This is a genomic window from Kitasatospora sp. NPDC001119 (genome assembly GCF_053598475.1).
Map to the genome: position 1 here is coordinate 112775 of NZ_JBSFKI010000007.1, position 55803 is coordinate 168577.

Here is a 55803-nt window from a genome sequence, read left to right on the forward strand (position 1 = left end):
AGGCGCAGTTGGAGGCGCGCGGTGGCGGCGATCCGCCGCTCCCGGGCCGGGTCCGTCTCCAGCGCCTCCAGGAAGGCGGCGGCCGTGGAGACCATGTGGTCGACGTACAGCTCGGCGAGCATCCGCAGGTCCTGCTCGCTCCACCCCCGCGACTGCGGCTGCAGCGCCAGGGCGGCTCCCACCTCGGCGGCGAAGCGGCCGAGTTCGGCGTCGATCGCCTCGCGCACCCGCCGCACCCCGCCGTGCCGCTCGCGCGCCAGGAAGCGGACGTGCGGCCGGTGTTCGCGGACGTGCCGCTCGATCACGTCCACCGCGCGGTCGATCAGCTCCTCGGCGTCGCCGGCCTCGGCGAGCACCGAACGGATCATGACGTGCAGGCTGGCCAGCGACTCCTCGACCAGCGCCACCCCGAGGGCGGCGAGGTCCGGGAAGTGCCGGTAGAAGGCGGCCGGGGAGAGCCCCGCCTCGCGGGTGACCTCGCGGACGCCCAGGCTCGCCAGGTTCTGATCGGCCAACAGGTGCAGCCCGGCGTCCAGCAAGGCCCGCCGACTCTGCTGCTTCTGGGCCTGTCTGGCCCCAACGGTGTGACTCACGCCATTCAGTAAACATTCGTTTGCCGAACTTGGCCAGCCGAGCATAGAGTGGGGCCGAAGTCAGTGAACACTTGTCAACCGAAATCGGCACAGCCCCAGCCGCAGCCGAAGGAGTCAGCCGTGATCCTGCTCTCCGCCCTGGTCGCCATGGGCATCCTGATCGGCACCGCCGCCCACACCTCGCTCCCGGTCTTCCTCGCCGCTTCCGCCGGCATCACCGCCTGGTTGCTCGCCTTCGGCGCCCGTGAGGGCATCGCCCGCCTCCGGCACCGCTGACCCGGCCGCTCCGCGGACCGCACCCGCGGCCACTCTCCAGAGAGGACCCGCACCACCATGAGCACCGTCACCGACCGTCTCACCACCGGCCGCATCGCCACCGGCCGCCAAAACATTGACCGCCCGGAGCGCCACGCCCAGCAGACTGCCCGTCAGACGACCGGCCGTCAGGGCACCGCCGAGGCCGACGGCCTCGCTGTCGCCTCCTTCCTCCTCGGCCTGCCCGGCCTGCTGCTGTTCAACATCGTCCTCGGGCCGATCGCCATCACCCTGGCCACCCTGGCCCTGGTCCGCGGCACCAACCGGCGCGGCCGCGCCGTCCTCGGCCTGACCCTCGGCATCGCCTCGCTGGCGATCCTCGCCGTCACCACCGCCACCTCCCACGGGGTGCTCATCGACATCAGCTCCTGAACCGGTCCGATCCCAACTCCCCTTCTGCTCCCGGCCCCTGATCCCGCCTCCTGTCCTCAGCCCGCCTTCCGCTCGGCTCCCGATCCACCGCCCCGGCCCTGACCCGCCGGTGAACCACCGGTGAATCACCGGGCTGACCTCGGCTCCTGAACCGACGGTTCGAACGACTGATCCCGTCAACCCGCCCCACTCCCCCCGCCCGCCACGTAGGGTGGGCCCCATTGGCCGGGCGACCTCAGGGGGCAGGAGTGACTACGGAGAACCGCAGCGAGGCACAGCCGGAACGGACCACCCCGACGGGTGGACGGCTGCTCGCCGTGAGCGATCTGCACATCTCCTACCAGGAGAACCGCGACCTGGTGGAGAAGCTCCAACCCTCCCACCCCGGGGACTGGCTGCTCGTCGCCGGTGACGTCGCCGAGATCACCACCAGCATCGAGTGGGCCCTCGGCCTGCTCGCCGAACGCTTCGCCCGCGTGGTGTGGGTGCCCGGCAACCACGAGCTGTGGACCCACCCCGAGGACCCGGTCCAGCTGCGCGGAGTGGCCCGCTACGAGCACCTGGTGGAACGCTGCCGCCGACTCGGCGTGGTGACCCCCGAGGACCCGTACCCGGTCTGGGAGGGCCCCGGCGGACCCGTCCGCATCGCCCCGCTCTTCCTCCTCTACGACTACACCTTCCGCGCGCCGGGCACGACCACCAAGGAGGCCTCCCTGGCGGCCGCCTACGAGAGCGGCATCGTCTGCGCGGACGAGCGGATGCTCTACCCGGACCCGTTCCCGGACCGCGACTCCTGGTGCCGCGAGCGCGTCCGGCTGACCGAGAAGCGACTGGCGGCCTGCGACCCGGACGTCCCGCTCGTCCTGGTCAACCACTACCCGCTGGTCCGTCAGCCCACCGAGATCCTCTGGTACCCCGAGTTCGCCCAGTGGTGCGGGACCGAGCTGACCGCCGACTGGCACACCCGGTTCAACACCGCGGCGATGATCTACGGCCACCTCCACATCCCGCGCCGGACCACCTACGACGGCGTCCCGTTCACGGAGGTCTCGCTCGGCTACCCGCGCGAGTGGCGCAAGCGCGGACTGCCGGACCCGCTGCTGCGGGAGGTCTTCCCGCAGCAGGCGGGCTGAGCCTCCGGCCCACCGTCACGCGGCCGGATTGCCGGCCCCCGGCGCCGCCGACACCGTGGACCTCCACGGCGTCGGCCACCCGGGCGGCGGACCGTACGACGCCCGGGGCGGTCACTTGGCGCCACCTCCTCCGGGGTCGCCCCGCGGCGGTTCGCTGAGCACGGCCCGCTTGGCGCGGTACTCCTCGGCGTCGATGTCGCCCTCGGCGTAGCGGCGGCCCAGGACGGCCAGCGGATGCTCCGCGACGGCCCCGGCTCCCGATCCGGGCCCGAACCCGGCCCTGGCGCCGTACCCGCAGCCGTGCCGCCGCCAGACCGTGCGGCGCAGGACCGCGATCACCAGAACCACCACGGCGATCCAGACCAGGGGGATCAGCAGGATCCACGGGCCCGGGCCGTGCCAGTCGGCCAGCTGGGTGTACATGATGGTTCAACTCCTCGGTGGTGGGCTTCCAGCACCTCGGGCGGTTCCCGAGACACCTGAAGCGTCCCGCCGAAGACCCTCATCGCGCGTCCTACCAGCAGCGGCAGTTGGGATACTCCCGGGAGAGTACGAACCACCCGCGACGCTCCGGCCCGGGGGCAGCCCTCAGCCCAGCCAGCCCGGCCGCACCAGCCCCGACTCGTAGGCCAGCACCACCAGTTGCGCCCGGTCCCGCACCCCGAGCTTCACCATCGCCCGGCTGACGTGCGTCTTCGCCGTCAGCGGGCTGACCACCAGCCGCCGGGCGATCTCCTCGTTGGACAGCCCCATCCCGACCAGCGCCAGCACCTCGCGCTCCCGCCCGGTCAGCATCGAGATGTCCGAGAGCCCCTGCGGCACGGTCTCGGGCCGCTTCGACCGGGCGGCGAACTCGCCGATCAGCCGCCGGGTGACCCCCGGCGAGAGCAGCGCGTCCCCCGCGACGGCGACCCGGACCGCCCGCAGCAGGTCGGCCGGCTCGGTGTCCTTGACCAGGAAGCCCGCCGCCCCGGAGCGCAGCGCCTCGAAGACGTACTCGTCCAGCTCGAAGGTGGTCAGCACGACCACCCGCACGGAGGACAGCGCCGGGTCCTCGGCGATCCTCCTGGTCGCCTCCAGCCCGTCCATCCGCGGCATCCGGATGTCCATCAGCACGACGTCCGGCACGAGTTCGCGGGCGAGCCGGACCGCGGCCTCGCCGTCGTCCGCCTCGCCGACCACCGTGAGGTCGTCCTGGAGGTCCAGCAGGGCCCGGAAGCCCGCCCTGACCAGCAGTTGGTCATCCGCCAGCAGTACCCGAATCAATCGCTCTCCGCCTTCGGTGTCGGCAGCTCCGCCCGGACCCGGAAGCCGCCGTCGGGCAGCGGCCCCGCCGTGATGGTGCCACCGAACGCCGCCGCGCGTTCCCGCATCCCGACCAACCCGCTGCCCGACCCGCCCGCGTCACCGGGCACCGCGGGCCCCGGGTCCTCCACCCGGACCACCAGCACGGCCCGGTCCGTCCAGTCCAGCACCACGACCGCCTGCCGGGCCGCCGAGTGCCGGACCACGTTGGTGAGCGCCTCCTGGACGATCCGGAAGGCGGTGAGGTCGACGGCGGCGGACAGCGCGCGCCGCTCGCCGCGCTCCTGCACCTCCGCCTCCAGGCCCACCCGGTCCGCCTGCTCGGTGAGTTCGTCCAGCCGGTCCAGCCCCGGGGCCGGCCCGCGCGGCGGCGCGCCGGGCCCGCGCAGCGTCGCGAGCACCTGGCGGACCTCGCCGAGCGCCTCCTTGCTGGTCGACTTGATGGTGACCAGCGCGCCGCGCGCCTCCTCCGGCCGCCGGTCGAGCAGCGCGAGCGCGACCCCGGCCTGGATGTTGATCAGCGACAGGCTGTGCGCCAGGATGTCGTGCAACTCCCGGGCCATCTTGAGCCGTTCCTCGTTGGCCCGGCGCTCCTCCAGCTGCTGCCGGTAGGCCCGGTGGGCGGCGATCCGCTCGCGCCGGAACCGGACCAGCTCGCCGCCCGCCATCACCAGCAGCAGCCAGGCCAGCAGCCCGAGCTCCTGCGGCCAGACGCTGCCGGACGGCGGGGCGGCGCGCTGCCAGCTCGCCGGCAGCACGAAGGCGCCCAGCAGGTGCACCAGGTAGACCCCGGCCGCGCCCGTCCAGGCCGCCCGGCGGTGCCCGGAGCCGATCGCCGCGCAGCAGGCGATCAGCCAGCTCACGAAGACCGGCCCGTACGGGTACCCGGCGGCCAGGTACCCGGCGGTGACCACCGAGGTGCCGGCCGCCACCGCGACCGGCCGGCGGCCGCGCAGCACCAGCAGGGCCGGCCCGAGCAGCAGCAGGAGGTAGCCGAGGGCGTCCAGCGGGACCCGCCCGTGCTGGCCGTGCGCGGCGACGGTCGAGCCGACCACCTGGATCGCCGCGACCGCCACCGCCGGCCCCAGCGCGTGGCCCACCGCGGCCGCGCGCGCCCACGGCGGGCGCGGCGGCTCGGACGGCTCCCCCGGCGGCTGCTCCGCCACGGGCGGCTCGGTCGGCGGGGAGGTGGGCGGCATCATGCCCACAAGCTAGACCCGCGCCGCGCCCGTACGCGTCCTCCAGCAGTGGCGTTCGGGCGTACTCCCCCTGGAGTACGCCCGAACCAGGCCCGCCGCGACCGGATCAGCCCTCGGCGGCAGCGGCGGCGGCCTTCGCCTCCGCCTCCTCGAAGGTCGCCGAGGCCTCCGGCCGCGCCAGCGTGACCACCAGCTCCCCGTCGCTCACCTCCGCGATCAGGGTGTCCCCCTCCCGCACCGAACCGTCCAGCAGCAGGTTGGAGATCCGGTTGTCCAGCTCCGACTGGATCGTCCGGCGCAGCGGCCGGGCCCCGAACTCCGGCTGGTAGCCCCGGTTGACCAGGTACTCCTTGGCCGCCTCGGTGACCTCCAGCCGGACGTCCTGGGCCCGCAGCCGCCGCCGGCTGCGCTCCAGCAGCAGGTCCACCACCGACAGCAGGTCCTTCCGGGTGAGCGCGTGGAAGACGATCACCTCGTCGATCCGGTTGAGGAACTCCGGCCGGAAGTGCTGCCGCAGATCCCGCATCAGGTCGTCCCTGATCTCGTCCACGTTGCCCGCGTGGTCGAGGATCCGCTGCGAGCCGATGTTGCTGGTCATGATCACCACGGTGTTGCGGAAGTCGACCGTACGCCCCTGGGAGTCGGTCAGCCGCCCGTCGTCCAGCACCTGGAGCAGCAGGTTGAAGACGTCCGGGTGGGCCTTCTCCACCTCGTCGAAGAGCAGCACGCTGTACGGCTTGCGGCGCACCGCCTCGGTCAGCTGCCCGGCCTCCTCGTAGCCGACGTACCCGGGCGGGGAGCCGACCAGCCGGGAGACGGTGTGCTTCTCCTGGAACTCGCTCATGTCGAAGCGGATCATCCGGTCCGGGTCGCCGAACAGCAGTGCCGCCAGCGCCTTCGCCAGCTCGGTCTTGCCGACGCCGGTCGGCCCGAGGAAGAGGAAGGAGCCGGTCGGGCGCTCCGGGTCGCCCATCCCGGCCCGGCCGCGGCGCACCGCCTGGGAGACGGCGGTGACCGCCTCGTCCTGGCCGATCACCTTCTGGTGCAGGTGGTCCTCCAGCTTGAGCAGCCGCTCCTTCTCCGTCGCGTTCAGCTCCGCGACCGGGATGCCGGTCCGGGAGGAGAGCACCTGCGCGATGTCGTCGGCCGTCACGTCGACGACCTCCTCGCGGGACTCGGCGACCGCCGCCAGCTCGTCCTCGGTCTGCCGCAGCTCGGTCTTCAGGTTGGCGGCCCGGACGAACTCCTCGTCCACGACGGCCTCGTCCAGCTCCCGCTTCAGCTTGGTGATCCGGTCCCGCACCCCGGTCGCCTCGGTGGAGCCGCTCAGGCTGCGCAGCCGGACCCGCGCACCGGCCTGGTCCAGCAGGTCGATCGCCTTGTCGGGCAGGAAGCGGTCGCTGACGTACCGGTCGGAGAGCGTCGCCGCGGCGTCCAGCGCCTCGTCGGTGAACCGCACCTGGTGGTGCGCCTCGTACGCGTCGCGCAGCCCCTGGAGGATCTCGATCGTCTCCTCGACGCTCGGCTCGGGCACCAGCACCGGCTGGAAGCGGCGCTCCAGCGCGGCGTCCTTCTCCACGTGCTTGCGGTACTCGTCCAGGGTGGTCGCGCCGACCACGCTCAACTCACCGCGCGCGAGCGCCGGTTTGAGGATGTTGCCGGCGTCCATCGACCCCTCGCCGCCACCGCCCGCGCCGACCACGGTGTGCAGCTCGTCCAGGAACAGGATCACGCTCTTCTCGGCCGCGGTGACCTCGTCGATCACGTTCTTCAGCCGCTCCTCGAACTCGCCCCGGTACTTGGAGCCGGCCACCAGCGCGGTCAGGTCGAGGGTGACCACCCGCTTCTCCCTGAGGCTCTGCGGCACGTCCCCGGAGACGATCCGCTGGGCCAGGCCCTCGACGATCGCGGTCTTGCCGACGCCCGGCTCACCGATCAGCACCGGGTTGTTCTTGGTCCGCCGGGAGAGGATCTCGACGGTCTGCTCGATCTCCTCGGCCCGGCCCACCACCGGGTCCAGCCGGCCCGAGCGCGCCTCCTCGGTGAGGTCGCGCCCGTACTCGTCCAGCGTCGGCGTCTCGCTCGGGTGGGCGCCCGTACTGCTGCGCTCGCCGCCGGTGCCGCGCCCCTCCAGCACCGACTTCAGCGCCTCCTGCGAGGGCGCCGCGTTGCGCAGCGCCACCCCGGCGCCCGAGCGCTCCTGGTCGAGCAGCGCGCCGAGGATGTGCTCCGGGCCGATGTACGAGGCCCCGGCCTCCTGCGAGCGGGCGTGCGCGGCGAGCAGCGCGCGCTTGGCCGAGGGGGTGAGCGCCGGCCGGCCGTCCACCGTCTCGGGGTTGCCGGACGGCAGGGCGTGCTCCAGGTCGCCGGAGAGCCGGTCCGGGTCGATGCCGGCCCGTTCCAGCATCCGGCGCGAGGGGTCCACCCGGGTGGCCGCCCAGGCCAGGTGCGCGGTGTCGAGGTCGCTGGAGCCGTCCTCGGCCGCCCGCTGCGCGGCCAGCGCGAGCAGCTCCTGCGAGGACTCGCTGAGCAGCCGCCCGATCGGCACCCGCTGCACGGCGGGCGGGGAGGCCAGCGGGCTCATCCCGAAGAACCGGCTGAGCAGGTCGGAGAACGGATCGTTCGATCCGAACGGGGGCATGGTCACGGCGACTCACCTCTCCCAAGCGGTTTGCAGCCACACAAACACAGGCCGGACCGGCCCGCCCGTCGAGCCGACCGGGGCCGTCACCCGGCGTGCCCGGGCCCCGCCACCACGGTCCGGTGGTCCGTCCGTCCGCCCGTCCGCTCGTACGGCCGTACGGCCGGGGGCGCGATCACCCGGTGACCTGGTCCAGCAGCACGCCACCGCTGTACGTCACCGCCATCGCCAGCAACCCGCCCACGACGTTGCGCAGGACCGCCCGGGCCGGACCGGCACCCCCCAGCCGGGCGCTCGCCCAGCCCGACAGGGTCAGCGCGGCCACCACCGCCACCACCGTCACCACCAGCCGCCACGACTCCGGCGGCAGCAGCACCGCCAGCAGCGGCACCAGCGCGCCCAGCGTGAACGCCGCCGCGCTGGCCAGTGCCGCCTCCCAGGGGTTGGTCAACACGTCGGGGTCGATGCCGAGTTCGGTCTGCGCGTGGGCGGCCAGCGCGTCCCGCTCGGTCAGCGCCGTCGCCACCTCCCGGGCCAGGCCGTCCGCCAGCCCGCTGCCCCGGTAGTAGTCGGTCAGCTCGTCGAGCTCCCCCTCCGGGTCCTCCGCGAGCTCCCGCCGCTCCCGCGCCAACGCGGCCCGCTCGGTGTCCCGTTGGGTGCTGACCGAGACGTACTCGCCGGCCGCCATCGACATCGCCCCGGCCAGCAGCCCGGCCACCCCGGCCGCGAGCAGCGCCGTCCGGGAGCCCGCCGCACCCGCCACGCCGGTCAGGATGCCCGCCGTCGACACCACGCCGTCGTTGGCCCCCAGCACGGCCGCGCGCAGCCAGTTCAGGCGCGAGGACAGCTCCGCCCGCGACCCCCCGGCCTGCGCCCCGACCTGCTCCCCGACCTGCTCAGCCATCCGCCCACCGCTCCCAGGGGTCCGACCGGTCCCCCCGATCCTCGCCCGGCGCCCCCGGCCCCGCCACCCGCCGCCGAGCACGACCCGCCGGCCCGAGCCCCCTCAGCCCAGCACCCCGTCAGCCCGACACCCCCCGCCCGTCCAGCACCGCCGCCAGCGCCCGCCGCAGGTCCTCCGGCCCCCGGTAGCGCACCCCGGTCATGCCCAGCGCCACCGCCGCGTCCACGTTTTCCTGGCGGTCGTCGACGAACAGGCACCGCTCGGGCGCCGCCCCGGCCCGCTCGGCGGCGATCTCGTAGATCCGCCGGTCCGGCTTGGCACTGCCCACCCGGGAGCTGTTCACCACCTCGTCCGCCAGGTCCGTCAGCCCCAGCAGCGCCAGGTCCTCGTCCAGCCACGCCGTCGCGTTGGTCACCAGCACCACCCGGCAGTGCTCCCGGGCCCGCCGCAGCAGCCCCACCACCGCCGCGTCCGCCCGGAACGGCGAGTCCGCGAACGCCTGTGCCAGGGCGCGCGCCTGTGCGTCCGTCACCCGGCCGGCCAGCCCCCGCGCGATCGAGTCCACCCACTGCGCCTTCCCGATCCGCCCGAGCAGCAGCGGGAGGTCGTTCTCCGGCGCGAACCCGACCTCCGCCGTGCTCCCCTCCGCCAGTCCCGCCGCCCGCTCCAGCGCGGCCACCCGGTTCCCGTCGAAGAACCGGATCACGCCGTCCACATCGCACAGCACCGCGTCGAACGCCACCTCAGCCACCTCAGCCATCCCACCTCCCTATCACCCGGGATCGCCGGCCCCCGTAGCGGGTGCGGCACGAGGACCGGGCGGCGGTCCTGGTCCGTTACCGGCCAGAAGGGGCGGAATCGGCCCGTCGGGCGGACCCGGGGGCCAAAACGGCACATTCCCGGCTGGCGTTCGAATAACAACCTCGGCGTTCGATTGCAATGTTCGAAATGTGACAAGCCGCCCTACCACCCTGGCCAGCAGCGATGCCGGATGTCACACACCGGAGTCGTCCGGCGACGGGCCGCAATCGAACGCCGATAAAAAACGAAGATTCACCCGTTGGAGTGACCCAGCTGGACATGCACCGTTCCGGAAAGGGAAAGTCTCGATGTCCTCAACAAGGGCCATTGGGGGGCTCCTATGGTGGAATCTCGCTCGAATCAGAAGACGATCGAGCAAAAAAGCGGAGTCGGATCGCTGCTCGGCGCTCAGAAGCCGAGTCGCTCCGCAACTCCCGGGGTCGGAAAACCGTGCGACGGCGGAATGCCGGCGGACACGTTCGACCCCGAGCTGTTCCGGGAGAATTCCGAGACGGTACTGAACCGGCTCGAAAGCCATCTGGCCGATTCCTCGATCAGAGGGCTCGAACTCATCGACCCCGAAACGCTGACGCTGGCCGCCAGGGCCCTGATGACCTCCGAGCGCGAGAAGATCGCGGCCTTCGACGAGAAGCGGCTGGACGCGATCACCGACCTGTACATCAGGACGGGGATCCAGGTCCACTCGCCGGGGTACATGGGCCGGCAGTTCTCGGGCGTGGTGCCGCTGGGCGGGGTCGTCGACTTCGTCAGCTCGGTGGTCAACCAGCCGTCCTCGTTCTACGAGGCCGGCCAGCTGCCCAGCGTGGCGGAGCGCATCATGGCCGAGGAGCTGAACCGTTTCATCGGGTGGGAACCGGACTCCTTCGCCATGGTGACCACCTCGGGCGGGTCGCTGGCCAATCTGACCGCGCTGCTGGCGGCCAGGAACAAGATGTTCCCCGGCTTCTGGTCGGACGGCAGTCCGTCGGGGGACGGCCTGCTCCGCCCGGCCATCGCGGTCGGCGCGGACGTGCACTACAGCGTCTCGCGGGCGGCCGGGATCCTGGGGATCGGCGAGTCGCAGATCGTCCGCCTGCCGATCAACGCGGAGCAGCAGATCTGCCTGGAGCAGGTGCGGCCCGCCCTGGCGGCGGCCGAGCAGCGGGGGCTGAAGGTGTTCGCCCTGGTCGCCTCGGCCGGCACCACCTCGGTCGGCGCCTTCGACCCGCTCGACGGACTCGCCGACATCGCCCGGGAAGCCGGCATCTGGCTGCACGTGGACGGCGCCCACGGCGCCAGCCTGCTGGTCTCCGACCGGCTCCGGCACAAGCTGCGGGGCATCGAGAAGGTCGACTCGGTGGCCTGGGACGCGCACAAGATGATGTTCGTCCCGGCGCCCTGCACGCTGCTGTTCTACCGGAACAAGGAGGACAGCCTCGGGGCCTTCCAGCAGCGCGCCAGCTACGTCTTCGACGAGGAGCCGGACCGCTACACCGAGCTCGACAGCGGAGCCCGGAACTTCGAGTGCACCAAGCGGCCCATGATCATGCCGCTGTGGACCCTCTGGTCCGTCTACGGCCCGGCCCTGTTCGCCGAGAAGATCGAGTACCTCTGCGACCTGACCGGGGAAATCCACCGGATTCTCCTGGACGAGCCGGATTTCGAGACGCTGCACCGCCCGGAGGCCAACATCCTGTGCTTCCGCTACCGACCGGCAGAACTTCCGGACGACGGCGTGCACCGCCTCCAGGTGGCGATCAGGAACCGGATCAAAATCCGGGGGAATTTCTTCATCTCCAAGGTGAACATCGACGGGGTAGCCGCCCTGCGCGTGGTGATGATGAACCACCAGATCACCGCCGAACACTTCCGGATGCTGCTCGGCGAGATCAGGCGGGTCGGTACCGACCTCCTGGCCGACGCCCGCTGAGGGCCGCCGAAGAACCGTGCCCGAACAATCGCTGCCGAACGAACGACGGCACCTGAACACGTGAACAACAGAAGGACGGGGAATTGACGATGAGTGCAGTGAGTGTCGCGCCCGACCGGCCGGCGGCACCCGGCGGCATCGACGAACTGGCGAGCTGGCTGATCCCCGAGTGGGAGCTGAATCCGGAGTCGGTCGACGCGGTGGAGAAGCTCCCCTCGTTCGCGAGCAAGCTCCGCGAGTGCGAGCGGGTCTGCCAGGCGCCGTACAGCGAGGTGTCGCACGAGCTCCAGGACGCCCTGGTGCTGCGCCGCCTGCAGCAGATGGTCAACACGGTGCGGCTCAACCCGCTCTGGCGCAGCCGCCTGTCGGGCGCCGGCGTCGACGCCGCCCCGCAGACGTACGAGGACTGGCAGCGGATCCCGCTGTCGGACAAGGAGACCCAGCGCGAGTTCTTCATGGGTTCGCGCCCGGGCATGGTGGTGCCGCTGGCGCGCGGCGGCTTCGAGATCGTGGCCAGCGGCGGCACCAGCGGCGGGAAGCCCCTGGAGTCGGTGTACTCGCTGCGGGAGCTGCGGGACACCTACGAGGTGGCCGGCCGCTTCATGGGCACCTACCAGCTCGCCAAGTACCTGCCCGGCACCGACCCCAAGTGGCTGTACACCACGCTGGCGGACTACCAGATGTGGAGCAGCGGCACCATGGTGGGCGGCGTGCTGGCCCAGGTGCCGGGGGTCAACTACATCGGCGCCGGGCCGGTCACCGCCCCGGTGCTGGAGCACATGTTCTCCTACCCCGGCCCGAAGGCGCTGATGGGGATCACCGCGGGCATCGCGATCCTCAGCGAGCTCGGCGCGGGCATGAGCCAGGAGGCCAAGGAGAGCTTCCGGGTGGCGCTGTACGGGAGCGGGGTGCTGCCGCAGCGCAAGCGGGCGGAGCTCAAGGCGATGTACCCGAACCTGTCGATCCTCAGCTACTTCGCCGCCACCCAGGCCGAGACCATCGGGCTGCAGCTGACGGAGGAGTCCCCCTGCCTGGCGGCCGTGCCCGGGCTGCACCTGGTGGAGATCGTCGACGAGAAGGGCCGCTGGGTCGCCGAGGGCGAGGAGGGCGAGCTGGTCGTCACCCGGCTGCACGGGCACGAGGCCCCGCTGCTGCGGCTGAAGCTGGGCGACCGGATGATCCGCCGCCCGCGGCTGGACGGGCCCGGGCTGAAGACCGGCCAGTTCGAGTTCGCCGGCCGCACCGGGGACATCCTGCACCTGAACGACAGCCAGTACTCGGCCCCGCGCGCGTACGAGGCGCTGCGGGACGACCTGCTCAAGGCCACCGCGATGGACCTGGACGTGGTGGCCCACGAGATCCAGTTCGTGAACCACCGCGAGGGCAAGACGATCACGCTGCTGGCCTCGGTCGACGACGTCGCCGGTCTGACGTACCGGATGGACGCCGCGCTCGGCCCGTACGGGGTCCAGCACGTCTTCGTCAACGCGCTGCCCCGCTCGCTCTCGCTGTTCAACCAGGGCGAGGCGAACCCCGCCTCGATCGAGAAGACCGGTTACCGGTTCCTGGTCAAGTTCGTGCCCCGGGCGTCCACGGAGATCGAGCGGACGTCGGTCGGCAAGGTGCCGCTGGTGCGCGACCGGGGCTGACCGGGACTGACCAAGCCGGCGGGGCGGTACGACCGCCGCTCCGGAACGTTGGTTCGAGGAATGGAGTGAGGATGAAACCGCAAGTGAACATCGCCGTCGTGGTGGACGTGATCGGCGCGCTCTCGGACAAGTCGCTGCTCAACGGCAACCTCTGCCTGATCGACGACGGGTCGTTCGACAGCAAGAACCAGGGGACGCCCGACCTGGTCACCGTGGTGGTCCCCGGCCAGGTGGTCCAGTGGTCCGCCCTGGCGGTGGACCTGCAGACGCCCGTCGAGATCCGGAGCATCAGCTTCGTGCCGGCGGACGGGGCCGCGGGCGCGGCCGCGTACGGCGTCGACCCCGCCGCCGTGGCCGGCTCCGCGGTCGAGGGCGTGGACGCCGGTGCGGCGGACGGCGCGGACGGCGCTGCGCCCGCCGACCACCGGGTGGCGGCCGGCCAGCTGGACCTCAACGTCTGGTCCGGCGTGGTCCCGCCGTACCTGGTGCCCGGGGTGCCGTACCGGTACCGGCTGGAGCTCCAGATGTACGAGGGCGAGCACAGCGTGCTGCACATCGACTCGCCCGCACTGATGTGCCTGTAGGCGGAACACCGACAAGGAGGGTGGGCGCATGGCCCAACAACTGGCGATCATCGTGCTCGTGGACGTCGGCAACGCGCTGGAGTCCCGGACGCTGACCGGCAACACCTATCTGTTCGACAACATGAAGCTCCACGGCTCCCTGAACCAGGGCACCGGCGAGCTGGTCACCGCGATCAACGGCAGCTACTGGAGCGACGGCTCGCAGGCCGGCGAGCAGGTGCTCAACTGGCTCCCGTACAGCCTCGGTTCGATCCCCCCGACGGTGCCCCGCGGCTACCACACCACCCGGGCGCGGGCGGCCGAGAAGGAGGCGCTGGCGGAGCTCGCGAACCTGAGCGAGAAGGCCGGGGTCGCGAACGGCGACACCGAGGCCGCGCTCACCCGGATCCGGCAGACCGTCGGCACCAGGGTCAACGGCGCCTCGCGCACCGCGGCCCTCTCCGGGCAGCGGGTCCTGGACGTCACCGGCCGGGTGGTCTCCGACCACGGCCAGGACACCCACAGCTACCCGGCGCCGGTGATCACCGACATCTTCGGCGAGGCGGTGGACGAGAAGATCATCTACCCGGCCGAGTACGGCTCCCCGGACCTGGTCACCGACGGCTGGTACTGGTCGGCGACGATCGACACCTCCCGGCCCGGCACGTACAGCTACAAGATGCGGATCCAGCTCCACGAGCTGATCCAGCGGGCGGGCGAGTGGACCTGGGAGCCGGTCAACCTCACCTGCGAGTCGAAGCTCCGGATCACCGCGGAGCCCAAGCGGAACGGCTTCACCGGGGCGGGCGTGGGCTACCTGCCGATCGCCCCGGCCGCCTTCGGCTGAACCGCTGTCCCAGGAAGTCCCCGTAAGGACGAGGAGGAGTAGATGACCACCAAGCCACGGCTGAAGACCACGCCGAAGCGCCCGATCTCGATCACCGCGGTGGTGGACTGCGTGGGCATGCTGGCGTCCCAGAGCACCCACGGCCACCTGTACCTGTACGACACCAACAAGGCCGGCGGGTCCGCCGACTTCGGCACCGAGGAGCTGCGGACCAAGGTCAAGGCCGGCGACCAGCTGCTCTGGAACGTGCTGGCGCTCGAGTGCGAGGCCTACGTGGCCATCGACGGGATCGAGATCGACCACGAGGTGTGCGAGCCGGTCCGGAAGGTGTACCCCGGCACCGACGTCGCCTACTGGACCGGGACGGTGAAGAAGGACGCCGCGTCCCCCGTGCCGTACCGGATCCGGTTCCGGCTGGGCACCCAGGCCGAGCCGATCACCACCACCGTGTCGCCCGTCCTGGTCGGCCGGGCCACCTGACCGCTCCGCGCAACGGACGGCTCCGGGCGGGTGGACCGCCCGGAGCGGCGCGCTCGAAGGAGGAACCTTGACAACCACGGCAAGCAGCGCCACCGAGGGGAAGCAGAACCCCGGGCAGCTGAACTCGGTCCAGCTCAACGTCGTCACGCTCGTGAACATGGAGCGGGCCACGGCCAACCGCTCGCTGGGCGACGCGATGTACATGATGGACAACAGCGTCGGCGGGTCCGGCCAGGGCACCCGGCAGCTGGAGACGGTCTGCAAGCAGGGCCAGGTGATCAACTGGATCATCCGCCCGCTCGACATGGAGCGGCGGCTGGACGGCACCTGGCCGCCCATGCCCAAGATCAACAACATCGTGGTCCTCGACACCGAACTGGGTGACGAGGAGGACGTGGCCGAGCGGAAGCTCTTCACCGAGCTCAAGATCTACGGCATGCCCGACCGCATGCGCTCCCCGCTGACCCCGGTCTACTACTACTGGGCCGGCACCGTGCTCAGCACCGCCAAGCCCGGCCTGTACCGCTACCGGCTGGTCGTCGAGCTGGAGCAGGAGGGCACCAAGGAGAAGCTCTACCTCAACACGGTCGACCACCCCGCCCTGCGGGTCCTCGAGGTCTGACCCGGCCCCGGCGCCGACACCGCGAGAGCCCGGTGCCCCCGACCATCCCGGTCGGGGGCACCGGGCTCCCTGCTGTGGGCGCGGACGGTTTCGAACCGCCGACATCTGCTTTGTAAGAGCAGCGCTCTACCACTGAGCTACGCGCCCCCTGCCGTGGCCCGAGGGGCGCACGACGAGAGCCTAGGGTACCTGGTCCCGGGAGGTGGTGGGGGACGGGCGCCCGGCGAGGGGCGGGGCCGTGCGGCGGGCGGGGCGGGAGGGGGTGCCGGGCCGGCGGGGGGATCGGGGAGAATGGGGGCCGGATCAGCGGGTCGGAGCAGGGAGCGCGCAGTGACGGTGGCCGGCGGGAGCGGGCGGGGGCGGCGTCGGGCGGGGGCGGCACTGGCCGACGCGTTGGTGGTGCCGGTGGCGCTGGCGGGTGCGCTGGCCGCGGTCGGGCTGGCCTCCGCCGGAACCGGCGGCTGGTGGGGCCGGCGGGGCGGCGGCGAGGGCGGACGGGCGCAGGCCCGGGAGGCCCGGGCGGCGGCCCAGGAGGCGTTCTACGAGCTGGAGGAGACCCAGCGCGAGGTGCAGCTCGCGGTGGAGACCGTCCGCGCGGCCGAGGAGGGCCCGACGGCGCAGCGCGCGCTGGCCGACCTGGCGGCGATCTCCGGCCGGGTCGAGCAGGTCACCGTGAACTACCTCGCCGCGCTCGACGCCCACAACCTGGACAGCGAGACCCTGGACGCCGGCACGGCCGCGCAGGCCAGGCGCCGGCTGGAGGACGTGAAGAGCCAGCTCGGCTCGGCCCGCGCGGAGCTGAACGACTTCCTGCGCCGCCTGCAGCCGACCGTCGAGCACGCCGAGCAGCAGCTGATGCGGGTCACCCCGGCGGTCGAGCAGGCCAAGCGCGCGCTGCTCGCGGCCACCACCGCGCTGGACGGGGCGCGCGGCGCCGGCCTGCGGGCGGACGACCTGGCGGCCCGGCTCGCCGAACTGGCGCCCGAGCTCGGCCGGCTGAACGAGGGCCCGGCCCGGCACGGGGTCGCGGACACCCTGCGGCGCGCGGAGGACGTGAAGCAGCGCGCCGAGGCGATCGCCGCCGACGCCGGACAACTGCCGGAGCGGGCGCGGGAGATCGACCGGCGGGTGGCGAGCCTGCGGACCCGCATCCAGGCGCTGGAGACCAAGGCCGAGACGGTCGAGCCCGCCCTGAGCGAGCTGCGCCGCCGGTTCAGCACCTCCTGCTGGCAGGACCTCCAACGGGTGCCGGACCAGGTCGCGGAGGCCGGGCGGGCCGCCGAGCGCAAGCTCGCCGAGGCCGCCCGGGCCCGGGACGAGCAGCGCTGGGCCGACGCCACCGCCGCGATCGGGACGGTCCGCGCGCTGCTGGAGACCGCCGACGGCTCGGTGCTCGCGGCGAACGACCGGCTGCGGCAGCTGAACGAGGTGCAGCACGACCCCAATCGGGAGATCGAGCGCGCCCGCTTCGCCATCCGGGACGCGCAGCGGCTGGCGATGGCCGGGCGCAGCGCGCCGGACCCGCGGCACGCCGCCCCGCTGGACGAGGCGGTGGCCCGGCTGGACCGCGCCGTGGCCACGCTGGAGGCGGCCGGCCGGCACCCCGACTACTGGCACTTCCTGACCGAGCTCGCGGCGGTGCGGGACACGGCGGCCCGGGTGATCGAGCTGATCCGCGGGGACCTCGGCGGCCACCGGTAGCGCCGGGAGCGCCAAGGCATCGGTAGCACCAGTGCCCTGGAAGCACCCGAAGCGGGCTGCCGGCAGGGGCCCCGCTCGGTACCCTGCCGGTATGCCTCGCTACGACTTCCGCTGCCGCTCCTGCGGCGCCACCTTCGAGCTCCGCCGCCCGATGGCCCAGGCCAACGACCCCGCCGTCTGCCCTCAGGGCCACCAGGACACCGTGAAGCTGCTGTCCACCGTCGCCGTCACGGGCGGCGCGGCCGCCGCCCCGCAGGCCCCCGCCGGGGGCGGGGGCGGTTGCTGCGGCTGACCCACCCGCAGCCGAACCCGGACCCGAACCCGGGGGTCAGCCCCCGACCGGCAGGGCCGACGCCCCCGCCAGGAACCGCCGGACGATCTCCTCCCCCGCCGTCACCCCCACCTCCGTCAGGGCGGTGACGCCGGGGGCCGTCCAGCCGCTGTCCGCGAGTTCGCCGTGCCCCGGGCGCCAGCCCGCGTCCGCCGCGAGCAGCAGGTCGGCGTCGAGCAGCGAGTCCCCGGCCGCCAGCACGGTGTCCGCGCCGCGGCGCCGGACGACCTCGGCCAGCGCGGCGCTCTTGGTGAGCGGCGCGGGCACCGCGTACACCTTGCGGCCCTGCAGGGAGACCGTCCAGCCGCGCTCGGCGCACCAGCCGGTCAGCTCCGCCAGCCAGCCCTCCGGCAGCGCGGCGCGCTCGACCACCAGGTAGGCGAACAGCTCGTCGGCGACCCGCCGCTTGTGCGTCCACTCCGGGTCGGCGCACAGGGCGAGCCGCCGGACGACCTCCTCCAGCGGGGCCGAGCCGGCGGCTGTCCGCGCGGTGATCTCGGCCCGCCAGTCACCGTCCGGCACGCCGTCCACCAGCAGTTGCCCGCCGTTGGCGCAGATCGCGTACGCGGGGACCCAGTCCGGCGTCGGGCCGGGCAGGTTGACCCGCCCGTACTGCTCCGGCGTGCGGGTGGTGGCCGGGACGAAGCAGGCCTCCCGGGCGAGTTCGGCGAGCAGCCCGGCGGCCCGCTCGGTCATGAAGGACAGCGGCCGCCCCTGGTACACCTCGACGCAGAGCAGCCTCGGCGCCAGCCGGTCGGGCCCGGCCAGGGCCATGGCCCGCTCGGAGTAGATCAGCGTCCGGTCGAGGTCGCTGGCCACCAGGACACCCATCAGGATTCCCTCCCCGTCGTCTCGGTCACGGTGCCCCCGTCGGCCACCGCGCGCCCGTCTCCCCCGGTCGCCCCGCGGCTGTAGCGGGGGTGGATCAGGCCGACGCAGGTGTACGGCAGGCCGTCCACCTCCTCGACCTCGACGCCGCGCTGGGCGGCGAGCAGCCGGACGTGGTCGAGGTCCGCACCGGCGCCGCGCCGGGCGAGGATCCGCCAGGGGACGCGGCGCAGCAGCACCCGGGTGGTCTCGCCGACACCGGGCTTGACCAGGTTGACGTTGTCGATGCCGTACTCGGCGCTGATCCGCTCGACGGCGGCCCAGCCGGCCCGGTCGGGCTCCCGGTGCGGGTCGGCGGCGAGCCGGTCGGCGCCCTCGACCGCCGCGGCGCGGACCTCGCCGAAGCGGGCGGCCACCGCGTCCAGGAAGAGCGCCGAGACGTCGTTCCCGGCCAGCTCGGCGTAGTGCTTGGCGCCGTGGAAGTCGTCCGGCCCGATCAGCCCGGCGCGCAGCACGGTGCGCGAAACCAGCCCGGAGACCGTGGAGTTGAGGCAGGCGGACGGGATCAGGAAGTCGTCCCTGGTGCCGTACGTCCGCACGCAGCGGCCCGGGTCGGCGAGCACCGCGAGGTCCGGGTCGAAGCCGGTGCCGGCCAGCGCGTCGGCCAGTTCGCGGGTGATCGCGCCCTTGCCCGTCCAGCCGTCCACGAACACCACGTCCCGCGCCCGGTGGTGGGCCGCCAGGTACCGCAGTGCGACCGGGTCGATGCCGCGGCCGCGCACGATCGAGACCGCGTAGTGCGGCACCGACAGGCCGTGGGCGAAGGCCAGCCAGCGGCGGACCAGGATGCCGACGGGCGTGCCGGCCCGGGCCAGCGAGGCCAGCACCAGCCCGGGGCCGCGCTCGCGCAGCAGCGTCTCGGCGACGGTGCCGACGGCGAGCGCGATCCGGCCGGCGGAGCCGCGCAGCGCCTGGTGGAACAGCTCCTGGTACTCGGGACTGGGCTGGTACTCGACCGGCAGCGACTCGGCGTAGTGGGCGCCGCCGTTCTGGACGGCCTCCTCGCGCTCCTCGGTGGGGGCTTCGAGCGCGACCCCGGAGAGGTCCTTGAGCAGCCAGGCCACCTCCTCGGCCGGGTACGAGGAGAACGCCGGCCCGTACAGGGGCGCGGGCAACTCCGAAGACCCGGGCGCCGACAGGGGCGCGGGCAGCGACGAGGGTGCGGCGAGCGGAGCGGGCACGACGGGCACCGGCCGGTGCGAGGGCAGCACGGCGAGCACCACCCGGTCGGTCACCCGCCGCAGCTGGCCGAGCAGCGCGTGCTCGCCCTCGTGCAGCGCCGGGGTGTCGGCCACGTCGTCCACCACCAGCACCACGGCGTCGAAGCGCCGCGCCGGGTCGCTGCCGGGGGCGACGTTGTACGCGTAGCGCTCGGGCGAGCCGCCGTCCCGCGGGTCGTCATGGGCGGGGAAGGCGAGCCGGGTGCGGATGGCGTAGCCGGGGTCGTCCACCGCCAGGACGGGCGAGCGGGTGGTGGTGGAGAACCGGACGCGGTCGCCGCCGAGCCGCTCGGCGAGGGCGTCGGCCAGGCGCAGCGGCGCGTACATCAGCTCCTCGAAGCCGAGCACCAGCACCCGCCGCGCGCCGGCGGGCAGGGCCTCGGCGAGCTGCCCGGCCAGCCGGGGCAGTGCGGCGTCCAGCCGGGCGCGGTCGCGGGCGGTGAAGCCGTGCCGACCGCCGTCCGGGAGCCCGGCGGGCCAGTCCAGTTCGACCCGGTCCAGCGGCGCGGGGCCGGCCGACGGCGGCTCCCCGGCCGGGGGCGCCGTGGTCGGCGCCGCCTCGGCGATCAGCCGCTCGGCCCGCGCCACGACGTCCTCCGGCAGCTCGACGCCGCCGCTCGCGGTGGCCACCAGGTCCAGCCGGACGCCGAGTTCGGCGGCGGCCTCATCGAGCCGGCGCCGGTCGGCCGCGGAGCGCAGGTCCACCAGGGCGACCACCACGTAGTGCCCGCGCGGGTGGCGGGCGTGCAGGTCGCGGATGGTGTTGAGCACCGTCCGTCCGGTCGAGAACTCGTCGTCCACCAGCACCAGCGGCCCGTCGCCGGCGAGGAGTCCGGGGTCGGCGGGGAGCAGCAGGTGCGAGGTGGCGTGCGAGTGCTCCTCCTCGAAGCCGCCGACCGGGTCCAGGCCGGGCACCGGCCGGCGGGTGGAGTGCAGGTAGGGGGCGTCCAGGCCGTCGGCGACGCTGTGGCCGAGGCCGGTGGCCGTCTCCGCGTAGCCGAGTACGACGGCCCGCCCGGACGCCTCCGCGCCGAGCAGGTCGCGGACCCGGCGGCCGAGTTCGAGCCCGGCGCCGTGGACCACCGAGGGCCGCTGCGGCACGTGCTTGCCGAGCACCGTGGAGACCAGCAGGTGGGCGCGCTTGGGGTTCCCCGAGCGCAGCGCCAGGCCGACGAGTTCGGGGAGGCGCTCGGAGCCGGTCAGGGCGATCCCGGCCCGGTCGGCGACCCAACGGCCGGTCCACGTCTGCGGTGTTGCTGTCACTGCTGGTCCTGCCTTCGGTGGTGCGATGGTGCGTTCGTCGATGCGTTCGTAGCCGGCATTCACGGTTGTGTCCGTCCGGGCGCCGTCAGCCGCACAGGCAGGCCGACAGCAGTTCGGCGAAGCTCACGTCCTCCCGGGCCACCCCGAACACCTCCGCCCGCAGCAGCACCCGCTCCGCCCAGGCCCGGTGCGGCCGGGCCTCGTTCATCTTGTTGGTGTACGCCGAGCGCAGTACCCCGCCGCCGTCCTGCTCCTGCCGGAGGATGTCGCGGGCGTCGCAGTACTCCTCGTGCGTGACCACGGAGAGGGCGTGCACGGCCGGTACGTGGCTGGGGTGGATGCAGGTCTTGCCGAGCAGGCCGTTGGCCCGGTCGAGTTCGACCTCCCGGATCAGCCCGTCCAGGTCGTGTTCGATGATCCGCCGGCGGACCTCCTCGCCGGAGGCCTGGAGCACCCCGGCCGCGGCGGGGACGGAGGCCCCGGCGAACGGGGTCCGGCGCAGCTGCGGCTTGAACATCCGCTCCTGCACCGGGAAGTACTCCCAGACCGGTCCGGTGACGGTGTACCCGGTGCCGTCCGCCCGGCCGAGCACGTTGACCACGTCCCCGATCACCGAGGCGACCAGCGCCACGTCGTACGCGGTGAGGTCGGGCGAGCGCCGCAGGCCGTACGCGGAGCAGAGGTCGGTGACCCCGAGCCGGACGGCGAGCACCCGTTCGCGGTGGGCGGCGAGCAGCTGGGCGATGCCGAACAGCTGCTCCCGCCTGGTCTCCAGGTGGGCGAGTTCGGGCGACTCCAGGACGGGCATGGCGAACAGCCGCCGCCCGGTCGCGGCCTCGGCGGCGGCCAGCGCGGCCAGGTACCCGCCGCCGTTCGCCGGGGTGAACTTCGGCAGCACGAAGCCGCTGAGCAGTTCGGCGGCCGGGCCGAGACGCTCGGCCAGGTCGAGGATCTGGGCGGCGCTGCGGACCCTGATGAAGAGCAGGGGGTGGCTCTGTGCACAGTCGGTGAAGTCCTTGACCAGGTCATTCAACTGCTCGACCAGGTTCCGCTCGCCCGCGTCCACCTCGTGGTCGGCGATCGCGTCCTCCAGGCAGAGCACCATCGACACCACGCCCCGACCAGCGAGTTTGCGGATGTCGGCGGCCAGGGCGGGCCTGGTGGCCGGGCTGTAGAGGGTGCCGCCGAGGGCGGTGGCGATCACCTCCGGCCCGCTCCGCGCGCTGAACGGGCGCGGCTGTTCCAGGAAGAGCCGGCCGCGTACGTCCTCGGCGAGGTGGCCGAAATGGCGCAAGGTGCTCTCCTCCAGGAAGTGGACCGGCCCCCGGCCCGTTGCCGACGACACCCTGGTCAACCGGCCGACCGGGCGCCAAGGTTCCCGGGCACGCCGCCGCCGGACGCCCCTCCGCCGAACCCCCGGAGACCTTTCGACCGCCCATCGTACGGACGGGATCCGGCCGGTCCCGGTTCCCCGGCACTGAACTCCCGGAACATCCCGGTCCACTTGGACGATCATGGGCGCACCGGCGCCCCATCCCGGAAACGACGGCGGCAAACCTCGGAAAGCGCAAGTCTTGGCAAAGTCCGACTCCGCGCGGACCGGTCCGGTCACGTTGTCCGAAGGGGTGGCGAACAGGCAGGATGGTCGGCTATGACGCACGTGATGGCCAAGGGCGCCAACATCGCACTGCCGGCGGCGGCGGTCCGCGCCGTGCTGCGCTGGAGCGCCACGCCCGGTGCGCCGGACGTGGACGCGTCCGCGCTGCTGCTCGGCGCCTCCGGAAAGGTCCGCTCGGACGCCGACTTCGTCTTCTACAACCAGCCCCGCCACCCCTCCGGCCTGGTCCGCCACCTGCCCAAGCAGCAGACCTCCGGCGGCGCCGAGATCATCGACACGGTCGAGGTCGAACTGGGCAAGCTGCCCGCCGAGGTGGACCGCGTGGTGCTGGCCGGCTCCTCCGAGGGCGGGCCGTTCCGCGCCGTGCCGGGGCTGCGCCTGCTGCTCTTCGACGCCACGGCCGGCGAGGGCGTCCCCGCACTCGCCGAGTTCGCGATCGACGACGCCGAGAACGTCACCGCCCTGGTCGCGGGCGAGCTGTACCGCCGGTCCGGGGCCTGGAAGTTCCGGGCGATCGGCCAGGGCTACACCTCCGGGCTGATCGGCCTCGCCACCGACTTCGGCATCACCGTGGACGACGAGGCGGAGGCCGACCAGGCCCTCGGCGCCGCCCCCGCCCCGTCCGGCGCGTTCGACCCGCGCAGCACCCCGCTGCCGGACCCGCGCTCGACCACCCCCGAGCCGGGCACCTTCACCCTGGCCCCGGCCGTCCCGCAGTCACCGCCCACCCCGGCCCCGGCCACCGCACCGGCCCCGGCCCCGGCCACCGCCGCGAACGCCTCGCCCGCGCCGGCGACCCCGCCGCCGCCCACCGCCCCGCCGACCGTGCCCCCGCCGCCCACCGCTCCCCCGAGCAACCGACCCGGCACCGGCTACGGCTACCCCCAGCAGCCCGGCACGGGGTACGGCTACCCCCAGCAGCAGCCCGCACCGCAGCAGCAGCCCACCGGCGGCTACGGCTACCCGCAACCGGGCACCGGCCAGCAGCCCTACCAGCAGCAGTCGGGCGGTTACGGGTACCCCCAGCAGAACCAGCCCGCGCCGCCGCAGCAGCGCCCCGCCGGCTACGGCTACCCGCAGCCCGGCACCGGCCAGCAGCCGCCCGTCCCGCCGCAGCCGCCGACGGCCCAGCCCCCGGCGCCCACCGGCGAGGAGTTCGCGCTGCCCCCGCAGGGCCCGCAGTTCCAGCCCCGCTGACACCCCCGGCGGGGCCGCCGGACGCCCCCGGCCCCGCCGCACGCACCGCCCGCCGCCGTGGAACCGCCGCGCCCGCCGGCGTCAGTCGCCCTTGTACCCGCGCTGCCACTGCATCCCGAACCCGTACAGCCGGTCGATGTCCGCCTGGAACCCGTTGACGTACCGCACCTCGCGCCGCACCGTCAGCTGGTTGTCCCCCGCGTTCTCGATCAGCACCACCGCGCAGGAGCGCGCCGCCCGGGCCCGCTCCTCCAGCTTGATCTCGATCCGCGGCCCGGTCTGCGGCACGATCGTGACCACCGCGTGCGACTGCTCGAAGGCCGGCGTGCCGTCGTAGATGTAGACGAAGATCAGCAGCCGCTTGAACTTGTCCTTCTTCTCCAGGTTGACGTACATCGTCTCGCCGGACGGCGCCCCGTACTGGTCGTCGCCGCTGAGCTTGATGTACGGCGCGTTCTGGAGGTCGCCGAAGAGCCCGCCGAGCGGCTGCACCACGCCGGTGCTCCCGTCGGAGAGCTCGTACATGCAGGCCAGGTCGAGGTCGACGTTCATCGGCTCGCTGTTCTGCGGCGAGTCCGGGTCCTGCGGCCGCAGGATCCGCGGGCTGAAGAACCGCTTGACGGACTCCCGGGCGCTCGGCCGGCGGGAGCCCCCGGCGCTCATCGTCCAGTGCAGGTTGACGTAGAGGTAGCCGGTGGTGGCGGCCGACCCGGTGATCGCGTGCTGCGGAGTCGACTTGGTGAGTATGACCTTGTGCTGACCGCCGGGGTTGTCGAAGGTGTAGCTCTTGTCCCCGCGCAGGTACTCCCAGATCGAGACCATGCCGTCCTCTCCCCCTGCTCCCGCCAGGCGTTCTGACGGTCCGCCGACCAATGATCGGGCATCGGCCCGGCCGTCGGATACCCCGTCCACCCCTCCCCTATCCAACCGGCGGGTCGATTGGCAGGAGGAAGCCGCCCTCCCGTAACATGCCGCCCCTTCGGACGCGATATCGTCTAGCCGCACAGGCGTCCCGTCCGCCCCTGCGCGGGTGCGGCGGGCATGCCGTGCGGCGACGAACCGACCGTCAGGCGGTGCCCGTACAGCGGGCCCTGACCACCTGTGTCGCGCTGTGATCCTGTCCCCTGCGGAAACCCGAGGCCCGACCCGCAATGAACCTGACCTCCATACAGCTGGTCTGGACCGTCATCGGCGGCGCAGCCCTGCTGTTCGTCGCCGTCCTGCTGGCGACGCTGCGTTTCAAGAGCTCGAAGAAGGACGAGTCCGGCGACTCCTGGGAGCGCAGCGAGGAGCGCCGCCGGCGCAAGGAGATGATCTACGGCATCTCCTCGTACACGCTGCTGTTCTGCTGCGCCGGCGTCGCCGCGGCCCTCTCCTTCCACGGCCTGGTCGGCTTCGGCAAGGAGAACCTGGGCCTGTCCGGCGGCTGGGAGTACCTCGTCCCGTTCGGCCTGGACGGCGCCGCGATGTTCTGCTCGGTGCTCGCCGTCCGCGAGGCCAGCCACGGTGACGCCGCGCTCGGCTCGCGCCTGCTGGTCTGGGTGTTCGCGATCGCCTCGGCCTGGTTCAACTGGGTGCACGCCCCGCGCGGCGTGTCGCACGACGGCGCCCCGCAGTTCTTCTCCGGCATGTCGATCTCGGCGGCGATCCTGTTCGACCGCGCGCTGAAGCAGACCCGCAAGGCCGCGCTGCGCGAGCAGGGCCTGGTGCCGCGCCCGCTGCCGCAGATCCGCATCGTCCGCTGGCTGCGCGCCCCGCGCGAGACCTACGCGGCCTGGTCGCTGATGCTGCTGGAGAACGTCCGCAGCCTGGACGAGGCGGTCGAGGAGGTGCGCGAGGAGCGCCAGGCGAAGCTGGACGCCAAGGCCCGCGCCCGCACCGCCGACCGCCGCGAGCGGGCCGAGCTGAAGGCCATCTCGCGCCAGGGCGGCATGCTCGCCCGGGGCCGCGGCGGCCGCCAGGTTCCCGCCCTCACGGCTGCCGGAGACGGCCCGAGCGCTACGGAGCCTGCCCTAGCCGCGAAAACCGACGCCACCACCTCGACCTCCCCGGCCTCCTCGTACGCGGACTCGCACCGGTCCGCCGACTCCTTCGAGCCGGCCGCCCTGGACGCCGGCCGCCGGCCGCGCGCCGCCGTCGGCTCCTCGTACGCGTCCTCCTCGTACGCGTCCTCCGGCACCGGGTCGTCCCGCAGCGACTCGACCATCGACCTGACGGCCGACGACGACACCCTGTCGATGCCGAAGCTGGACTCGCTGGAGCGCAAGCTGCGCGCGATCGAGCAGCAGCTCGGCTGACCGGGCGTCCCCCGGGGACAACCAGGAAGCACGGGAAAGGCCGCCCCCGGGAGACCCCGGGGGCGGCCTTTCCGCTTGTCCTGCGGACCGCGTGGGCGGCTACTTGCCGCTGCCCACCAGCTCCGGTTCCTCGTCCTCGCCGGCGCCCTCGCGCCGGTTGCGCAGGATCGACGAGCCGAGTGCCAGTCCGATGAAGGCGACGCCGATCAGGCCGGTGACGATCTCCGGGATGTGGAACTTGATGCCGACCAGCAGGATCGCCGCCAGCGCGCCGATCGCGTAGTGCGCGCCGTGCTCCAGGTAGACGTAGTCGTCCAGGGTGCCCTTGCGGACCAGGAAGACGGTCAGCGAGCGGATGTACATCGCGCCGATGCCGAGGCCCAGGGTGATCTGGAAGATGTCGCTGGAGATGGCGAACGCGCCGACCACGCCGTCGAAGGAGAACGAGGCGTCCAGGACCTCCAGGTAGAGGAAGAGGAAGAACGCGGCCTTGCCGCCGACCTGCATGATCGACTTGCCGGACTTCTCCGCCTCCTCCTCCCGCTCCTCCTCGGCCTCCAGGCCGGACTCGAAGATCGACGAGAGGCCGTTGACCGCGAGGTAGGTCACCAGGCCGAGGACGCCGGCGAGCAGAACGGTTTCCGCGTGCTCCCCGGCGAAGAAGTTGGAGGCCAGCAGCAGGGCGACCAGGGCGACGACGGTGGAGAAGGCCTCCAGCTTGCCGACCTTCTCCAGCGGGCGCTCGATCCAGGACAGCCAGTTGTAGTCCTTCTCCCCGAGGATGAAGTCGAGGAAGATCATCAGCAGGAAGACGCCGCCGAAGGCCGCGATGGCCGGGTTGGCCGCCTCCAGGTACTGGCCGTAGGTGAGGCCGTCGTGGGTCTTGTCGGAGTGCAGCGCCAGGTCGATGACCGTCGTGGGGTTGAGCTTCGCGGTGAGGCCGACGACCAGCAGCGGGAAGACCAGGCGCATGCCGAAGACCGCGATGAGCACACCGACGGTCAGGAAGATCTTCTGCCAGTACGGGTTCATCCGCTTCAACACCGTGGCGTTGACCACCGCGTTGTCGAACGACAGGGAGATCTCCAGGATGGAGAGGATCAGCACGATGCCGAAGCCTTGGGCTCCCCAGAGCAGTCCGGCCGCGACCAGGCCGATGGCGGTGATCGCGAGCGACCAGCCGAATGTGCGGAGGAACACGGGAGTTGGCTACCTTTCGGGTTTTGGCCGTGCCGGGGTCGGCCTCGTACCCGAGACGCCCTGACCGGGCCGGGCCCGGTCAGGCCACCCCCGCACTGCCCTCTGTTCTCATGATCGGGTCGGGTGCGATAAGTCCGATTTCCGCCCTTACTGTACGTTCACGCCGAAGTCGAGCGCGATGCCACGCAGGCCGGAGGCGTACCCCTGGCCCACTGCGCGGAACTTCCACTCGCCCGCGTAGCGGTACAGCTCGCCGAAGATCATCGCGGTCTCGCTGGACGCGTCCTCGGACAGGTCGTACCGGGCGATCTCCTGGCCGTCGACCGAGTTGACGACCCGGATGTAGGCGTTGCGGACCTGACCGAAGTTCTGGAGCCGCGCCTCGGCCTCGTAGATCGAGACCGCGAAGATCACCTTGTCGGCCTGCACCGGGACGAGGTCCAGGTTGACCTCGACCACCTCGTCGTCACCCGTGTCGTCGCCGCCGGTGAGGTTGTCGCCCTGGTGCTCCACCGAGCCCTCGGGGCTCTTGAGGTTGTTGTAGAAGACGAAGTACTCGTCACCGAGCACTCGCCCGCCACCGCAGATCAGGGCGCTCGCGTCGAGGTCGAACGGGGCGCCCGTGGTTGAACGGGCGGACCAGCCGAGGCCGATCCGGACCTGCGTCAGGTTCGGCGCGGCCTTGGTGAGCGAGACGTTGCCACCCTTGGCAAGCGTGACCACCATGACGTTCTTCCTCCCTTGCTTCTCCCGGGGCGCCATCCAGGTGTAGTCCCCCGCGGCCCCGGCCGACCGGCTTTGGTCGGCTGAACTTCCTGAACTCACATCCTCGCAGCGCCGCGGACCAGCGCGGCACCGGGTCGGACGAAGCCGGGGCGGCCCCGGACCACGGAGGTCCAGGGCCGCCCCGGGAGAACGGCGCGCAGCCCGCGCCGCAGGGCGCCGGCGACGGCTCAGACGTTGACGCCGAAGTCCTGCGCGATGCCGCGCAGGCCGGAGGCGTAGCCCTGGCCGATGGCGCGGAACTTCCACTCGCTGCCGTTGCGGTACAGCTCGCCGAAGACCATCGCGGTCTCGGTGGAGGCGTCCTCGGAGAGGTCGTAGCGGGCCAGCTCCGAGTTGTCGGCCTGGTTCACCACGCGGATGAACGCGTTGCGCACCTGGCCGAAGTTCTGGCTGCGGGTCTCGGCGTCGTAGATCGACACCGGGAAGACGATCTTCTCCACGTCCGCCGGGACGCCGGCCAGGTTGACCTTGATCGCCTCGTCGTCGCCCTCGCCCTCGCCGGTCAGGTTGTCACCGGTGTGCTCGACCGAGCCGTCCGGGCTCTTCAGGTTGTTGAAGAACACGAAGTTGCCGTCCGAGGCGACCTTGCCCTGGGCGTTGCACAGCAGGGCGCTGGCGTCCAGGTCGAAGTCCGCACCGGTGGTGGTCCGGACGTCCCAGCCCAGGCCGACGACCACGGCCGTGAGGCCGGGTGCCTCCTTGGTGAGCGAGACGTTGCCGCCCTTGCTGAGGCTGACTCCCACTAGTCCTCCAAGAATCGGGAGGCACGTCCAGTGGTGCCCCCGGTGGTGCGGTCCGGGGCGGCGGGAGGCCGATCGGCCCCCGCGTCCCACCCCGCCAACGGCCCGAGCGTAGTACGGGGTTCCCGCCCGCACCCCTGATCAGGCCGGACACGGCCCCACGGCACCCGGCCGGCGGGCGCCGAAGGGGCCCGGCGGGCGCGCCCGGGACGCGTCCGGGGCCCCCGGCGGGGCCTCAGAGCGCCGCGAGCACCTTCAGGTACTCCTGCTCGTCCCGGGCGTCCGGGAGGCCGTTGACGACGCTCCAGCGCACCGCGCCGGCGGTGTCGACCACGAAGGTGCCGCGCAGCGGGCAGCCCCGCTCCTCGTCGAGGACGCCGTACGCGCGGGCGACCTCGCCGTGCGGCCAGAAGTCGGCCAGCAGCGGGAACTCCAGGCCCTCCCGGTCGGCGAAGACCCGCTGGGAGAACTGGGAGTCGCAGGAGAGCCCGAGCACCTGCACGGTGTCGTTCTGCAGGCCCGCCAGCTCCCGCTGGATCGCGCCCAGCTCGCCGGTGCAGACACCGGTGAAGGCGAACGGGTAGAAGACCAGGACGACGTTCTTCCGGCCGCGGAAGTCGGAGAGCCGGACGGACTCGCCGTGCTGGTTGCGGAGCTCGAAGTCCGGAGCCTGGGTGCCGACCTCGATGGCCATGAACGGGACCTTTCTGACGCGAGCGCGCCGCGCGGCGGGCGCGGCAGGCCACATCCTCGCATTCGTTTACGGCCGTTCCGCCGAACGGATGAGGCGGGCGGCCGCGGCCCGCCGCGTTCGCCGTCCGCGAACGGGCCGGTCCGGAGCGCCGGCCGGGCCCCGGGCGGGAGGCGGGCATGCAGCGGGCCCCGCCGGAGGGGGTTCCTCCGGCGGGGCCCGGTGCGGGGACTTCAGAGCCCGCTCAGCGCTTTCCGCCGCTCTGCTTCGCCGTGGACTTGGTCGCGAGCCGGGTGGCCGCCCAGTCCTTGACGATGTTGATCGAGCTGGTCTGGGAGAGACCGGCGGTCTTGGCCGAGTCGTTGATGTCGGACGCCTCGATGTGGCCGTCCCGCCCGGTCTTGGGCGTCATCAGCCAGATGAGGCCGCCCTCCGCCAGGTACTCCAGCGCGTCGACGAGGGCGTCGGTGAGGTCCCCGTCGTCGTCGCGGTGCCACAGCAGGACGGCGTCGGCGACGTCGTCGTAGTCCTCGTCGACGAGATCCGTCCCGGTGAGCTCCTCGATGCCTTCGCGGAGGTCCTGGTCAGTGTCTTCGTCGTACCCCAGCTCCTGGATGATCTGGCCCTCTTCGAAGCCGAGACGGGTCGCCGGGTTGGACTTGTCCGCGGGGTCCGCGGTCGCGCTCACGGGAATAACCTCCAGTATTCGGCTCGGCATCCATGCCGAGGCTGTGGCCGTAGTCCACACGGGCGCGGCGGTTCGCGCAAGTACCCGACCCCCGATCCCCTCCAAAGGTTGACGTGTCGCACCGGAACACGCCGTGGGACGTGTCGGGAATCACACCGATTTGCCCTTTTCTGCATGGTCCGAGGATGCTTCGGGTGGTCCCGGCCCACAGGCCGTACGTGTGCCCGAGATGCGAACGGCATTCGGGGTCCGCGCGTGCGCGGGCGTAGAGTCTCCTGTTGGCCCTCACCCCGGCCGCCCGCCATCGGGCGGACGGGACACCAGGTCGGACCACCTCTTTTCGTAACACCCGGGGGTGTGCGGAGCGGACGGAGACGCCCGCACCGCGCACCACCAGACCGGACCGCCCACCGGGCGCGACGGTTACCGATCGGTAGAGATGACGGATCTCCGAGCGCGGTAGCACGATGGAGGCGGCGCGACACACCTCAGTTTCGACCGACAGTGAAGGAACAGCGTGGCTTCCGGATCCGATCGCAACCCGATCATCATTGGCGGCCTTCCGAGTCAGGTCCCGGACTTCGATCCCGAGGAGACCGCGGAATGGCTGGAGTCGCTCGATGCGGCCATCGACGAGCGGGGGCGTGAGCGTGCCCGTTACCTGATGCTGCGGCTGATCGAGCGCGCCCGCGAGAAGCGTGTCGCCGTGCCCGAGATGCGCAGCACGGACTACGTCAACACCATCGCGACCAAGGACGAGCCGTTCTTCCCCGGCAACGAGGAGATCGAGCGGAAGATCCTCAACGCGACCCGGTGGAACGCGGCCGTCATGGTCTCCCGGGCGCAGCGCCCCGGCATCGGCGTCGGTGGCCACATCGCCACCTTCGCCTCCTCCGCGTCGCTCTACGACGTCGGCTTCAACTACTTCTTCCGCGGCAAGGACGCCGAGGGCGAGTCGGGCGACCAGATCTTCTTCCAGGGTCACGCCTCCCCCGGCATCTACGCCCGCGCCTTCCTGCTGGACCGGCTCACCGAGCAGCAGCTCGACGCCTTCCGCCAGGAGAAGTCGAAGGCCCCGTACGGCCTCTCCAGCTACCCGCACCCGCGGCTGATGCCGGACTTCTGGGAGTTCCCGACCGTCTCGATGGGCCTCGGCCCGCTCGGCGCGATCTACCAGGCGCGGATGAACCGCTACCTGGAGCACCGCGGCATCAAGGACACCTCGGACTCGCAGGTCTACGCCTTCCTCGGCGACGGCGAGATGGACGAGCCCGAGTCGCTCGGCCAGCTCTCGCTGGCCGCCCGCGAGGGCCTGGACAACCTGACCTTCGTGGTCAACTGCAACCTGCAGCGCCTGGACGGCCCGGTCCGCGGCAACGGCAAGATCATCCAGGAGCTGGAGTCCCAGTTCCGGGGCGCCGGCTGGAACGTGATCAAGCTGGTCTGGGACCGCTCCTGGGACCCGCTGCTCGCGCAGGACCGCGACGGCGTCCTGGTCAACAAGCTGAACACCACGGTGGACGGCCAGTTCCAGACCTACGCCACCGAGACCGGCCAGTACATCCGCGAGCACTTCTTCGGCGGCGACCTGCGCCTGCGCGCCATGGTCGAGAACATGACCGACCAGCAGATCCAGCACCTGGGTCGCGGCGGCCACGACCACAAGAAGATCTACGCGGCGTTCAAGGCGGCCCGCGAGCACAAGGGCCAGCCGACGGTCATCCTGGCGCAGACGGTCAAGGGCTGGACGCTGGGCCCCAACTTCGAGGGCCGCAACGCCACCCACCAGATGAAGAAGCTGACGGTCGAGGACCTGAAGCGCTTCCGCGACCGGCTGCACCTGCCGATCACCGACAAGCAGCTGGACGAGGGCTACCCGCCCTACTACCACCCGGGCCGCGACTCGGAGGAGATCCAGTACATGCACGACCGCCGGGAGGAGCTCGGCGGCTACGTGCCGACCCGCAAGGTCCGCCCGCGGAAGCTGGAGCTGCCCGGCGACGACGCCTACAAGGCGGTCAAGAAGGGCTCCGGCAACCAGACCATCGCCACCACCATGGCGTTCGTCCGGGTGCTCAAGGACCTCATGCGGGACAAGGGCATCGGCAACCGCTTCGTGCCGATCGCGCCGGACGAGTACCGCACCTTCGGCATGGACTCGCTCTTCCCGTCGGCGAAGATCTACAACCCGCTCGGCCAGACCTACGAGTCGGTCGACCGGGACCTGCTCCTCGCCTACAAGGAGTCGCCGACCGGCCAGATGCTGCACGACGGCATCTCCGAGGCGGGCTGCACCGCCTCGCTGATCGCCGCCGGCTCGTCCTACGCCACCCACGGCGAGCCGCTGATCCCGGTGTACGTCTTCTACTCGATGTTCGGGTTCCAGCGCACCGGCGACCAGTTCTGGCAGATGGCCGACCAGCTGGCCCGCGGCTTCGTGATCGGCGCCACCGCCGGCCGCACCACGCTGACCGGTGAGGGCCTGCAGCACGCCGACGGCCACTCGCACCTGCTGGCCTCGACCAACCCCGGCGTCGTCGCGTACGACCCGGCGTACGGCTTCGAGATCGCGCACATCGTCCAGGACGGTCTGCGGCGGATGTACGGCTCCAGCGCCGAGCACCCGCACGGCGAGGACGTGTTCTACTACATGACCGTCTACAACGAGCCGATCAAGATGCCGGCCGAGCCGGAGAACGTGGACGTCGAGGGCATCCTCAAGGGTCTGCACAGGTACGCGCCGGGCACCGCGGGCCAGATCCCGGCCCAGATCCTCGCCTCCGGCGTGGCCGTGCCGTGGGCCCTGGAGGCCCAGCGCATCCTCGCCGAGGAGTGGAACGTCAAGGCCGACGTCTGGTCCGCGACCTCCTGGAACGAGCTGCGCCGCGACGCGGTGGAGGCCGAGGAGTTCAACCTGCTGCACCCCGAGGAGCAGCAGCGCGTGCCGTACGTCACGCAGAAGCTCCAGGGCGCCGAGGGCCCGGTCGTCGCGGTGTCCGACTGGATGCGCGCGGTGCCGGACCAGATCGCCCGCTGGGTGCCGGGTCAGTACCAGTCGCTGGGCGCCGACGGCTTCGGCTTCGCCGACACCCGTGGCGCGGCCCGTCGCTTCTTCCACATCGACGCGCAGTCGGTCGTCCTGGGTGTGCTCACCGAGCTCGCCAAGCAGGGCAAGATCGACCGCTCGGCGCTGAAGGACGCGATCGACCGCTACCAGCTGCTCGACGTGACCGCGGCCGACCCGGGCGCCGCCGGCGGCGACGCCTGACCGGCCGGTAGGCCCTGAGGCACCGAGGGGCCGGACCTCCCGCACGGGGGGTCCGGCCCTTCGCCGTCCGTCGTGTTCTTGACCCTCACACCGGTGTGAGGTCCTGGGCCTGTCGTCGAACTCCCGTCGTCCGCCCGGAGGGCGGGCGGGGCGGCGTTGGGGTGCGTGCATCGCAAGGCGGAGGAGGGAGCCACTGCGGTGGGGGCACCTCCCGGCCGAAGGCTGGGGGCCATTGGCGACCGACGACAACGCGGCGAGGTGCGTTTGTGCCCTGGGGGTACCTCCCGGCCGAAGGCTGGGGGAGCGTCGCCCCGCAGACGCGAGTTCGACGACAGGCCCTAAGCTCGGCGCCATGACCGACGAGACGAGGCCCGGGCCCTCCGGGCGGCACCCCGAACCCGCCGACGGCGCGGGCGAGTTCAACCGGAACGTGATCGCGGAGTTCCGCACCCGGCAGGGGGCCGTCGGCGGCCCGCTCGCCGACGCGCCGGTCCTCCTGCTCACCGTGGTCGGCGCCCGCAGCGGCGAGCCGCGCACCACTCCCCTGGTCTACCTGCCGGACGGCGGGCGGCTGGTGGTCTTCGCCTCCAACGGCGGCAGCGAGCAGGACCCGCTCTGGTACCGCAACCTGGTGGCCCACCCCGAGGTGACCGTCGAGGTCGGCGCCGAGCGCTACCCGGCCCTGGCGGCCCCGGTCGACCCGGCCGAGCACGACGCGCTCTGGGCCCGTCAGATCGCCGCCCAGCCCCAGTTCGCCGGCTACCGCACCACCGCCCGGACCGTCCCGCTGGTGGCCCTCAGCCGCGCCTGACGCACAGGGGCGCCCGTCGCCGGGCACCACGACGGCCCCGGACTCCGAGGAGTCCGGGGCCGTGGCGTGCGGCGGGCCGTGGGGCCGTCAGATGTGCACGGACGGGCCCGCGTCGGTGGTGCCGCGGCGGGTGAGCAGGCCGAGCGCGGCGGCGGCGAGGGCCACCACCGAGGCCACCGCGAAGGCGAGCGACATGCCGCTCACGAAGGACTCGTGGACGGCGCCGGCCATCGCGTCCACCGCCTGCTGCGGGGTGCCGGCCGGGGCCGGCGGGGCGATGCCGAGCTGGGCGGCCTGCTTGAGGCCCTCGCCCGCCGCGCCCTCGACCGGCGGCAGCCCGGCCTTCGCCCAGTTGCCCGGCAGCACGTCGCCGACCTTGGCGGCCATCAGCGCGCCCAGCACCGCCGTGCCGAGGCTGCCGCCGACCTGCATCGCGGCCTGCTGGAGGCCGCCGGCCACGCCGGAGAGCTCCAGCGGGGCGTTGCCGACGATCACCTCGGTGGCGCCGACCATGACCGGGCTGATGCCGAGGCCCATCAGGACGAACCAGAGCGACATCACGCCGTTGCCGGAGCCGGTGTCCAGGGTGGACATCCCGTACATCGCGACGGTGGTGATCAGCATCCCGGCCACGATCGGGATGCGCGGGCCCAGCTTCCCGATCGCCAGGCCGGCCAGCGGCGAGCCGACGATCATCATGCCGGTCATCGGCAGCAAGTGGACGCCGGCGTCGACCGGCTTCATCCCGTGCACGTTCTGCAGGTAGAAGGTCACGAAGAAGATCGCGCCGAAGAACGCGAAGGCCATCAGCGCCATCAGCAGCACGCCCGCCGACAGCGGCACCGAGCGGAACAGGCCGAGCGGCACCAGCGGCTCGCGGGCCTTGCCCTGCCAGAGCGCGAACAGCACCATCAGGACCACCGCGCCGCCCAGGAACAGCAGCGTCCGCCCGTCGCCCCAGCCCCACTCGGGGGCCTTGATGATGCCGAAGACCAGCGCGAACATCCCCACCGAGAGCAGCGCGATGCCGGGCAGGTCGAAGGACTTGGCGGCCTTCTCGGCGCGGACGTCCCGCAGGATCCACAGGCCCAGCGCCAGCGCGATCAGGCCGACCGGGACGTTGATGAAGAACACCGACTCCCAGTTGACGTGCTCGACCAGCAGGCCGCCGACGATCGGGCCGGCCGCGGTGGAGGCGCCGATCACGCCGCCCCAGATGCCGATCGCCATGTTGAGCCGCTCGGCCGGGAAGGCCCCGCGCAGCAGGCCGAGCGCGGCCGGCTGGAGCAGCGCGCCGAACAGGCCCTGGAGCACCCGGAAGGCGATCACGGTCTGGATGTTGCCGGCGAAGCCGATCGCGGCCGAGGTCACGGCGAAGCCCACCGCGCCGACCAGGAAGGTGGCCTTGTGGCCGAAGCGGTCGCCGATCTTGCCGGCGGTGACCAGGAAGACCGCCAGGGCCAGCAGGTAGCCGCTGGTGACCCACTGGATCTCGGCGGGCGCCGCGTGCAGCTTCTCCTGGATCACCGGGTTGGCGATGGCGACGATCGTGCCGTCCAGCGCGACCATCATGACGCCGACCGCGACGGTCAGCAGGGTCAGCCAGGGGTGCCCCTTGAGGCCGCCCCCCGACGGCGGGTTCGGCGGCGGCGGGGCGTCCGCCTCGGAGTTCTTCACGACGGACTGGCTCATCAGGGCCCTCCGGGGGCGTGGCTGGGGTGCAGGACGTGGTCGTGGCGCCCCGGCCCACCCGTCCCCACAGGTGCCCCGGCCCGACGGGCGCCACCTCGGCAGATTATGTCAGCCGCTGACATTCGGCAAACAGTGACTTCTGGCCATAACTGACATTTGTCAGAGCGCTAGGATCGTGCTCCCACCGCCGTACCCAGCCCTCCGGAAGGCCCCTGCTCATGGCCGCTCACACCCCCCGCACCACCGCCGCCCCGGAGGGCCCCGGGCGCACGCCCGGACTGCGCGAGCGCAAGAAGCAGCAGACCCGGTACGCCCTGATCCAGGCCGCCCACGTGCTCTTCCTCCGGCAGGGCTTCGCCCGGACGACCGTCGACGAGATCGCCTCCGCCGTCGACGTCTCCCAGCGCACCTTCTTCCGCTACTTCGCCAACAAGGACGAGGTCGCGCTCGCCGTGATGGCCGTGGCCGAGGACTACTTCATGGAGTGCCTGCGCCACCGCCCGGCCGAGGAGACCCCGCTCCAGGCCCTGCGCGCCTCGATCGTCAAGGCCTGGCACGACCTCGGCAGCGAGGAGGCCGCCGGCCCCGGCTCGATCCACAGCGCCCTCGAACTCATGCGGATGATCGAGGAGACGCCCCCGCTGCTCGCCGCCCACCTGCGGCGGGTCAACGAGCAGGAGCGGCTGGTCGTCCGGGTGCTCGCCGAACGCGAGGGCCTGGACCCGGCCGAGGACCTGCGCCCGGCCGTGCTCGCCGCCGTCTTCGGCGGACTGCTGCGCCTGGCCCACCTCTCCTGGAGCGCCGAGCACGAGCCGGCCGGCCCCGAGGGCATGGTCGCGGTGATCGAGCGTCACTTCGACCAGCTCGGCCCGGCCCTGGCCGGCCACTGGCACGACCGCGCGTAGTACCCGGCCGCGCACCCGCGTCATACCGGGGTATCACCCGGTACCCCGGTAGCACCCGGAAAATCGGGCTCCGGTGCGACGCCCGGCGGGGCCCCGCCCTCCTAGGCTGGCGCGCGATGAAGAACCTCACCGCCGCCGAGCTCCGCCCGCACGCCCTGCGCCTGCTGGGCACCTTCCGACACCACCTGACCACCCCGAGCGGCGGCCACACCCCGCTGCTCGGAACGTCGCCCCGGCGCTGGGTGCGCCGGCTGCCGTACGCCGTCGTCCTGATCATGCTGTCCTCGCTGATCCCCGCCGGGATCGCCACCCTGGTCGGCTTCTTCGGCCTGGTGCTCCCGGTGGCCGGCGCGCTCACCGTCGCCCAGACGGTGCCGCTGCTGCTCGCCATCACCCGGCCGCTGGCCGCCTGGTGGATCAGCGCGGGCACCCTGGTCGCCACCGCCACCATCACCGCCCGGTACGACCAGGACGGCGGCACCTGGCCGTGGACCGCGCCGATGATCCTCTCGTACCTCTTCCTGCTGATCGCCCTGGCGCTGCGGGAGAGCCGGGCCACCCTGCTCTCGGTCTGGCTCGCCACCATCGCGCTCACCGCGCTCACCACCACGCTCGGCCTGCCCCGCTCCGGCGACGGCACCACCATGCTGCTGATCGCGCTCAGCGGCGCCGTGCTGCTGCTCGGCTGGGCCGTCCGGGACCGCGCCGAGGCGCGCCGACTGCTCAGCGAGCAGGAGCAGATCAGCGAGGTCGAACGTGAACGCCGCACCCTACTGGAGGAACGCGCCCGGATCGCACGGGAGTTGCACGACGTGGTCGCGCACCACATGTCGGTCATCGCGGTGCAGGCCGCCAGCGCGCCGTACCGGATCACCGGGGTGCCGGACGAGGCCGCCGAGGAGTTCACCGCGATAGCCGGCACCGCCCGCGAGTCGCTGGCCGAGATGCGCCGGCTGCTCGGCGTGCTGCGCAGCGAGGAGTCCGGCGGGGAGCGGGCCCCGCAGCCCGGGGTGGGCCAACTCGCCCAGCTGGTCGAGACGGTGGGCCGGGCCGGGGTACCGGCCGAACTGACGGTGGAACCGGGCCTGGTGGACCTGCTGGACCAGGCACCGCAGGCCGTCGGCCTGTCCGCCTACCGGATCGTGCAGGAGGCGCTGGCCAACGTGGTGCGGCACGCCCCCGGCGCGCGGGCCTGGGTGTCGCTGAGCACGGACGGCCCGGCGCTGCTGGTGACGGTGGTCAACGCGCCCCCGCCGCAGCGCACCGAGTCGCTGGAGGCCTCGGTCGAGGGCACCGGGCAGGGGCTGGTCGGAATGCGTGAACGCGTCCGGCTGGTCGATGGCAGGCTGGACACCGGCCCGTTGCCGGACGGCGGCTTCAAGGTGGCCGCCGTCCTGCCCGTCGACCGCCCCGACACCGACACCCCCCAGGAGACCACCGCATGACCATCCGCGTGATCATCGTCGACGACCAGGCCATGGTGCGCGCGGGCTTCGCGGCCCTGCTCAACGCCCAGAGCGACATCGACGTGGTGGGGGACGCGGCGGACGGCGCCCAGGCCCTGGAGGTCAACGGCCGCACCCACCCGGACCTGGTGCTGATGGACGTCCGGATGCCCGTCATGGACGGCCTGGAGGCGGCCCGGCGGCTGCTCGAACCGGCCGTGCCCGGCGCCCACCGGCCCAAGGTGCTGATGCTGACCACCTTCGACGTGGACGACTACGTGTACGAGGCGCTGCGCGCCGGGGCCAGCGGCTTCCTGCTCAAGGACGCCCCGCCGGCCGACCTGATCGCCGCGGTCCGGGTGGTCGCGGCCGGCGAGGCACTGCTCGCCCCCTCGGTGACCCGCCGGCTGATCGAGGACTTCGCCCGCACCCGCCCGGCCAGGCGCCGCGACCCCAAGGTGCGGCTCAACGGCCTGACCCCGCGCGAGACCGAGGTGCTGGAGCTGATCGCCCGCGGCCTGTCCAACCAGGAGATAGCCGCCGGGCTGGTGCTCGCCGAGCAGACCGTCAAGACCCACATCGGGCGCATCCTCGCCAAGCTCGGCCTGCACAACCGCGCCCAGGCGGTGATCCTGGCCTACGAGTCCGGCCTGGTGACACCGGGTCAGTAACCGGCAGCTGTTCGCCCTCTCCTCTGATACCCGGGTAGCACCCGGGAATTGGCCCCGCGGTGTGACGTCCGCGGGGCCGTCGCATTCCTACCTTCCTCCTCGTCGGAAGCCGAACCGAGTCGGCGGCCGAACGGACGAGGAGGGAGCAGGGACATGCGCAGGTTTCGAGCCGGGCGGGCGATCGCCGGCGCCGCGGTGGCAGTGGCGATCATGCTCGGCGCGGGCGGCTGGGCCGCCGACACCCAGACCCCGGTCACCGGCCCGCCGCCCGGCAGCGCCGCGTGGACGGCCGACACCTCGCTCGGCCTGCGGCTGCCCGACCCGGCCACCACCGAACCGGCCCGGGTCGCCGCGTTCTTCTCCGGGCTGGACCCGGCCCGGCAGGACGCCCTGACCACCCGGTACCCGCTGGTGGTCGGCAACCTGGACGGCGCCCCGATCGCCCTCCGGTACCGGGCCAACGCCCTGGCGCTGACCGCCGAGCGCACCCGCGAACTCGCCCGGGCCGCCGACCCCGCCCTCACCCCGCAGGACCACGAGGCCGCCCGCACCCGCGCCGAGCGCTACCGCGCCCTGCTGGACGGCGGCCGGCGGATCCTCGCCTTCGACCCGCGCGGCCGCGGCCAGGTCGCCGAGGTGTACGGCGACCTCGCCACCGCCCGCCGCACCGCCGTGATCGTCCCCGGCTCCGACACCGACCTGCTCCGCTTCGACCGCGCCGGCGACCCGTACGGCACCCCGGCCGGCATGGCCCGGGCGCTCCTGGACGCCACCGGCGGACAGACCGCCGTGATCGCCTGGGCCGGCTACACCACCCCGCTCGGCCTCGGCCTGGACGCCGCCACCGAGGACCTGGCCCGGGCCGGCGCCCCCCGCCTCACCCGGCTGCTCGACGGACTCGCCGCCACCACCCGCCCGCAGGACCCGCCCACCGTGTTCTGCCACAGCTACGGCTCGGTGGTCTGCGGCCTGGCCCGCCCCACCCCCGCACAGGCCTCCGGCGTGGTGGTGCTCGGCTCGCCCGGCATGGGCGTCGGCTCGGCCGCCGACCTCGACCCGGGCGTCCCGCTCTGGGCCACCGCCCGCAACGACTCCGACTGGATCGGCGACGTGCCCAAGGTCCGGCTGTTCGGCCTCGGCCACGGCGCCGACCCGACCGCCCCCGGCTTCGGCGCCCGCCCGCTGCCCGCCACCGGATCCCACGGCCACACCGGCTACTTCGCCCCCGGCACCGCCTCCCTCGCCGCCTACGCCGCCGTCGCCCTCGGCCGCGCCTGACCCGCCCGCACCGGAAGGAGCACCACCATGGCCGACACCCTCGCCGCCCCGCCCCGTACCCCCCGAGCGCTCGCCGCCGGACCGCTCACCGCCCTGCGCCGCGCCGCCGCGCGGGTCGACGCGAAGACCCCGGCCGACCGCGACCGCGCCCTGGACGGGCTGCGCGCCCTCGCCCTGCTCGCCGTACCGGTCGGCCACTGGATGCTCGGCGGCTTCACCCGCTCCCCCGACGGCGCCCTGCACAACGCCAGCCCGCTCTCCACCCTCGGCTTCTTCGCCCCGCTCAGCTGGGTGCTCCAGATGCTCGGGGTGTTCTTCCTGGTCGGCGGCCACTCCTCGGTCCGCTCGCTGGAGCGGGCCCGGGCCAAGGGCGTCACGTACGGCGGCTGGCTGCGGGCCCGTGCGGTCCGGCTGCTGCGCCCGGTGCTCGGGGTGGCGGCCGTCTGGGCGGCGCTGATCCCGCTGCTGCCCGCGCTCGGCGTCCCCGAGGACACCGTGCGCACCGGCGCCACCCTGGTGGTGCAGCCGCTCTGGTACATCGGGGTCTACCTGGGGCTGACGGCCCTCACCCCGCTCTGCGTGGCCGCCGGGCGCCGGCTGGGCGGCTGGTCGGCGGGCCTGCTGGTGGCCTCGGTCGCCGCCGTCGACCTGCTGCGGTACGGGCCGTGGGCCGGGTCGGTGCCGTCCTGGGTCGCGCTGCTGAACATCCTGCCGGGCTGGCTGTTCGGCTACCAGCTGGGCGTGCTCTGGGCGCAGGGCCGGCTCGGCCGCCCGACGGCCCGGGTGCTGCTGCTCGGCGGCGGCGCGCTGTTCGCCGCGCTGCTGCTGGTCTTCCACTACCCGGCCAGCATGGTCGGCGTGCCCGGGGCGGAGCGGACCAACTCGCACCCGCCGTCCCTGCTGGTGCTCGCCCTGGCGGCGTTCCAGTGCGGCGCCGCGGTACTGCTGCGGGAGCGGCTGGGCCGGCTGCTGACCGGCCGTCCGCTGCTCTGGCTGCCGGTCGTGGTGGTCAACCTGTCGGCGATGACGATCTTCTGCTGGCACCAGAGCGCGATGCTCGCGGTGGCGGTGCCCGGCGCGGCCGCCCTGGGCGCCGTCCCGGGGCTGAGCACGGCGCCGGACTCGCTCGGCTGGGTGCTCGCCCGGCTGGCGCTGCTGCCGCTGTTCGGCGCCGTGCTGGTGGCGGTCGGCTGGTTCACCCGCCGGTTCGACGGCCCGTGGACGGCCCTCTCCCGGGGCGGCAAGGCGGTGGCCGGGGCCGCGGCGGCGCTGTTCGCGGCGTACGCGCTGGGCATGGTGTGACGGTCCGCCGGGTGCGGCCTGGCCGAACGGCGGGGCGCACCACCGTCGCTGGGGCGTGGACCGGTCGGTCCGCGCCCCTGCGGCCGTCGCCCGCCGCCCCCGGTGCGCCGCGCCGCGCGCCGGGGGCGCGCTGTCAGTGCCCTGCCCTACCCTGCCGCCATGGTGACGTTCGACGAGTTCCGCACGATGGCCCTGGCCCTGCCGGAGGCCGCCCAGGAGCCGACCTGGGACATCGAGACGCTGCGGGTGCGCGGCCGGATCTTCGCGATGGGCGCGCCCGACGGGGACCGCGTCACCGTCAAGGCCTCCCCCGAGGACCAGGCCGAACTGCTCGCCGCCGAGCCCGAGGTGTTCTCCTCCGCCCCGTACGTCGGCCGGCACGGCTGGGTGAGCGTCCGGCTGGACCTGGTGGACGGGGACGAGCTGTGCGACCTGGTCACCGAGGCCTGGCGGCGGACGGCGCCGAAGCGCCTGGTCCGCGCGTTCGACGAATCCGGGGTCTGAGCGCGCCCCTTCCCACCGGCCGCACCGGCCTCCGTACGAACCACTGTCCGAACCACTGGGAGACGTCGGACGGACACCCCTGGTTCATGTGAGCCATCCCACAGTTTAGGCGTTCCCGGCATCCCTTCGGGCCCCCTAGGCTTGCGCAGGGAAGTCAGCAGAGCTATCGCACCCTCCGGGCACCACCGCCCGCGAAACGGTGCGGGCCCCAAGGGAGTTGGTGCGGTGCGCATCCGTCGGCGCTGGAAGCGGGTACTGATCGGGGCGTTCGCCGGCTGCGCGGTGCTCGCCGACGCCGGGGCCGTCGCCGCCGCGGCCGCCGTCTCCTCCGAACAGCTGGCGATCTCCACGCCCCCGGCCGGCAGCGCCGCCTGGGTCGAGGACCACTCCTTCGGCCGCTCCCTGCCCGACCCGGCGACCACCACCCCGGCCGCCGCCGCGGCGTTCTTCGCCTCGCTCGCGCCCACCGAGCTGGACCGGCTGATCCAGGACTACCCGCTGGTCGTCGGCAACTACGACGGCGCCCCGCTGGACCTGCGCTACCGCGCCAACCGGATCGCCCTGGCCGCCGAGCACGACCGGGCCCTGGCCCGCGCCGCCGACGGCACGCTGGACTCCGACACCCGCGCGCTGGCCGTCTCCCGCGCCAACGACGTCGAGCACCTGCTCGCCCCCGACCGGCAGATCCTGGCCTTCGACCCGCGCGGCCGCGGCCTGGTCACCGAGGTGTGGGGCGACCTCGCCGACGCCGAGCGGATCTCCGTGCTCGTCCCCGGCTCGGACGCCGACCTCGGCCACCACGACCAGGCGGCCGACCCGCTGCGCTCCCCGGCCGGCATGGCCCGCGCCCTCCACACCGAGGAGCAGCGCCAGGCCCCGGACACCCGGACCGCCGTGATCTCCTGGACCGGCTACGTCACCCCCTCCGGCCTCGGCCCGGACGCGGCCACCTCCCGGCTCGCCGACGTCGCCGCCCCCCGGCTGGAGCGGCTGCTCGCCGGGCTCAAGGAGACCACCCGGCCGGACGCGCCGCCGGCGCTGCTCTGCCACTCGTACGGCTCGGTGGTCTGCGGTACGGCCGCCCCGGACATCCCGCGCGCGGCCGCCTCGCCGTCCGACACCTCCGGCATCACCGACCTGGTGGTCTTCGGCAGCCCGGGCATGGGCGTGCAGAACACCGGCGAGCTGGGCGCGGGCGTGCACCTCTGGGCCACCCGCAACCCCAGCGACTGGATCGGCAACGTGCCGTTCATGGAGGTCGGCGGGCTCGGCCACGGCGCCGACCCGGCCGCGAGCGGCTTCGGCTCCGAACTGATCTCCTCGGCCCGCGCGGCCGGCCACAACGGCTACCTCACCGAGGGCACCGACAGCCTGCACAACTTCGCGGCGATCTCCCTCGGCCACTACCAGGACGTGGTCCGGGCCAACCCGGGCTCCTAAGACCTGTCTTCGTACAGCCGCAGGGCCTCCGCCGCCGCCCGGGCCAGTTCGCGCCGGGCGGCCGGCGGGGCCAGCACCTCGACGTCCGCGCCGAAGGCCAGCAGCGACCGGACGGCCGCCGGGGCCGGGAAGGCCATCGCCACCTCGGTCCACTCCTCGGCCGGGACGGCGCCCGGCTCCGGCGGCGGTGCGGTGACCCGGCCGCCGTGGATGCGCAGGAACATGTCCAGCCGTCCGCGCCGGACCCGCACCCGCACCGGCACGTCCTTCGGCAGCCGTTCGACCTGCTCGCGCAGCACCGCCCAGACCTCGCCGAGCCCGACCCCGGTCCGGCGGCGCACCGCCTCCTCGGTGGTGTCGGCGGCCAGCACCCGGTCGGCCCGGAACAGCCGCGGCTCGCCGTGCAGATCGGCCACCAGGTACCAGACCGCGGCCTTGCTCACCAGCCCGTACGGGTCGACGGTGTACTCCACCGGCGCGGGTGTGCCGCTGTGCCGGTAGCGCAGCCGCAGCCGCCGGTCGGCGAAGACGGCGTACTGCAGCTCGCCCAGGTCCGGCCCGGCGGCGGGGCCGGCCGCGCCGGGGGTCTGCATCCAGCGGGCCGGGTCGACCAGGATCCGCTCGCGGACCCGCTCAGCGGCCGGCCGGTGCGGGGCCGGCAGCGCCGCCATCACCTTGCGCAGCGCCGAGCCGAGCGCGCCGTCCAGCCCGAGGTCGCTGTGCGCGCCCTGGGCGGAGAGCACGAACAGCGCCCTCGCCTCGTCCGCGGTCAGGCCGGTGACGTCGGTGCGGTAGCCGGGCAGCAGGCCGATGCCGCCGTGCCGCCCGCGTTCGGTGAACACCGGCACCCCGGCGGCGGAGAGCGACTCGACGTCGCGGTAGATGGTGCGGACGGACACCTCCAGCCGCTCGGCGAGTTCGGTGGCGGGCACCCGGCCGCGGGTCTGGAGCAGCAGGAGGATCGAGAGCAGGCGGTCGGCCTTCATGGTCCAAGAATCCCAGTAATCCTGACGGCCGTTGTCAGGTTTTACTGGGAGATTGCGTTCCGGGCCCGAAAGGGGCCCGAACGACCACCCGACACCAGGGAGTTGAGCGCCATGACCGCCGTCCAGGACGCCCGCCCGCAGTACCAGGCCGCCCTCGACCAGCTGGAGAAGCTGTTCGCCACCGTCACCCCGGCCGACCTCGACCGGCCCACGCCCTGTACCGAGTTCACCCTGCGCGGGCTGCTGAACCACGTGGTCGGCGGCGTCCACCGGTTCGCGTACATGGGCGAGGGCGGCCACGCCGAGGACACCGTGGCCGCCATCGAGGACCCGTCCGACGAGGGCTGGCCGGCCGCCCTGGGCCGGGCCCGCGCCCGGGTGACCGCCGCCTGGGCGGACGACGCCAAGCTCGGCCGCCCGACCGTCGCCCCCTGGGGCGAGGTGCCCGGCGCGATGGCGGTCGGCGGCTACCTGATGGAGCTGGTGACCCACTCCGGGGACATCGCCCGGAGCCTCGACAACGGCTTCGCCCTGGACGACGACCTGGCGCGGACCGCCCTGGGCATCGCCGAGTTCGTGCTGCCGGCCGAGCGGCGGGTGCCGGGCGTTCCGTTCGCCGCCGTCCGGCCGGTCGCCGAGGACGCCGACGTGCACACCCGGCTGGCCGCCTGGACGGGCCGTACGGTCTGAGCCCGGCGGCCGGCCCGGGGCGTCCGCCGACTCCCCGGGCCGCCGGTGCCCGCTACTCGCGCGCCGCCGAGGTGGAGCTCATGTCCGCGTAGCGGCTCCCCGCCACCCGGCCGGCCACCGGCTCCAGCAGCGCCAGCTCCTCGGCGGTCAGCCGCAGCGTCGCCGCCGCGGTGTTCTCGGCGAGCCGGCTCCGCTTGCGGGTGCCCGGGATCGGCACCACGGCCAGCCCGTGCACCTCGGCCCGCTGGTGCACCCAGGCCAGCGCGACCTGGGCGAGCGTGACGCCGCGGGCCGCGGCGATCTCCCGCAGCGGGTCGAGCAGTTCGCCGTTGGCGGCCGCGTTGTCGCCGGTGAAGCGGGGGTGGTTGCGGCGGTAGTCGTTCGCCGAGAGCTCCGTGGCGTCCTGGAAGGCGCCGGTCAGGAAGCCCCGCCCGAGCGGCGAGTACGGCACGAAGGCGACGCCCAGCTCCGCCGCGGCCGGCACCGCCGTGCTCTCGACGTCACGGGCGAACACCGACCACTCGGACTGGAGCGCGGCGATCGGGTGGACGGCGTGCGCCTCGCGCAGCTCGGCCCCGGTCACCTCGGACAGGCCGAGGTGGCGCACCTTGCCGGCCTTCACCAGCTCGGCCATGGCGCCGACCGAGTCGGCCAGCGGCACGGCCGGGTCGCGGCGGTGCATGTAGTACAGGTCGATCTCGTCCACGCCGAGGCGGCGCAGCGAGGCGTCCACCGCGGTCCGGATGTACGCCGGGTCGTTGCTGATGCCGCGGACGGCGCCGTCCTCCTCGGAGCGCAGGATGGCGAACTTGGTGGCGAGCACCACCTTGTCCCGGTTGGCCCGGACGAAGGGGCCGATGAGCTCCTCGTTGCGGCCGGAGCCGTACATGTCGGCGGTGTCGAAGAGGGTGACGCCGGTCTCCAGCGCGGCGTCCAGGGTGGCGAGCGCCTCGTCGGCGTCGGTGGGGCCGTAGAACTCGCTCATGCCCATGCAGCCGAGGCCCTGGACGCCCACCAGCGGGCCGCCGGTGCCGAGTTCGACGGTGGGAAGGACGGTCTGAGTCATGCGCTCTGCTCTTCCTCTCCATGGATGTTCTGGCACTTGGCCGGGACGCCGGCGCCGACGGCGCCCTTCCCGGCATAGATGTCGATCTTGTAGTCGAGGACGGCGAGGGTCGCCTGGAGGTCCACGATCCGCTGTCGGACCTCCTCGCGCTGGGCCTCCAGGAGCAGCCGACGCTCCCCGTAGGTCTGCTCGCCCTGGCGGGCCATGTCCACGTACTTGAGCATGTCCGCCACCGACATGCCGGTCAGCCGCAGCCGGCCCAGGAAGGCCAGCCGGTGCAGGTCGGCGTCGGAGTAGCGGCGCTGGCCGCCCGCCGCCCGGTCGACCGGGTCCAGCAGGCCGATCCGCTCGTACCAGCGCAGGGTGTGGGCGGTCAGCCCGCTCGCCGTGGCGACCTCGCTGATGGTGTGCCTCGGGCTCGGGTCCGGATCGCCGACGGGGCGGCTGAAGACCTCGGAGCAGCTGCGCAGGTCGATCTCGATGCGTGCGGGTGCGGCCATCGCTCGTTCCCCCTTGTCCTGTGCGACGGGAACGACGCTACAGAGTTGGAGTGCACTCCAAGCAAGCCCGCCATCCGGGTGGGCCCGCCACCACCTTTTCCGAGGATTTTCCCGGCGACTAGAGTCGGGCCCATGGAGAGCTTGCGGATGATCGAGAACTGGCCGGTGCCCCATGCCGCGGCGGCGGTGGTCCGGGCGGCGGACGGCGCGGTGCTGGGCGCGCACGGGCCGCAGCAGCACCTGTTCCCGCTCGCCTCGGTGACCAAGCTGCTCACCTCGTACGCGGCGCTGGTCGCCCTGGAGGAGGGCGTGTTCGAGCTGGACGACCCGGCCGGGCCGCCCGGGTCCACCGTCCGCCACCTGCTCGCGCACACCTCCGGCCTGGGCTTCGACGAGGACCGGGTGTTCGCCGAGCCCGGCAACCGCCGGCTCTACTCCAACGCGGGCTTCGACGCGCTGGCCCGGACGCTCTCCGAGGCCGCCGGGATCGAGTTCTCCCGCTACGTCGCCGAGGCGGTGTTCGAGCCGCTGGGCATGACGGACACCCTGATCCACACCGCCCACAAGTCCCCGGCCGGCGCCGGCGGCCTGTCCACCGTCGCCGACCTCACCCGGTTCGCCGCCGAGCTGCAGGCCCCCAAGCTGCTGGACCCGTCCACCGTCCGGCAGGCCACCCGCGAGGTCGCCTTCCCCGGCACCAGCGGCGTGCTGCCCGGCTACGGCCACCGCCGCCCGAACGACTGGGGCCTCGGCTTCGAGATCCGCGACGGCAAGAGCCCGCACTGGACCGGCACCGCCAACTCCCCCGGAACCTTCGGCCACTTCGGCCAGTCCGGCACCTTCCTGTGGGTCGACCCGCAGGCCGGCGCGGCCTGCGTCGCGCTCACCGACCGGGACTTCGGACCGTGGGCGGTCGAGGCCTGGCCGGCCTTCTCGGACGCGGTGCTGGCGGAACTGAACGGCTAGCCGTACGAGACCGGCGAGTGCATCTCCCAGAGCAGGAGTTCGGCGCCGGTCTCCCCCGCCGCCGGGTCGGCGAAGGCCTCGCCGGTGATCCGCACGCTGTCGCCCGGGACCATCGAGCGGCCGCCGCCCTTGGGCCCCGGAACGGTCCGGTAGCCCAGCGAGCCGGCCGTCAGGTGCGCGTACCGCCAGGGCGCCTCGGGCAGCGGCGGCAGCGGCTGCCACGGCCCGGCGGTGGCCAGCCAGAGCGCGGCGTCGCGGCGTCGCAGCCGCAGGGCGTCCGTCCCGGCGTCGCGCTCCAGGCCGGAGGCGAGCAGCGTCAACCCGCCGTCCGCCGGTTCCACCTTGCGCAGGCCGTACGCGGGCGGCGCGTCGAACTCGTCCGGCTGGAGCCACATCTGGACGAAGCGGACCGGCCCGGTGGCGCCGCCGACGTTGCGCTCGGTGTGGGTGACGCCGGAGCCGGCGCTGAGGTGCTGCACCATCCCGGGCCGGACCACCCCGCTGTGGCCGTACGAGTCCCGGTGGGCCAGCGCCCCCTCCAGCACCCAGGTGAGGATCTCGGTGTCCCGGTGCTTGTGCTCCTCGAACCCGGCGCCGGGTTCGAGGAGTTCCTCGTTGCACGCGAGCAGCGCGCCGAAGTGGGTGTTCTTCGGGTCGTAGTGGCCCGAGAAGGAGAACGCGTGCCGGGTCTCGACGCCCTCGGCCGGGGCGGAGCGGTAGCGTTCGGCGGTGCGGCGCAGGTCGGCGCGGGGGCGGTCGGCGGCTTCGGTCACGCCCCCACCGTAGTCGCCGGCGCGCGGGGTGTGACTCTTGCCACCGCGCCGCTCCGCCGGGGGGTGTGCACGAGCAGTCACTCGCGTGAGGCAGTCTTGTCCTTGTGCCAGCCGCTTCCGCGAACTCCAAGAGCGAACCCAGCCCCAGCCCCGCACCCGACCCCACCGGGAAGAGCCCGGCCGCCCGGGCGGGCCGTGACCGCCCCGGCCGCGCGGCGCCCCGCCTGACGGCGCAGGAGCGCAGAAACGCCGCCGAGCGCGCCGAGCGCCGGGCCGCGACGCTCAAGCGGCTGGAGAAGTCCTCCGGCAAGCTGGCCACCGCCGCGATCTCGCGGATGGACGACCAGCTCGGCTGGTACCGGCGGATGCCCCCGGAGCACCGGTCCTGGATCGGCCTGGTCGCCCAGGCCGGCATCGCCGCCTTCACCGAGTGGTACCGCCACCCCGACGCCGCCCAGGCGATCTCCACCGACGTCTTCGGCACCGCCCCGCGCGAGCTGACCAGGGCGATCACCCTGCGCCAGACCGTCGAGCTGATCCGCACCACGATCGAGGTGATGGAGGAGGCCATCGAGGAGGTGGCCGCCCCCGGCGACGAGGCGGACATGCGCGAGTCGGTGCTGGTCTACGCCCGGGAGATCGCCTTCGCGACCGCCCAGGTGTACGCCCAGGCCGCCGAGGCGCGCGGCGCCTGGGACGCCCGGCTGGAGGCGCTGGTGGTGAACTCGCTGCTGTCCGGCGACGCCGACGAGGGCGTGCTCTCGCGGGCCGCGGCGCTCGGCTGGGGCCAGCCCAGCCAGGTCCGGGTGGTGATGGGCAGCGCGCCGGACGGCGACAGCGAGCTGGTGGTCGAGGCGATCCGCCGGGCCGCCCGGTACGCCAAGCTGAACGTGCTGACCGGGGTGCTGGGCAAGCGCCTGGTGGTCGTGGTCGGCGGCGAGAAGGAGCCGGTGCACGCGGCCCGCGCGCTGATCGGCCAGTTCGCGCCGGGCCCGGTGGTGGTCGGCCCGACCGTGCCCGACCTGCTCTCCGCGACCCGCTCGGCCGCCGCCGCCGCGGCCGGCCTGCGGGCCTGCGCCGCCTGGCCGGACGCCCCCCGCCCGGTGCTGGCCGACGACCTGCTGCCCGAACGGGCGCTGGCCGGCGACCAGGCCGCGCGCCGCCAGCTGGTGGAGGAGATCTACACACCGCTGGACGAGGCCGGCTCCGCCCTGCTGGAGACGCTGAGTGTCTACCTGGAGCAGGCCTCCTCGCTGGAGGGTGCGGCCCGGATGCTCTTCGTCCACCCGAATACGGTGCGCTACCGGCTACGACGTGTGACTGACGTCACGGGGTACGCCCCCTCCGACGTACGTTCGGCGTTCACTCTGCGGATCGCACTGGCCCTCGGCCGGCTGGACGCCGTCGGGGAGCCCGGCTGAGCCGGAGTGTAGGGACCATACAATCCCGGATGGTTTTCTTCGTTACCGTCGCCTACCCGCCCCTGGGCGCCTGGCGAGAGAGGGTTGAACCGTGCTCGTAATCGTCGCCCCTGGACAGGGTGCCCAGTCCCCCGGTTTCCTCAGCCCCTGGCTGGAGCTCGACGGCGTCGCCGACCGCCTGCGCGGTTGGTCGGAGGTCGCCGGGCTCGACCTGGTGCACGCCGGGACCGAGGCGTCCGCCGAGGAGATCAAGGACACCGCCGTCGCCCAGCCGCTGCTGGTCGCGGCCGGTCTGGTGACCGCCCGGGAGCTGTTCCCGGACGAGGACGCCGCCCGTGCGCTGGTCGGCGCCGTGGCCGGCCACAGCGTCGGTGAGATCACCGCCGCCGCCGGCGCCGGGGTGCTCACCGCCCACGACGCGCTGACCTTCGTGCGCGAGCGCGGCCGGGCCATGGCCGAGGCCGCCGCCGTCACCGAGACGGGCATGCTCGCCCTGCTCGGCGGCGAGCCGGAGGAGGTCGCGGCCAAGCTGGCCGAGCACGGCCTGACGGCGGCCAACAACAACGGCGGCGGCCAGATCGTCGCCGCCGGCACGCTGGACCAGCTGGAGGCGCTGAAGGCGGACCCGCCGACCCGCTCCAAGCTGGTGGCCCTCAAGGTGGCCGGCGCCTTCCACACCGAGCACATGGCCCCGGGCGTCGAGCGGCTGGCCGAGCTGGCCCCGACCCTGACCAGCGTGGCCGACCCGAAGGTCCGCTACGTCTCCAACAAGGACGGCGCGGTCGTGGACTCCGGCGCGGAGGTCCTCGCCCGCCTGGTGTCGCAGGTCTCCAACCCGGTCCGCTGGGACCTCTGCATGGAGACCCTCGGGCAGCTGGGCGCGACGGCCGTGATCGAGCTGTCCCCGGCCGGCACCCTCACCGCGCTGCTCAAGCGCAACCTCAAGGGTGTGGCCACGCTCGCCCTCAAGACCCCCGCCGATCTGGACAAGGCCCGCGCGCTCGTCGCGGAGCACGGCGGTCAGGAGCAGGAGAACCAGGCATGACCAAGCCCCAGATCCGTCCGGTGAGCGGCGCGCAGTACTCGCGCATCCTCGGCGTCGGCGGCTACCGTCCGGTCCGGGTGATCCCCAACTCCGAGGTCCTGGAGTGGATCGACTCCTCGGACGAGTGGATCCGCACCCGCAGCGGGATCGCCGAGCGCCGCTGGGCCGGCCCGGAGGAGTCCGTCTCCGAGATGTCCGTCCAGGCCGCCGGCAAGGCGATCGCCCAGGCCGGGATCACCGCCGAGCAGATCGGCGGCGTGATCGTCTCGACCGTCTCGCACTTCAAGCAGACCCCGGCGATCGCCACCGAGATCTCCGAGCGGCTCGGCTGCGGCACCGCCCCGGCCTTCGACATCTCGGCCGCCTGCGCCGGCTTCGGCTACGGCCTGGGCCTGGCCGACGGCATGATCCGCGGCGGCAACGCCGAGTACGTGCTGGTCATCGGCGTCGAGCGGCTCAGCGACCTGACCGACCGGTCGGACCGCTCCACCGCCTTCATCTTCGGCGACGGCGCCGGCGCCGTGGTCGTCGGCCCGTCCGACACTCCCGGCATCGGCAAGCTGGTCTGGGGCTCGGACGGCTCGCAGGCCGACCTGATCACCCAGACCGAGGCCTGGGACACCGCCTTCGCCAAGTCCGACGCCGTCAACGGCGCGGGCGAGGAGACCAAGTGGCCGGCCCTGCGGATGGACGGCCAGCCGGTCTTCCGCTGGGCGGTGTGGGAGATGGCCAAGGTGGCCCAGCAGGCGCTGGACGCCGCCGGGATCACCGCCGACCAGCTCGGCGCGTTCATCCCGCACCAGGCCAACATGCGGATCACGGATGCCATGATCAAGGCGCTCAAGCTGCCGGAGTCGGTGCCCGTCGCCCGCGACATCGCCGAGACCGGCAACACCTCCGCCGCCTCCATCCCGCTGGCGATGGAACGCATGCTGGAGAGCGGTGAGGCCCACAGCGGGGACCTGGCCCTGATCATCGGGTTCGGGGCGGGTCTCGTGTACGCCGCGGCAGTCGTTACTCTCCCCTAGGCGCATTCGCCCAATCCACAAGCCTGTGTCCGGCCGCCGGCCGGACGCGTTCAACACCGAAGAGGAGCAGCCAGTATGGCTACCAAGGACGAGGTCCTGGAAGGTCTCGCCGAGATCGTCAACGAGATCGCCGGTATCCCGACCGAGGATGTCGCGCTCGACAAGTCCTTCACCGATGACCTGGACGTCGACTCGCTGTCCATGGTCGAGGTCGTCGTGGCCGCCGAGGAGCGCTTCGACGTCAAGATCCCGGACGACGAGGTCAAGAACCTGAAGACCGTCGGCGACGCGGTGGACTACATCCTCGCCAACGCCGCCTGAGCGATCGAGTCGTTCGACTCGGCCAGCCCGCCCGGCGTCCCGTACGCCGGCGGGGGCTGACCGGTCGGCCGGGCTCGTGGAGCCCGACCGACCCCACCGGCCGGGACGCCCCCTCACCGGGGCGCCCGGCCGGGCCCATCCTCGGCACGCCGCCGACCCCTGCACACGTGAGAGAAGAAGAAACCAGTGACCGCTGAAAACCGCACCGTGGTCGTCACGGGTATCGGCGCCTTCACGCCGCTGGGCGCCGACGCCGCCAGCACCTGGGAGAACCTGGTCGCCGGCAAGTCCGGCGTGGTCGCCCTGACCGAGGAGTGGGCCGAGGACCTGCCCGTCAAGATCGCCGCACGCACCGCCGTCGAGCCCGGCACCATCCTGCCCCGCCCGCTGGCCCGCAAGCTGGACCGCTCGGCCCAGTTCGCGCTGATCGCCGCCCGCGAGGCCTGGGCCGACGCGGGCTTCGAGACCCCCGCCACCGACGAGTCCTCCAAGCTCGCCCCCGAGCGCCTGGGCACCGTCATCGCCTCCGGCATCGGCGGCGTGACCACCCTCCTCGACCAGTACGACGTGCTGAAGGAGAAGGGCGCCCGCAAGGTCTCCCCGCACACCGTCCCGATGCTGATGCCCAACTCCCCGGCGGCCAACGTCGGTCTGGAGGTCGGCGCCCGCGCGGGTGTGCACACCCCCGTCTCCGCCTGCGCCTCCGGCGCCGAGGCGATCGGCTACGCGATCGAGATGATCCGCACCGGCCGCGCCGACGTCGTGGTGGCCGGCGGCACCGAGGCCGCGATCCACCCGCTGCCGATCGCCGCGTTCGCCAACATGATGGCGATGTCCAAGAACAACGACCAGCCCCAGCGCGCCTCCCGCCCGTACGACAAGGGCCGCGACGGCTTCGTGCTGGGCGAGGGCGCCGGCGTGGTCGTGCTGGAGTCGATCGAGCACGCCGAGGCGCGCGGCGCCCGGATCTACTGCGAGGCCGTGGGCCAGGGCCTGTCCTCGGACGCCCACCACATCGCCCAGCCCGAGCCGACCGGCGCCGGCGTGGCCCGCGCGCTGGCCGACCTGTTCGAGCGCAACGAGCTGGACAAGGCCGAGATCGTGCACGTCAACGCGCACGCCACCTCGACCCCGCAGGGCGACACCGCCGAGCTGAAGGCGCTGCGCAAGGAGCTGGGCGACGACCTCGACCACATCGCCGTCTCGGCCACCAAGTCGATGACCGGCCACCTGCTGGGCGGCGCCGGCGGCATCGAGACCGTCGCCACCGTGCTGGCCCTGTACCACCGGATCGCCCCGCCGACCATCAACGTGGACGAGCTGGACGACGACGTGGAGGCCGACATCGTCCGCGACGAGGCACGCAAGCTGCCCGAGGGCCGGATCGCCGCGCTGAACAACTCGTTCGGCTTCGGCGGCCACAACGTGGTGCTGGCCTTCCGCACCCACTGACGCCCGTGACGAAGGGGCCGGCGCTCGCCGTGAGCGCCGGCCCCTTCGTCGTACCCGTCTTCGTCGTACCCGTCCGGTCCGTCCGCTGTCCGCCCGGCCCGCCGGGGCGGCCTCAGACCACCTGGTGCAGCCAGCGCACCGGCGCGCCCTCGCCCGCGTACCGGAACGGCTCCAGCTCGTCGTCCCAGGGCTTGCCGAGCAGCCGGGCGATCTCGGCTTCCAGGTCGGCGCCCTCGCTGCGGGCGCGCAGCAGGACGGCGCGCAACCGGTCCTCGGGGATCAGGATGTCGCCGTGGATGCCCGTGACGGCGTGGAAGATGCCGAGCGAGGGCGTGCTGCTGTACCGCTCCCCCTCCGCCGTGGCGCAGGGCTCGCTGGTCACCTCGTACCGCATCAGCTGCCAGCCGCGCAGCGCGGAGGCGAGTTTCGAAGCCGTACCGGGCTCCCCCTGCCAGGAGAGCTCGGCACGCCAGTGCCCGGGTGCGGCCGGCTGGCGGATCCAGTCCAGGCTCACCCGCACACCGAGCACCCCCGCGACGGCCCACTCGACGTGCGGGCACAGCGCGCGGGGCGCGGAGTGGACGTACAGGACTCCACGTGTCGTCACCGGGACCTCCAGGCTGTGGACGAGGGTCGCCTTCCCCAGCTGCCTCGTGCCTGCAGTTGATCCGCAGTTACTCACGTTAGCCGACATTAAGCTACTAAATTGAGCAAAACGGACAGGCTTTCGCTCAATGCTAGTCGAATCCTCAACGAGGTCTACCCCTCGGCCGGATCTCTCCCCCGAACGGCCCCATCGTCGGCGGGACCACCGTACCGCGAGGCGCCACAGGATGGATGACGCACTTTCGGATCCGGACGGAATGCGGTAGTGCGACCGCGGCGCCCGCGCCCGACCGCGGGCCGCACATGACGGACCGCCCCGCCGCCCGGTGGGGGCGGCGGGGCGGTCGGGTCTCCTGACGGATCGTCAGCCGTCCAGGCGGACGACCATCTTGCCGGTGTTGACGCCGCTCAGCAGACCGAGGAAGGCGTCCACCGTGCCGTCGATGCCCTCGCTCACCGTCTCGCGGTACTTCAGCTCACCGGAGCGCACCCACGCCGAGACCTCCTCGACGAACTTCGGCTGGAGGTCGTAGTGGTCGCCGACGAGCAGCCCCTCCATGCGGAAGCGCTTGGCGATGATCTGCGCCAGGTTGCGCGGGGCCGGAGTGGGCTCGGTGGCGTTGTACTGCGAGATCATGCCGCAGACCACGATGCGCCCGTGCAGGTTGATCGAGTCGATCGCCGCTTCGAGGTGCTCGCCGCCCACGTTGTCGAAGTACACGTCGATGCCGTCGGGGGCCGCCGCCCGGAGCTGGTCGGCCACCGGACCGTTCTTGTAGTTGAACGCGGCGTCGAACCCGTACTCCTCCACCAGGAGTTCGACCTTCTCGTCCGAGCCGGCGGAGCCGATCACCCGCGACGCGCCCTTCAGCCTGGCGAGCTGGCCGACGATGCCGCCCACGGCGCCGGCCGCGCCGGACACGAACACCACGTCGCCGGCCTTGATCCCGGCGACCCGCGTCAGCCCCGCGTACGCGGTCAGCCCCGGCATGCCCAGCACGCCCAGGTAGGTGGAGAGCGGCGCGGCGTCCGGGTCCACCTTGACGGCCGTCCTGGGGTCGAACGTCGCGTACTCGCGCCAGCCGAAGAAGTGCAGGACGTAGTCGCCCTCGGCGAAGCCCTCCGCCCGCGAGGCGACGACCCGGCCGACCGCGCCGCCCAGCATCGGCTTGTCCAGCTCGTACGGCTCCGCGTAGGACTTGCGGTCCGACATCCGGCCCCGCATGTACGGGTCCACCGAGAGGTAGACGTTGCGGACCAGGATCTCGCCCGGGCCGGGGGTCCGGACCGGGGCCTCGACCAGGGCGAAGTCGGTCGGCACCGGCCAGCCCTGGGGGCGGGCGGCGAGGTGCCATTCACGGGCGGTCGCGGGGGTGGCGGCCTGCTCTGCCATCGGGGGCTCCTTGAGGGTTCGGGTGCGGGTTCAGGCGCGGTTCACAACATGAAAGGTTGATGAACTGAAGTAACGATGGGCATGAAAGGTTCACCCTGTCAACTTTTCAGGTAGACTTTTGACCATGGAGACCCAGCCCGTCGAGGACGCCACGCCGCAGCCCGACGAGATCACCCGCGAGGTCGTCGACCTGATGGCCAACCTGGTCGCGCTGTTCCACCGCGAGTACGAGGAGGCCGCCGCCGCCCGCTCGCTCACCGGCGCCC

53 protein-coding genes and 1 tRNA gene (2 of these 54 only partly in view) are annotated in these 55803 nt (G+C 73.1%); 30 read left to right on the forward strand and 24 right to left on the reverse strand.

Annotated features, from left to right (window positions below):
• Positions 1–593: the 5' portion of a TetR family transcriptional regulator gene (locus ACWDD9_RS10990; protein WP_049654505.1), read on the reverse strand. It extends 37 nt beyond the left edge of the window; only the first 593 of its 630 coding nucleotides appear in the window; its start codon is at positions 591–593; the stop codon falls past the left edge of the window.
• A gap of 120 nt (positions 594–713) precedes the next feature.
• Between ACWDD9_RS10990 and ACWDD9_RS10995 the strand changes: the two genes are divergently transcribed.
• From ACWDD9_RS10995 to ACWDD9_RS11005, 3 genes are all read left to right on the forward strand, one after another.
• Positions 714–869 carry a hypothetical protein gene (locus ACWDD9_RS10995; RefSeq protein ID WP_158077657.1) on the forward strand — a complete coding sequence of 52 codons (156 nt, stop codon included), beginning with the start codon at positions 714–716 and terminating at the stop codon, positions 867–869.
• A 57-nt stretch (positions 870–926) separates the two neighbouring features.
• Positions 927–1280, forward strand: a complete 354-nt coding sequence (locus ACWDD9_RS11000; RefSeq protein ID WP_449811420.1) for a DUF4190 domain-containing protein — start codon at positions 927–929, stop codon at positions 1278–1280.
• 248 nt (positions 1281–1528) lie between these two features.
• Positions 1529–2413 (forward strand): metallophosphoesterase family protein, encoded by an 885-nt coding sequence (locus ACWDD9_RS11005; RefSeq protein WP_074000793.1) that lies wholly within the window; start codon positions 1529–1531, stop codon positions 2411–2413.
• Positions 2414–2524: 111 nt separating this feature from the next.
• On the opposite strand, the gene ACWDD9_RS11010 is transcribed toward ACWDD9_RS11005, so the two are convergent.
• From ACWDD9_RS11010 to ACWDD9_RS11035, 6 genes are all read right to left on the reverse strand, one after another.
• Positions 2525–2836 carry an SHOCT domain-containing protein gene (locus tag ACWDD9_RS11010; RefSeq protein WP_117487545.1) on the reverse strand — a complete coding sequence of 104 codons (312 nt, stop codon included), beginning with the start codon at positions 2834–2836 and terminating at the stop codon, positions 2525–2527.
• 165 nt (positions 2837–3001) lie between these two features.
• A complete protein-coding gene (locus ACWDD9_RS11015) occupies positions 3002–3679 on the reverse strand; it encodes a response regulator (protein WP_449811421.1) in 678 nt (225 codons plus the stop codon).
• Positions 3676–4920 (reverse strand): sensor histidine kinase, encoded by a 1245-nt coding sequence (locus tag ACWDD9_RS11020; RefSeq protein WP_380742246.1) that lies wholly within the window; start codon positions 4918–4920, stop codon positions 3676–3678. The genes ACWDD9_RS11015 and ACWDD9_RS11020 overlap by 4 nt, the downstream gene beginning before the upstream one ends.
• Before the next feature lie 103 nt (positions 4921–5023).
• Positions 5024–7558, reverse strand: coding sequence for an ATP-dependent Clp protease ATP-binding subunit (locus ACWDD9_RS11025; protein WP_449811498.1), 2535 nt, complete (start codon positions 7556–7558; stop codon positions 5024–5026).
• A gap of 175 nt (positions 7559–7733) precedes the next feature.
• Positions 7734–8462 (reverse strand): VIT1/CCC1 transporter family protein, encoded by a 729-nt coding sequence (locus ACWDD9_RS11030; RefSeq protein ID WP_074000789.1) that lies wholly within the window; start codon positions 8460–8462, stop codon positions 7734–7736.
• Between the two features lie 118 nt (positions 8463–8580).
• A complete protein-coding gene (locus ACWDD9_RS11035) occupies positions 8581–9222 on the reverse strand; it encodes an HAD family hydrolase (protein WP_387966211.1) in 642 nt (213 codons plus the stop codon).
• Between the two features lie 504 nt (positions 9223–9726).
• On the opposite strand from ACWDD9_RS11035, the gene ACWDD9_RS11040 reads away from it, so the two are divergent.
• From ACWDD9_RS11040 to ACWDD9_RS11065, 6 genes are all read left to right on the forward strand, one after another.
• Positions 9727–11193, forward strand: coding sequence for a pyridoxal phosphate-dependent decarboxylase family protein (locus tag ACWDD9_RS11040; RefSeq protein WP_449811422.1), 1467 nt, complete (start codon positions 9727–9729; stop codon positions 11191–11193).
• 89 nt (positions 11194–11282) lie between these two features.
• The gene (locus ACWDD9_RS11045; RefSeq protein ID WP_387966213.1) at positions 11283–12842 is read left to right on the forward strand and encodes a phenylacetate--CoA ligase family protein; all 1560 of its coding nucleotides are present in this window, start codon (positions 11283–11285) and stop codon (positions 12840–12842) included.
• A gap of 71 nt (positions 12843–12913) precedes the next feature.
• Complete coding sequence (locus ACWDD9_RS11050; protein ID WP_147409080.1) at positions 12914–13426, forward strand: hypothetical protein; 513 nt, start codon at positions 12914–12916, stop codon at positions 13424–13426.
• Between the two features lie 28 nt (positions 13427–13454).
• Positions 13455–14252, forward strand: a complete 798-nt coding sequence (locus ACWDD9_RS11055) for a hypothetical protein (protein ID WP_074000784.1) — start codon at positions 13455–13457, stop codon at positions 14250–14252.
• 42 nt (positions 14253–14294) lie between these two features.
• Positions 14295–14732: a hypothetical protein gene (locus ACWDD9_RS11060; RefSeq protein ID WP_074000783.1), complete on the forward strand. Its 438-nt coding sequence runs from the start codon at positions 14295–14297 to the stop codon at positions 14730–14732.
• Positions 14733–14799: 67 nt separating this feature from the next.
• Entirely contained in the window at positions 14800–15354 is a 555-nt protein-coding gene (locus ACWDD9_RS11065) for a hypothetical protein (RefSeq protein WP_049654908.1), read from the forward strand.
• 75 nt (positions 15355–15429) lie between these two features.
• Here the strand turns inward: ACWDD9_RS11065 and ACWDD9_RS11070 are convergent.
• Positions 15430–15501 (reverse strand) — tRNA-Val (locus ACWDD9_RS11070).
• Between the two features lie 144 nt (positions 15502–15645).
• Between ACWDD9_RS11070 and ACWDD9_RS11075 the strand changes: the two genes are divergently transcribed.
• Together ACWDD9_RS11075 and ACWDD9_RS11080 are read left to right on the forward strand one after the other, a co-directional pair.
• Entirely contained in the window at positions 15646–17055 is a 1410-nt protein-coding gene (locus ACWDD9_RS11075; protein WP_449811423.1) for a hypothetical protein, read from the forward strand.
• 91 nt (positions 17056–17146) lie between these two features.
• Complete coding sequence (locus ACWDD9_RS11080) at positions 17147–17347, forward strand: FmdB family zinc ribbon protein (RefSeq protein ID WP_449811424.1); 201 nt, start codon at positions 17147–17149, stop codon at positions 17345–17347.
• Between the two features lie 36 nt (positions 17348–17383).
• Here ACWDD9_RS11080 and ACWDD9_RS11085 read toward each other — a convergent pair whose 3' ends face one another.
• The 3 genes from ACWDD9_RS11085 to ACWDD9_RS11095 form a co-directional block, all read right to left on the reverse strand.
• Positions 17384–18217, reverse strand: coding sequence for an HAD family hydrolase (locus ACWDD9_RS11085; protein ID WP_449811425.1), 834 nt, complete (start codon positions 18215–18217; stop codon positions 17384–17386).
• A complete protein-coding gene (locus ACWDD9_RS11090; RefSeq protein ID WP_449811426.1) occupies positions 18217–20757 on the reverse strand; it encodes a phosphoribosyltransferase in 2541 nt (846 codons plus the stop codon). The genes ACWDD9_RS11085 and ACWDD9_RS11090 overlap by 1 nt, the downstream gene beginning before the upstream one ends.
• Positions 20758–20842: 85 nt before the next feature.
• Complete coding sequence (locus ACWDD9_RS11095; protein ID WP_449811427.1) at positions 20843–22051, reverse strand: HpcH/HpaI aldolase/citrate lyase family protein; 1209 nt, start codon at positions 22049–22051, stop codon at positions 20843–20845.
• Between the two features lie 357 nt (positions 22052–22408).
• Between ACWDD9_RS11095 and ACWDD9_RS11100 the strand changes: the two genes are divergently transcribed.
• Positions 22409–23572, forward strand: coding sequence for a TerD family protein (locus ACWDD9_RS11100; RefSeq protein WP_449811428.1), 1164 nt, complete (start codon positions 22409–22411; stop codon positions 23570–23572).
• A gap of 81 nt (positions 23573–23653) precedes the next feature.
• Here ACWDD9_RS11100 and ACWDD9_RS11105 read toward each other — a convergent pair whose 3' ends face one another.
• The gene (locus ACWDD9_RS11105; RefSeq protein WP_049652604.1) at positions 23654–24394 is read right to left on the reverse strand and encodes a Tellurium resistance; all 741 of its coding nucleotides are present in this window, start codon (positions 24392–24394) and stop codon (positions 23654–23656) included.
• Between the two features lie 329 nt (positions 24395–24723).
• Here ACWDD9_RS11105 and ACWDD9_RS11110 point away from each other — a divergent pair, with 329 nt between their 5' ends.
• Positions 24724–25869, forward strand: a complete 1146-nt coding sequence (locus ACWDD9_RS11110) for a DUF2637 domain-containing protein (RefSeq protein ID WP_449811429.1) — start codon at positions 24724–24726, stop codon at positions 25867–25869.
• A gap of 99 nt (positions 25870–25968) precedes the next feature.
• Here the strand turns inward: ACWDD9_RS11110 and ACWDD9_RS11115 are convergent, their stop codons facing one another.
• The 5 genes from ACWDD9_RS11115 to ACWDD9_RS11135 all read right to left on the reverse strand — a co-directional run bounded on the left by ACWDD9_RS11115 (position 25969) and on the right by ACWDD9_RS11135 (position 29974).
• Positions 25969–27069, reverse strand: a complete 1101-nt coding sequence (locus tag ACWDD9_RS11115; RefSeq protein WP_049652607.1) for a DUF475 domain-containing protein — start codon at positions 27067–27069, stop codon at positions 25969–25971.
• A 147-nt stretch (positions 27070–27216) separates the two neighbouring features.
• Positions 27217–27795: a TerD family protein gene (locus tag ACWDD9_RS11120; protein WP_049652609.1), complete on the reverse strand. Its 579-nt coding sequence runs from the start codon at positions 27793–27795 to the stop codon at positions 27217–27219.
• 227 nt (positions 27796–28022) lie between these two features.
• The gene (locus ACWDD9_RS11125) at positions 28023–28598 is read right to left on the reverse strand and encodes a TerD family protein (protein WP_074000774.1); all 576 of its coding nucleotides are present in this window, start codon (positions 28596–28598) and stop codon (positions 28023–28025) included.
• Between the two features lie 232 nt (positions 28599–28830).
• Positions 28831–29289: a peroxiredoxin gene (locus tag ACWDD9_RS11130; RefSeq protein WP_074000773.1), complete on the reverse strand. Its 459-nt coding sequence runs from the start codon at positions 29287–29289 to the stop codon at positions 28831–28833.
• 241 nt (positions 29290–29530) lie between these two features.
• Positions 29531–29974 carry a DUF3052 domain-containing protein gene (locus tag ACWDD9_RS11135; protein ID WP_049652614.1) on the reverse strand — a complete coding sequence of 148 codons (444 nt, stop codon included), beginning with the start codon at positions 29972–29974 and terminating at the stop codon, positions 29531–29533.
• A 517-nt stretch (positions 29975–30491) separates the two neighbouring features.
• Here ACWDD9_RS11135 and aceE point away from each other — a divergent pair.
• Both aceE and ACWDD9_RS11145 read left to right on the forward strand, forming a co-directional pair.
• Complete coding sequence (gene aceE, locus ACWDD9_RS11140; RefSeq protein WP_074000772.1) at positions 30492–33242, forward strand: pyruvate dehydrogenase (acetyl-transferring), homodimeric type; 2751 nt, start codon at positions 30492–30494, stop codon at positions 33240–33242.
• A 352-nt stretch (positions 33243–33594) separates the two neighbouring features.
• On the forward strand, positions 33595–34053 hold the full coding sequence (locus tag ACWDD9_RS11145) for a nitroreductase/quinone reductase family protein (protein WP_079271734.1): 459 nt from the start codon (positions 33595–33597) through the stop codon (positions 34051–34053).
• A gap of 87 nt (positions 34054–34140) precedes the next feature.
• On the opposite strand, the gene ACWDD9_RS11150 is transcribed toward ACWDD9_RS11145, so the two are convergent.
• The gene (locus tag ACWDD9_RS11150; protein ID WP_369808305.1) at positions 34141–35730 is read right to left on the reverse strand and encodes an MFS transporter; all 1590 of its coding nucleotides are present in this window, start codon (positions 35728–35730) and stop codon (positions 34141–34143) included.
• A gap of 233 nt (positions 35731–35963) precedes the next feature.
• On the opposite strand from ACWDD9_RS11150, the gene ACWDD9_RS11155 reads away from it, so the two are divergent.
• The 7 genes from ACWDD9_RS11155 to ACWDD9_RS11185 all read left to right on the forward strand — a co-directional run bounded on the left by ACWDD9_RS11155 (position 35964) and on the right by ACWDD9_RS11185 (position 43290).
• A complete protein-coding gene (locus tag ACWDD9_RS11155; RefSeq protein ID WP_049652623.1) occupies positions 35964–36650 on the forward strand; it encodes a TetR/AcrR family transcriptional regulator in 687 nt (228 codons plus the stop codon).
• Between the two features lie 116 nt (positions 36651–36766).
• Positions 36767–38095 (forward strand): sensor histidine kinase, encoded by a 1329-nt coding sequence (locus ACWDD9_RS11160; protein WP_387966220.1) that lies wholly within the window; start codon positions 36767–36769, stop codon positions 38093–38095.
• Positions 38092–38766, forward strand: coding sequence for a response regulator (locus ACWDD9_RS11165; RefSeq protein WP_049652627.1), 675 nt, complete (start codon positions 38092–38094; stop codon positions 38764–38766). Before ACWDD9_RS11160 ends, ACWDD9_RS11165 begins: the two co-directional genes overlap by 4 nt.
• Before the next feature lie 153 nt (positions 38767–38919).
• Positions 38920–40044 carry an alpha/beta hydrolase gene (locus ACWDD9_RS11170; protein WP_449811430.1) on the forward strand — a complete coding sequence of 375 codons (1125 nt, stop codon included), beginning with the start codon at positions 38920–38922 and terminating at the stop codon, positions 40042–40044.
• A gap of 27 nt (positions 40045–40071) precedes the next feature.
• The gene (locus ACWDD9_RS11175; RefSeq protein ID WP_449811431.1) at positions 40072–41346 is read left to right on the forward strand and encodes an acyltransferase family protein; all 1275 of its coding nucleotides are present in this window, start codon (positions 40072–40074) and stop codon (positions 41344–41346) included.
• Positions 41347–41505: 159 nt separating this feature from the next.
• The gene (locus ACWDD9_RS11180) at positions 41506–41850 is read left to right on the forward strand and encodes an MmcQ/YjbR family DNA-binding protein (protein WP_449811432.1); all 345 of its coding nucleotides are present in this window, start codon (positions 41506–41508) and stop codon (positions 41848–41850) included.
• A 225-nt stretch (positions 41851–42075) separates the two neighbouring features.
• A complete protein-coding gene (locus ACWDD9_RS11185) occupies positions 42076–43290 on the forward strand; it encodes an alpha/beta hydrolase family protein (protein WP_259316584.1) in 1215 nt (404 codons plus the stop codon).
• On the opposite strand, the gene ACWDD9_RS11190 is transcribed toward ACWDD9_RS11185, so the two are convergent.
• Positions 43287–44276 (reverse strand): helix-turn-helix transcriptional regulator, encoded by a 990-nt coding sequence (locus ACWDD9_RS11190; protein ID WP_074000767.1) that lies wholly within the window; start codon positions 44274–44276, stop codon positions 43287–43289. The genes ACWDD9_RS11185 and ACWDD9_RS11190 overlap by 4 nt on opposite strands.
• Positions 44277–44387: 111 nt before the next feature.
• Between ACWDD9_RS11190 and ACWDD9_RS11195 the strand changes: the two genes are divergently transcribed.
• Positions 44388–44966 (forward strand): TIGR03086 family metal-binding protein, encoded by a 579-nt coding sequence (locus tag ACWDD9_RS11195; protein ID WP_049652636.1) that lies wholly within the window; start codon positions 44388–44390, stop codon positions 44964–44966.
• 52 nt (positions 44967–45018) lie between these two features.
• Here the strand turns inward: ACWDD9_RS11195 and ACWDD9_RS11200 are convergent, their stop codons facing one another.
• Entirely contained in the window at positions 45019–46032 is a 1014-nt protein-coding gene (locus ACWDD9_RS11200; RefSeq protein ID WP_117487561.1) for an aldo/keto reductase, read from the reverse strand.
• Positions 46029–46532 (reverse strand): MerR family transcriptional regulator, encoded by a 504-nt coding sequence (locus tag ACWDD9_RS11205; RefSeq protein ID WP_416873346.1) that lies wholly within the window; start codon positions 46530–46532, stop codon positions 46029–46031. The genes ACWDD9_RS11200 and ACWDD9_RS11205 overlap by 4 nt, the downstream gene beginning before the upstream one ends.
• A 132-nt stretch (positions 46533–46664) precedes the next feature.
• On the opposite strand from ACWDD9_RS11205, the gene ACWDD9_RS11210 reads away from it, so the two are divergent.
• Complete coding sequence (locus ACWDD9_RS11210) at positions 46665–47498, forward strand: serine hydrolase domain-containing protein (protein WP_380778104.1); 834 nt, start codon at positions 46665–46667, stop codon at positions 47496–47498.
• On the opposite strand, the gene ACWDD9_RS11215 is transcribed toward ACWDD9_RS11210, so the two are convergent.
• Positions 47495–48271, reverse strand: a complete 777-nt coding sequence (locus ACWDD9_RS11215) for a pirin family protein (RefSeq protein WP_449811433.1) — start codon at positions 48269–48271, stop codon at positions 47495–47497. The genes ACWDD9_RS11210 and ACWDD9_RS11215 overlap by 4 nt on opposite strands.
• Positions 48272–48495: 224 nt before the next feature.
• Here ACWDD9_RS11215 and ACWDD9_RS11220 point away from each other — a divergent pair, with 224 nt between their 5' ends.
• From ACWDD9_RS11220 to fabF, 5 genes are all read left to right on the forward strand, one after another.
• Positions 48496–49692 (forward strand): PucR family transcriptional regulator, encoded by a 1197-nt coding sequence (locus tag ACWDD9_RS11220; protein ID WP_074001159.1) that lies wholly within the window; start codon positions 48496–48498, stop codon positions 49690–49692.
• Between the two features lie 91 nt (positions 49693–49783).
• A complete protein-coding gene (locus ACWDD9_RS11225; protein ID WP_049656695.1) occupies positions 49784–50737 on the forward strand; it encodes an ACP S-malonyltransferase in 954 nt (317 codons plus the stop codon).
• Positions 50734–51765, forward strand: a complete 1032-nt coding sequence (locus ACWDD9_RS11230; RefSeq protein ID WP_049656693.1) for a beta-ketoacyl-ACP synthase III — start codon at positions 50734–50736, stop codon at positions 51763–51765. The genes ACWDD9_RS11225 and ACWDD9_RS11230 overlap by 4 nt, the downstream gene beginning before the upstream one ends.
• A gap of 75 nt (positions 51766–51840) precedes the next feature.
• Complete coding sequence (locus tag ACWDD9_RS11235; protein ID WP_049656691.1) at positions 51841–52086, forward strand: acyl carrier protein; 246 nt, start codon at positions 51841–51843, stop codon at positions 52084–52086.
• Between the two features lie 186 nt (positions 52087–52272).
• Positions 52273–53538 carry a beta-ketoacyl-ACP synthase II gene (gene fabF / locus ACWDD9_RS11240; protein ID WP_049656688.1) on the forward strand — a complete coding sequence of 422 codons (1266 nt, stop codon included), beginning with the start codon at positions 52273–52275 and terminating at the stop codon, positions 53536–53538.
• Between the two features lie 112 nt (positions 53539–53650).
• Here the strand turns inward: fabF and ACWDD9_RS11245 are convergent, their stop codons facing one another.
• Both ACWDD9_RS11245 and ACWDD9_RS11250 read right to left on the reverse strand, forming a co-directional pair.
• On the reverse strand, positions 53651–54145 hold the full coding sequence (locus ACWDD9_RS11245; protein ID WP_049656686.1) for a DUF3145 domain-containing protein: 495 nt from the start codon (positions 54143–54145) through the stop codon (positions 53651–53653).
• Between the two features lie 363 nt (positions 54146–54508).
• Entirely contained in the window at positions 54509–55537 is a 1029-nt protein-coding gene (locus ACWDD9_RS11250; protein WP_449811434.1) for an NADP-dependent oxidoreductase, read from the reverse strand.
• A 124-nt stretch (positions 55538–55661) separates the two neighbouring features.
• On the opposite strand from ACWDD9_RS11250, the gene ACWDD9_RS11255 reads away from it, so the two are divergent.
• A protein-coding gene (locus tag ACWDD9_RS11255; protein WP_074000762.1) for a MarR family winged helix-turn-helix transcriptional regulator crosses the window boundary here: on the forward strand, positions 55662–55803 show its 5' end (the start). The gene runs 323 nt beyond the window's last position; only the first 142 of its 465 coding nucleotides appear in the window; the start codon lies at positions 55662–55664; its stop codon lies off the right edge, out of view.

Bases quoted from the DNA above. Each gene is read 5' to 3' on its own strand.
- ACWDD9_RS11250 (WP_449811434.1), bottom strand. From the start codon at position 55,537: ATGGCAGAGCAGGCCGCCACCCCCGCGACCGCCCGTGAATGGCACCTC.
- ACWDD9_RS11170 (WP_449811430.1), top strand. From the start codon at position 38,920: ATGCGCAGGTTTCGAGCCGGGCGGGCGATCGCCGGCGCCGCGGTGGCA.
- ACWDD9_RS11060 (WP_074000783.1), top strand. From the start codon at position 14,295: ATGACCACCAAGCCACGGCTGAAGACCACGCCGAAGCGCCCGATCTCG.
- ACWDD9_RS11050 (WP_147409080.1), top strand. From the start codon at position 12,914: ATGAAACCGCAAGTGAACATCGCCGTCGTGGTGGACGTGATCGGCGCG.
- ACWDD9_RS11000 (WP_449811420.1), top strand. From the start codon at position 927: ATGAGCACCGTCACCGACCGTCTCACCACCGGCCGCATCGCCACCGGC.
- ACWDD9_RS11105 (WP_049652604.1), bottom strand. From the start codon at position 24,394: ATGGTCTCGATCTGGGAGTACCTGCGCGGGGACAAGAGCTACACCTTC.
- ACWDD9_RS11200 (WP_117487561.1), bottom strand. From the start codon at position 46,032: ATGACTCAGACCGTCCTTCCCACCGTCGAACTCGGCACCGGCGGCCCG.
- ACWDD9_RS11085 (WP_449811425.1), bottom strand. From the start codon at position 18,217: ATGGGTGTCCTGGTGGCCAGCGACCTCGACCGGACGCTGATCTACTCC.
- ACWDD9_RS11165 (WP_049652627.1), top strand. From the start codon at position 38,092: ATGACCATCCGCGTGATCATCGTCGACGACCAGGCCATGGTGCGCGCG.
- ACWDD9_RS11160 (WP_387966220.1), top strand. From the start codon at position 36,767: ATGAAGAACCTCACCGCCGCCGAGCTCCGCCCGCACGCCCTGCGCCTG.
- ACWDD9_RS11155 (WP_049652623.1), top strand. From the start codon at position 35,964: ATGGCCGCTCACACCCCCCGCACCACCGCCGCCCCGGAGGGCCCCGGG.
- ACWDD9_RS11130 (WP_074000773.1), bottom strand. From the start codon at position 29,289: ATGGCCATCGAGGTCGGCACCCAGGCTCCGGACTTCGAGCTCCGCAAC.
- ACWDD9_RS11190 (WP_074000767.1), bottom strand. From the start codon at position 44,276: ATGAAGGCCGACCGCCTGCTCTCGATCCTCCTGCTGCTCCAGACCCGC.
- ACWDD9_RS11040 (WP_449811422.1), top strand. From the start codon at position 9,727: ATGCCGGCGGACACGTTCGACCCCGAGCTGTTCCGGGAGAATTCCGAG.
- ACWDD9_RS11120 (WP_049652609.1), bottom strand. From the start codon at position 27,795: ATGGTGGTCACGCTTGCCAAGGGTGGCAACGTCTCGCTCACCAAGGCC.
- ACWDD9_RS11210 (WP_380778104.1), top strand. From the start codon at position 46,665: ATGGAGAGCTTGCGGATGATCGAGAACTGGCCGGTGCCCCATGCCGCG.
- ACWDD9_RS11180 (WP_449811432.1), top strand. From the start codon at position 41,506: ATGGTGACGTTCGACGAGTTCCGCACGATGGCCCTGGCCCTGCCGGAG.
- ACWDD9_RS11075 (WP_449811423.1), top strand. From the start codon at position 15,646: ATGGGGGCCGGATCAGCGGGTCGGAGCAGGGAGCGCGCAGTGACGGTG.
- ACWDD9_RS11020 (WP_380742246.1), bottom strand. From the start codon at position 4,920: ATGATGCCGCCCACCTCCCCGCCGACCGAGCCGCCCGTGGCGGAGCAG.
- ACWDD9_RS11195 (WP_049652636.1), top strand. From the start codon at position 44,388: ATGACCGCCGTCCAGGACGCCCGCCCGCAGTACCAGGCCGCCCTCGAC.
- ACWDD9_RS11230 (WP_049656693.1), top strand. From the start codon at position 50,734: ATGACCAAGCCCCAGATCCGTCCGGTGAGCGGCGCGCAGTACTCGCGC.
- ACWDD9_RS11175 (WP_449811431.1), top strand. From the start codon at position 40,072: ATGGCCGACACCCTCGCCGCCCCGCCCCGTACCCCCCGAGCGCTCGCC.
- ACWDD9_RS11100 (WP_449811428.1), top strand. From the start codon at position 22,409: ATGACGCACGTGATGGCCAAGGGCGCCAACATCGCACTGCCGGCGGCG.
- ACWDD9_RS11010 (WP_117487545.1), bottom strand. From the start codon at position 2,836: ATGTACACCCAGCTGGCCGACTGGCACGGCCCGGGCCCGTGGATCCTG.
- ACWDD9_RS11145 (WP_079271734.1), top strand. From the start codon at position 33,595: ATGACCGACGAGACGAGGCCCGGGCCCTCCGGGCGGCACCCCGAACCC.
- ACWDD9_RS11035 (WP_387966211.1), bottom strand. From the start codon at position 9,222: ATGGCTGAGGTGGCTGAGGTGGCGTTCGACGCGGTGCTGTGCGATGTG.
- ACWDD9_RS11025 (WP_449811498.1), bottom strand. From the start codon at position 7,558: ATGCCCCCGTTCGGATCGAACGATCCGTTCTCCGACCTGCTCAGCCGG.
- ACWDD9_RS11080 (WP_449811424.1), top strand. From the start codon at position 17,147: ATGCCTCGCTACGACTTCCGCTGCCGCTCCTGCGGCGCCACCTTCGAG.
- ACWDD9_RS11030 (WP_074000789.1), bottom strand. From the start codon at position 8,462: ATGGCTGAGCAGGTCGGGGAGCAGGTCGGGGCGCAGGCCGGGGGGTCG.
- ACWDD9_RS11045 (WP_387966213.1), top strand. From the start codon at position 11,283: ATGAGTGCAGTGAGTGTCGCGCCCGACCGGCCGGCGGCACCCGGCGGC.
- ACWDD9_RS11110 (WP_449811429.1), top strand. From the start codon at position 24,724: ATGAACCTGACCTCCATACAGCTGGTCTGGACCGTCATCGGCGGCGCA.
- ACWDD9_RS11055 (WP_074000784.1), top strand. From the start codon at position 13,455: ATGGCCCAACAACTGGCGATCATCGTGCTCGTGGACGTCGGCAACGCG.
- ACWDD9_RS11205 (WP_416873346.1), bottom strand. From the start codon at position 46,532: ATGGCCGCACCCGCACGCATCGAGATCGACCTGCGCAGCTGCTCCGAG.
- ACWDD9_RS11235 (WP_049656691.1), top strand. From the start codon at position 51,841: ATGGCTACCAAGGACGAGGTCCTGGAAGGTCTCGCCGAGATCGTCAAC.